Consider the following 57671-nt stretch of genomic DNA (forward strand, 5'->3'; position numbering starts at 1 on the left):
AAACGCCCGGTTACATTCCGAACCCGGAAGCTAAGCCTCACAGCGCCGATGGTACTGCAGGGGGGACCCTGTGGGAGAGTAGGACACCGCCGAACAATCTTTGGAAGGACCCTTGGTCCCAGCGTTCAGCTGGGACCAAGGGTCCTTTTCTTTTTACAATGCTTGCGGTACCGAAGACAGGAGTCACCATGTCCACCAACTCTCCCGACGACCGACCGGAGCGCGACCAGCGGCGACGGGACAGTGGTGACCGTGGTGGATACCGCGGCGACCGCGGTGACCGTGGCGACCGCGGCGGGTTCCGCCGTGACAACGACCGTCGTGACAGCGACCGTGGTGGCTACGGTCGGCGTGACGACAACCGCGGCGGCTTCGGCCGGCGCGATGACCGCCGTGACGACCGCCGTGACGATCGTCGTGATGACCGTGACCGTGGTGAGCGGGGCGGTTTCCGGCGGGATGACAGCCGCGGTGGTGGCTACCGCCGTGAGGGCGACCGGGGTTCGCGTCCGGCCTTCCAGCGGGACGACCGCCGGGACGACCGCCGGGGCGACGACCGCGGTGGCTTCCGCGGCCGTGACGAGCGCGGTGGCGACCGCGGCTTCCGCCGTGACGACCGCGGTGAGCGCCCCGCCTTCCGCCGCGACGACCGTCGCGACGACCGACGGGATGACCGACGGGATGACCGCGGCGGCTTCGGCCGGCGTGACGACCGACGGGATGACCGTCGCGACGACCGCCGCGACGAGCGTGGCGGCTACCGTGGCCGGGACGACCGCCGTGACGATCGTCGTGATGACCGCGACCGTGGTGAGCGGGGCGGTTTCCGGCGGGATGACAGCCGCGGTGGTGGCTACCGCCGTGAGGGCGACCGGGGTTCGCGTCCGGCCTTCCAGCGGGACGACCGCCGGGACGACCGCCGGGGCGACGACCGCGGTGGCTTCCGCGGCCGTGACGAGCGCGGTGGCGACCGCGGCTTCCGCCGTGACGACCGCGGTGAGCGCCCCGCCTTCCGCCGCGACGACCGCCGCGACGACCGTCGCGACGACCGACGGGATGACCGTCGCGACGACCGGCGTGACGACCGCCGTGGTGACGAGCGCGGTGGCTTCCGCGGTCGTGACGACCGGCGTGACGACCGCCGAGGTTACGGCGACCGCGGTGACCGTGGTGGTGACCGTGGTGGCTTCAGCGGTGGCGGCCGTAGGGACGACCGTGGTGGTCGGCCCGGTGGCTTCCGCGGTCGTGACGACCGGCGTGACGACCGGCGCGATGACCGCCGCGGTGGTGGCGGCCGCTTCCGCGACCAGCGGGACCACCGGGACCGCGACAGGGACCGTGACCGGGACCGCGAGCCGATCAAGCGGCTGCCGATCCCGGAGGACGTCACCGGCGACGAGATCGACAAGGACGTGCGGCAGGAGCTCCAGAGCCTGCCCAAGACGCTCGCGGAGGACGTCGCCAAGAACCTGGTGATGGTCGCCCGGCTCATCGACGAGGACCCCGAGGGCGCGTACGGCTACTCCAGGGTGGCCCTGCGGCTGGCCTCGCGTGTGGCCGCCGTACGGGAGGCCGCCGGCTTCGCCGCGTACGCCAACCAGAAGTACTCCGAGGCCCTGGCAGAGTTCCGGGCCGCCCGTCGGATGACCGGGTCTGCGGAGCTGTGGCCGGTGATGGCCGACTGCGAGCGTGGGCTCGGGCGGCCGGAGAAGGCGCTGGACATGGCCGGTGCCCCCGAGGTGCACAAGCTGGACAAGGCCGGCCAGGTGGAGATGCGGCTCGTCGCGGCCGGTGCCCGGCGTGACATGGGCCAGCTGGACGCGGCCATCGTCACCCTGCAGAGCCCCGAGCTGGCCTCCAACGCGGTCCAGCCCTGGACCGCGCGGCTGCGTTACGCCTACGCCGACGCCCTGCTCGCCGTCGGCCGGCAGGACGAGGCGCGCGAGTGGTTCGCCAAGGCCGTGGAGGCCGACCGGGACGGCAGCACGGACGCCTCCGACCGGCTCGCCGAGCTGGACGGCGTGGAGTTCGTCGACGCGCTGGACGAGAGCGAAGGCGAGACCGAGGGCGAGGGCGAGAGCGAGCCGAAGGACGAGGCCGCGCAGCCCGCTGAGGGCTCCGAGGGTCAGCAGGACTGACGTCGGGCCGGACGGCCTGAGCAGTCTGTGAGAAGAGGGCAGGTCCCCTGGTGGACCTGCCCTCTTCTGCGTCGAGGGGGCTTCAGATGTCGAGGGCGCGCAGGACCAGTCCGGTGGCCGGCTTCGGGCCGAACGACGTCGACTTGCCGGGCATGGTCACGCCCTGCTGGGCCAGTTCGCGCACCACGTCCTCGCGGACCGGGTGCATGAGCACGGCCGTACCGCCGTCGCGTTCCGCCTTGCGGACCGTGGCGGCGGTGTCGTGTATGTAGGCGATGTGTGCGGGGGAGTCCTCGGGGATGCCCCAGACGTGCTCCAGCAGCGTGGAGTGCAGGACGGTGGCGTCCAGGGAGCGCCAGGCGGCCGGGCGGTCGGCCGGGATCGTGCGGGCCAGCAGCTCGGGGTCGGGCTCGTCGAGCAGATGGAAGGCGCCGTCACCGGCCAGCAGGAAGGCGTTGCCGGCACAGGAGGCGTCCGCCAGCGCCTCCAGGGCCTCGGGCAGCGGCACGGCGAGGGGTCGTACACGGAACAGGCCGTCGACCGCCGCCAGGGCGTCCGCGATCGGCAGGCCGTGCAGCAGACGGTGGATGGCGCGGACGCGCAGCGGGTAGCGGGCGGTGTCGACCAGCAGGACCAGGCCGTAGTCCCAGGGGCTGGGGGAGGGGTGCTCGGCGCGCAGCCGGAGGTAGGTGGCCCAGCGGTGGTGGCCGTCGGCGATCAGCGCCTGGCGCTGGGCCAGGTCGGACTGGATGCGGGCCAGGTCGGCGGGGTCGGTGACCGACCAGAGGGCGTGGTGGAAGCCGTCCTCGGTGGTCGTGGAGAGCAGTGGCGGGCGCTGCACGGTGCGGTCGACGACCTCGGCGGCCGTGCCGTCGCCGCGGTAGGACAGCAGCAGCGGCTCCAGGTTCGCGCGCGTGGCGCGCATCAGGGCCGCGCGGTCGGCGACCACGGGCGGCATGACGTCCTCGTGCGGCAGCACCAGGCCCTCGTCGGGGGCCGAGATCCGCAGGGTGCCGATGACGCCGCGCTGGAGCATGCCGTTGCCGTCGCGCTGCTCGTAGACGTACAGGCCGGGCTCCGCGTCCGCGGTGAGGATGCCCTCGTCCAGCCAGCGGCGCAGGGTGTCGGCCGCCTGCTCGGTGCGGGCACTCGGGGTGCCGGCCTGGGGCAGGATGAGCCGGACGATGTTGTGCGGGTCGGCCGACTGAAGGTGGTGCACCCCGTCGGGCCGTACCACGACGTCGTACGGCGGTGAGGTGACGGAGGCGAGGCTGCCGACCCGGTCGGGGTCGTAGCGAAGGCCTCGGAACGGGGTGAGTTCCAGGCCTCGGCGCGCCGTTGCTTCCGAGTGACCTGCAGTGTTCATCCCGGCATCGTACGTGTGTCAGTGGCATGCGGGATGATCGGATGGAAAAGCGAGTACGAGGAGCGATGCGGATATGAGCCAGGGTGCGAGGACACGGCCCGCGGGCAGCGAGCGGCCCCTGAGCGAGGCGTACGACACGGCGCTGCTGGACCTGGACGGGGTGGTGTACGCGGGCGGGGAGGCGATCGCGCACGCGGTCGACTCGCTGGCGGCGGCCCGCTCGGGCGGCATGCACCTGGCCTATGTGACCAACAACGCGCTGCGCACGCCGGACACCGTGGCCGAGCACCTGACGGAGCTGGGCATACCGACGGGGGCGGACGACGTGATCACCTCCGCGCAGGCCGTCGCCCGGCTGATCGCCGAGCAGGTGCCGGCGGGGGCGCGGGTGCTGGTGATCGGTGGTGAGGGGCTGCGGGTGGCGCTGCGCGAGCGGGGGCTGGTCCCGGTGGACTCGGCGGACGACGACCCGGCGGCGGTCGTGCAGGGGTACGGCGGTCCGGAGCTGACCTGGGGCCGGTTCGCGGAGGCGTCGTACGCGGTAGCGCGCGGGGTGCCGTGGTTCGCGTCCAACACCGACCTGACGATTCCGAGCGGGCGCGGGATCGCGCCGGGCAACGGTGCGGCGGTGGAGGTCGTACGGATCGCGACGGGCAAGGAGCCGCAGGTGGCGGGCAAGCCGCTGCCGCCGATGCACCGGGAGACCGTCATCCGGACCGGTGCGCGGCGCCCGCTGGTGGTGGGGGACCGGCTGGACACGGACATCGAGGGCGCGTTCAACGGCGAGGTGGACTCGCTGCTGGTGCTGACCGGTGTCACCGACGGCGCCCGGCTGCTCGCGGCGCCGCCGCAGCACCGGCCGACGTATGTGGACGCCGATCTGCGCGGGCTGCTCACCGGGCAGCCGGTGGTCGACGCCGAGGGCGACGGTTTCCGCTGCGGCGGGTTCACGGCGGCGGCGCGGGCCGGCCGGCTGGAGCTGGACGGCGACGGCGAGGCGCTGGACGGGCTGCGGGCGCTGTGCGCGGCGGCCTGGACGGCGGCCGGGGACGGCTCGTGTGCGCTGGACGCGGGGAAGGCGCTGGCGCGGCTGGGGCTCTGAGGAGAACCGGGGATCGAGATCGTAGCGAGGGTAGGCTAACCTAACCTCGTGTTGGTCGACAGTCCTCCGGAACCGCGCGCGGAGACCGCAGCCGCGCCCCCAACCCGCCGAGCCGCACGGGCCCTTGGGCTCCTGCTCTCCGTGGTGGTCCTGCTGCTCGTCGCCCTGGCGAGCATCGCGATCGGCGCGAAAGCCCTGTCGCCGGACCAGGTCTGGCACGGCCTGTTCCAGGACACGGGGACCTACGGTGACGTCGTCGTGGACGAGCGGCTCTCCCGTACGGTCCTCGGACTGCTCGCCGGTGCCGCGCTCGGTCTCGCGGGCGCGGTGCTCCAGGCGCTCACCCGCAACCCGCTGGCCGACCCCGGGCTGCTCGGCATCAACGCGGGCGCCTCGGCGGCCGTCGTCACGGCCATCACCTACTTCGGCGTCACCAGCCTCACCGGCTATGTGTGGTTCGCCTTTCTCGGCGCGGCGGTGGTCGGCGCGCTGGTGTGGTTCCTCGGCGGCAGCCGGGGCGCCACCCCGGTGCGGCTCGCCCTGGCGGGTACGGCGATCAGCACGGCCCTGTACGGCTATCTCCAGGCGGCGATGATCCTGGACGACGCCGCGCTCGCCAGGATGCGCTTCTGGACGGTGGGTTCGCTGGCCTCGGCCTCCGACGCCACCATCGTGCAGGTGCTGCCGTTCCTGGCGGTCGGCATGGTCCTCGCGCTGGCCCTGGCCCGGCCGCTCAACGCGGTCGAGATGGGCGACGACACCGCCCGTGCGCTCGGCGCCGGCCTCGGCCGCACCCGCGCCCTGGCCATGCTGGCCGCCGTGCTGCTGTGCGGGGCGGCCACCGCCGCCTGCGGTCCGATCGCCTTCGTCGGCCTGATGGTGCCGCACGCGGTGCGCTCCTTCACCGGCCCCGACCTGCGCTGGATCCTGCCGTACGCCACCGTCCTGTCGCCCGTGCTGCTGCTCGGCGCCGATGTGATCGGCCGGGTCGTGGCCCGCCCCGCCGAGTTGCAGGTCGGCATCGTCACCGCGCTGATCGGCGGCCCGGTCTTCATCTTTCTCGTACGACGGCGAAGGACGGCCCAGCTGTGAAGACCCGCTCCCCGCACCGGGCGGTGCGCACCCCCGGCGGGTTCTCCCTGCGCCTGGACCTGCGGGCCCTGACCGTCGTCGTCCTGCTGCTGGTGGCCGCGGGCGCCGCCGGGGTCGCGCTGATCGGCACCGGCGACGCGCAGATCCCCGCGGGCGACGTCCTGCGGACCCTCGCCGGGAACGGCACCGCGTACCAGGACTTCATCGTCAACGAGCTGCGGCTGCCGCGGGTGCTGGTCGGCCTGCTGGTCGGTGCCTCGCTCGGGCTCGGCGGGGCGCTGTTCCAGGCCATCTCGCGCAATCCGCTGGGCAGTCCGGACGTGCTCGGTCTCTCCCAGGGCTCGACGGCCGGCGCGCTGGTGGTGATCGTGCTGATGTCCGGCAGCGCCACCGAGGTCACCCTGGGGGCGCTGGCCGGCGGTCTGGCGACCGGGCTCGCGATCTATCTGCTCGCCTGGAAGCGCGGAGTGCACGGCTATCGGCTGGTCCTGGTCGGGATCGGTGTCTCCGCGATCGTCACCGCGGTCAACGGCTATCTGCTGACCAAGGCCGACCTGATGGACGCGGCCCGCGCCATCGTGTGGATGACCGGCTCGCTGGCCGGCCGTGACTGGACCCAGGTGTGGCCGCTGCTCGCGCTGTGCGCGGTCCTCCTCCCGCTGGTCCTCGTCCACGCGCGCGGCCTGCGGATGATGGAGATGGGCGACGACGTCTCCAGTGCCCTCGGGGTGCGGGTGCAGCGGGTCCGGATGGTGCTGCTGGTCTGCGCCGTCCTGCTCACCGCGGCCGCCACCGCCGCCGCCGGCCCGGTCAGCTTCGTCGCGCTCACCGCGCCCCAGCTCGCCCGTCGGCTGACCCGCTCCCCGGGACCCAATCTGGTGCCCTCGCTCTGCATGGGCGGCGCCCTGCTGGTCGCCGCCGACTGGGCCTCCCAGCTGGCCTTCGGCGCCGACCAGCTGCCGGTCGGCGTGGTCACCGGCGTCGTCGGCGGCGCCTATCTGCTGTGGCTGCTGGTCACCGAGCGCCGGGCGGGCCGGATATGAGCGGCACCCCCTCGAACACCCCAAGGAGCACCGTGAGCCGGCTGTCCGCCGAGAACGTCACCCTCGCCTACGACCAGCGCGTCATCGCCGAACAGCTCTCGGTGGAGATCCCGGACCAGTCCTTCACGGTGATCGTCGGCCCGAACGCCTGCGGCAAGTCGACGCTGCTGCGGGCGCTGTCCCGGATGCTCAGGCCCAGCCAAGGCCGGGTGCTGCTCGACGGGCAGGCCATCCAGTCGATGCCGGCGAAGAACGTCGCGCGCACGCTCGGGCTGCTCCCGCAGTCGTCCATCGCGCCCGACGGCATCACGGTCGCCGATCTCGTCGGCCGGGGCCGCTACCCGCACCAGGGACTGCTGCGCCAGTGGTCCACCGAGGACGAGCGGGTGGTCCAGGAGTCGATGGCCCAGACCGGTGTCGCCGAGCTGGCCGACCGGTACGTGGACGAGCTGTCCGGCGGCCAGCGGCAGCGGGTGTGGATCGCCATGGCGCTCGCCCAGCAGACCCCGCTGCTGCTCCTGGACGAGCCGACCACCTATCTCGACATCCAGCACCAGATCGACGTCCTCGACCTGTGCGCGGAGCTGCACGAGACCCAGGGGCGGACGCTGGTGGCGGTGCTGCACGACCTGAACCACGCGGCCCGCTACGCCACCCATCTCATCGCCCTGCGCGGCGGCAGGGTGATCGCCGAGGGCGCCCCGAAGGACATCGTCACCGCCGAGCTGGTGGAGGAGGTCTTCGGACTGCGCTGTCAGGTCATCGACGATCCGGAGACCGGCACCCCGCTGATCGTGCCGGCGGCCCGCAGGGCGCGCGCGGAGCGCGTCACAGCAGCTTCCTGAGCCGGAACAGGTCCAGCAGGCTCGCCTCCAGCCGCACCCGGCCCTTGCCCCAGGCGGTCGCGAAGTTCAGCTCCCCGTCCACCAGGGCCACCAGGTCGTCGCCGGCCAGGACGAGCCTGATCTGGGCCCGCTCGCGCGGCGGACCGGGCAGTGTCTCGTCCACCTCGATCCGGCCGCCCGTCATGCGGCCGGCGAAGGTGACGTCCAGGTCGGTGATGTGGCAGCTCACCGTGCGGTCCAGGGCGGCGGCCGCGCGGACGTCGCCCTCGGCCCCCTGCATGTTGTCCGAAAGCTTTCCCAGTGCGGCGCGGCACTCCTCGATCGTGGCCATCGCCACCGACCGTACCCCAGCGGTTCGGGGTAGCGTCTGGGCATGAGCGACTCGGTTCCGCAGACGGAGTATCCGGCGGAGGCGGAGGAGGGGGCGGAAGAGGCGTACGAACCCGCCGCGCCCGCCCCCCTGAACGTCCCGCGCACCCCCACCGGCGACGCCCGGGTCGACGCCCGGCTGGAGCGGCTGGCCGACGCCGACCACCTCGCCACCGACGGACACCTCGAGGTGTACGAGGATGTACACCAGGGGCTGCGCGACGCGCTCGACGCGCTCGACGCCCGCCAGGGACCCCCGGTCCCGTCACCGTCGTACCAACACAGGAGCTGAACCCACCGTGGCAGGAGTCGCACGTCGCCGTCTGGACGCGGAGCTGGTCCGCCGGAAGCTCGCGCGCTCGCGTGAGCATGCCAGCCAGCTGATCGCCGCCGGGCGGGTCACCGTCGGCAGGACCGTGGCGACCAAGCCGGCCACACAGGTGGAGACCGCCGCCGCGATCGTGGTGCGGTCCGACGACAGCGATCCCGACTACGTCTCCCGGGGCGGGCACAAGCTCGCCGGGGCGCTCGAGGCCTTCGTGCCGCAGGGGCTCGTGGTGAAGGGCCGGCGTGCGCTGGACGCCGGCGCGTCCACCGGCGGCTTCACCGATGTGCTGCTGCGCGCGGGCGCCGCGCATGTCGTCGCCGTGGACGTCGGATACGGACAGCTCGCCTGGTCGCTCCAGAACGATGAACGCGTCACCGTCAAGGACCGTACGAACGTACGCGAGTTGACGCTGGAGGCGATCGACGGAGAACCTGTGGATCTTGTCGTGGGCGATCTGTCCTTCATCCCGCTCGGGCTGGTGCTGCCCGCCCTGAAGCGGTGTGTGAAGCCGGACGCCGACCTGGTGATGATGGTCAAGCCGCAGTTCGAGGTGGGGAAGGAGCGGCTGGGCAGCGGAGGTGTCGTACGGAGTCCGCAGCTGCGGGCGGAGGCCGTGCGGGGAGTGGCCGAGAAGGCCTGGGAGCTGGGGCTCGGGGTGCAGGGAGTCACCGCGAGCCCGCTGCCGGGCCCCTCGGGGAACGTCGAGTACTTTCTCTGGTTGCGGGCGGGGGCACCCGAGGTGGACCCGGCCGACGTCGAGCGTGCAGTGGCGGAGGGGCCGCGTTGACACAGAACCTGGCACGTACTGTCTTCCTGCTGGCCCACACCGGGCGGCCCGCGGCGATCCGCAGCGCGGAACTCGTCGTCAAGGGCCTGCTGCGGCACGGCATCGGGGTGCGGGTGCTGGAGGAGGAGGCACGGGATCTGCCGCTGCCGGACGAGGTGGACCTCGTCAAGGAGGCGACCCCGCAGAGCCTGGACGGGTGTGAGCTGCTGATCGTGCTCGGCGGCGACGGCACGCTGCTGCGCGGTGCCGAGTTCGCGCGGGCTTCCGGGGTGCCGATGCTCGGCGTCAACCTCGGGCGGGTCGGCTTCCTCGCGGAGGCCGAACGAGACGACCTCGACCGGGTGGTCGACCGGGTGGTCGCCCGCTCCTACGAGGTCGAGGAGCGGATGACCGTCGATGTCGTCGTGCACCGCAACGGGGACATCGTGCACACCGACTGGGCGCTGAACGAGGCCGCCGTGCAGAAGGCGGGCGCCGAGAAGCTGCTGGAAGTCGTGCTGGAGATCGACGGGCGGCCGGTGACCGGCTTCGGCTGCGACGGTGTGGTGCTGTCCACGCCGACCGGGTCCACGGCCTACGCCTTCTCCGCGGGCGGGCCCGTGGTGTGGCCCGAGGTGGAGGCGCTGCTGATGGTGCCGATCAGCGCGCACGCCCTGTTCGCCAAGCCGCTGGTCACCTCCCCGGACTCGGTGCTCGCGGTGGAGGTGCTGCCGCACATCCTGCCCGGCGTCCTGTGGTGCGACGGGCGGCGCACGGTCGAGCTGCCGCCGGGGGCGCGGGTGGAGGTGCGGCGGGGGGCGGTGCCGGTGCGGCTCGCCCGGCTGCACCACTCCTCCTTCACCGACCGGCTGGTGGCGAAGTTCGCGCTGCCGACCACGGGCTGGCGGGGAGCGCCGCACTGAGCCGTCGCCGACGGCCGTCGTCCGTACTCCATCCCGGGCAGGGCGTGCCCTGTCCGGGTGGCCAGAGCCTGCCAGGCATATTTTTCCGGCAATGTCCGGATATACCTCGCCGAGTAGCCCACTTCCGACCCGAGCCGGTCGGTCCCGGCTGTGCGGCAGGCCGGCTCCGAGGAGACGACGATGAACGAGCAACACGTGGCCTTGGCGGGCAGCACCCGCCCTGCCAAGGCCGACGCCACCCGGCTGCGGGACGCTGACCCGCAGCACCCCGTGGAAGTCACCCTCACCCTGCGCGGCAAGGTGGCCCCCACCGACCAGATCCCTGACGAGCGACGCCAGGACGCCGACAAGACCAGGTCCGTGCTCGAACGCTACGGCCTCTCGGTCGACCAGGTCCGGCTCGAACCGGGCAGCGTCGTGGTCAGCGGTCCGGTGTCCGCGATGAACGCCGCCTTCAAGGCCGACCTCGGCATCTACCACAGCGTCACCCAGGGCGAGTTCCGCGGCCGCGAGGGCGAGCTCCACATCCCCGCCGAACTGGAAGGCATCGTGACCGGTGTCTTCGGTCTCGACCAGCGGCAGATGGCTCGGCGCAAGTCCGTCCAGGGCCACGGCTTCCAGGGGTCGATGACACCGGACGACCTGGAACGGCTGTACAACTTCCCGGCCGGCGACGGGGAGGGCCAGAAGGTCGGCATCGCCGAGTTCGGCGGCTGCTACTTCGAGGACGACCTGCGGGCCTTCTGTGAGGCGCACAACCGGCCGGTGCCGCGCGCCGAGGTGGTGCCCCTGAACCTCGACCCGCCCCGGGCGTTGCAGGACCTGCGGCAGTTGCCGCCCATGGAGCAGCGGTTCGCGTTCGAGGCCGCGGGCGAGGTGATGATGGACGTGCAGATCGTCGCCGGGCTCTGTCCGGCGGCGGAGATCTCCGTCTACTTCGCCACCTTCGACCAGCGCGGCTGGATCGAACTGCTCGACCAGGTCCTCGCGGACAGGCCGGTGAGCGTGCCGATCAGCTGGGGCCTGAGCGAGGACGACGACGGCTGGTCGCCCACCGCCCTCCGGGAGATCAACAAGCGCCTGGAGGGCGCGGCGAACGCCGGCATCACGGTCTGCGTGGCCTCCGGTGACGACGGCTCGGGCGACCAGATCCCGGACGGCCGCGCCCACGTCGACTTCCCCAGCAGCAGCCCCTTCACGCTGGCCGTCGGCGGCACCATGGCCGACCCCTCCCAGCAGGAGGTCGCCTGGTGGCAGCCGCCCGGTCACCGCACCCCGCACGGCGGCGGCGCCACCGGAGGCGGGGTCTCCAGCAAGTTCGACCGCCCGGCCTACCAGCGGAGCATCACCATCGACTCCCTGAACCCGGGCAGCATCCGCGGGCGGGTCGTGCCGGACGTCGCGGCACTCGCGGGCCCCCCGTTCTACGACCTGATCCTGCTCGGCCAGCCCGCGCCCAACGGCGGCACCAGCGCCTCCGCCCCGCTGTGGGGCGCCCTGATCGCCCGGATCAACGCCCTGCTGCCCCCGGAAAAGCGCCAGCGCTTCCTCACCCCGCTGCTCTACGACACCGGCAGCAACGGCCGCCCGCTCGGCGAGGTGGCCTGCCGCGACATCGCGGTCGGCCATGACAACGGCTCCCACCCGCCCGCGGTGGGCTACCCCGTGAGGACGGGGTACGACGCGGTCACCGGCATGGGGGTGCCCGACGGCGTGGCCCTGCTCAAGGGGCTGCACTAGCCGCCCCGGGCTGACCGCACTGCACTCGCCCGGGTGACAGCGCGCGCCGCAGCGACGTGCGTCACCTGGACCTTCACACAAGCGGGGCGGGGTCGGTCACACTCCCGCCCCCCGACCTCGTAAGGTCTTATCCGTGTTGGAGGAGATGCGGATACGGTCGCTCGGGGTCATCGACGATGCCGTCGTCGAGCTGTCGCCGGGGTTCACCGCGGTCACCGGTGAGACGGGTGCGGGCAAGACCATGGTGGTCACCAGCCTGGGTCTGCTGCTCGGGGGCCGGGCGGACCCCGCGCTCGTGCGGATCGGGGCCGAGAAGGCGGTCGTGGAGGGGCGGATCGCGGTGTCCGCGGACGCCTCCGTCGCCGTACGCGCCGAGGAGGCGGGGGCCGAGCTGGACGACGGCGCCCTGCTGATCAGCCGTACCGTTTCCGCCGAGGGACGGTCCCGGGCGCACCTGGGCGGGCGCAGCGTGCCGGTGGGCATGCTCGCCGAGCTGGCCGACGAGCTGGTGGCCGTGCACGGGCAGACCGACCAGCAAGGGCTGCTGAAGCTGTCCCGGCAGCGGCAGGCGCTGGACCGGTACGCGGGCGACGCGGTCGCCGTGCCGCTCGCCAAGTACGCCGAGGCCTACAAGCGGCTGCGGGCCGTCTCCGCCGAGCTGGAGGAGATCACCACGCGCGCGCGTGAGCGGGCGCAGGAAGCCGACATGCTGCGGTACGGGCTGGACGAGATCGCCGCCGTGGAGCCGCGCGCCGGGGAGGACGTGGAGCTGGCCGAGGAGGCGGAGCGGCTCGGGCACGCCGAGGCGCTGGCGTCCGCCGCGACGGCCGCACACGCCGCTCTCGCGGGCGATCCGGAGGACCCCGAGGGGATCGACGCCACGACGCTGGTCGCGGGCGCCCACCGGGCCCTGGAGGCCGTACGGTCCCACGATCCGGCGCTGGCCTCCCTGGCCGACCGGATCGGCGAGATCGGGATCCTGCTCGGCGATGTCGCGGGCGAGCTGGCCGGGTACGCCGACGACCTCGACGCCGATCCGCGCCGGCTCGCGGCCGTGGAGGAGCGGCGGGCCGCTCTCACCGCCCTCACCCGGAAGTACGGCGAGGACGTCGCTGCCGTTCTGGCGTGGGCCGAGCGGAGCGCCGCCCGGCTCACCGAGCTGGACGGCGACGACGAGCGGATCGCCGAGCTGACCGCCGAGCGGGACGCGCTGCGCACCGAACTGGGCGGGCTCGCCCAGGCGCTGACCGACGCGCGGACCGAGGCCGCCGAGCGGTTCGCCGCCGCGGTGACGGCCGAGCTGGCCTCGCTCGCGATGCCGCACGCGCGCGTGTCCTTCGACATCCGGCAGACCGAGGATCCGGAGGGCGTCGAGGTCGGCGGGCGCACGGTCGGCTACGGGCCGTCCGGTGTGGACGAGGTCGAGCTGCTGCTCGCCCCGCACCCCGGAGCCCCGCCGCGGCCCATCGCCAAGGGCGCGTCCGGCGGTGAGCTGTCCCGCGTGATGCTGGCCGTGGAGGTCGTCTTCGCGGGCACCGATCCCGTGCCGACGTACCTCTTCGACGAGGTCGACGCCGGTGTCGGCGGCAAGGCGGCCGTCGAGATCGGCCGGCGGCTGGCGAAGCTCGCCAAGACCGCGCAGGTCGTGGTCGTCACCCATCTGCCGCAGGTCGCCGCGTTCGCCGACCGGCAGCTGCTGGTGGAGAAGACCAACGACGGGTCGGTCACCCGGTCCGGGGTGAAGGTCCTGGAGGGCGAGGAACGGGTCCGCGAACTGTCCCGGATGCTGGCCGGCCAGGAGGACTCCGAGACGGCCCGCGCCCACGCGGAGGAACTGCTGGCAACGGCCCGCGCGGACGCGTAGGCGGGAGCGGAGCGGAACCGCTTCGTCCGGTGCCGGGCAACACCGGCGCCGGGGACGCCGGCGAGCGCCGCTCCGAGGCGCGTGTGCCGGTTGGCCACACGCGCTGGTGTCTCGTCGGGGTGGTGTGTGGTGCGGTACCGGCGCGCGCGGTTATTCGTGCGCGCCTTTCTTCGTTGTGCGCTCCCGGCGTGCGCGGTCGGCCTCCGGCGTGCGCTGTCGCTGGCCGGGGGCCGATTCGCCGTTCGTGTGGCACCGCGGACGGCCGGCCGCCGGGCTGTTCGGGTGCCGCTTCCGGCGTTCGGCCGAGCCGCCGTTCGCGCGCCCCGCCGGATCCGGCCCGGGGGGCCGCGCCCAGGGCTCCGACCTGGGGGGACGCGGTCGTCGCGCGTTCCGTCGTGGCGGGGCTTCACTCACTCGTGTGGGTGACGTGCTCCGGCGCATTGCCCCGGGCCGCCGCAGAGTGCGCCCTCGCGGGTTTCCCGGAACGGCCGTACGCCCTGGCATGCTTGAGGCAGCACGCCGGACGGGCGGTGGGTGTGAACCGACCGCGCGGGAGGCGCGCGGGCTGTGCCCTTCCGCCTCCGTGAGCCCGCTACCTTCTGTACGTTTCCTCGTGTCCCCGTGAGCCCCCGAACCAGGAGCCCGGCCCCGTGACCCCCCTGAGCAGCAACGCACCGCACGGCCAGTCGCCGCTGCGCACCGTGCAGGTGCTCGGCGGAGGCAACGCCGGCAGCAGCGCGCATGTGCGCTCGCTGGCCGAGGGGCTGGTGGCGAGGGGCGTGCGGGTGACGGTGTGCGCCCCCGTCGAGGCCGACCGCCGCTACGACTTCACCGGGACCGGCGCCGCCCATGTGCATGTGCCGCGCAGCAGCGACCCCGCCTCCGTGGCCGCGCTCCGGGCGGCCTGCGCGGACGCCGACCTGGTGCACGCCCACGGGCTGCACGCCTCCTTCCGTGCCGTGCTCGCGCTCAGCCGGCGCGCCACCCCGCTGGTGGTGACCTGGCACAACCGGGCGGAGGCGGAGGGCGCGCGGGCGCATCTGCTGCGGCTGCTGGAGCGCCGGGTGGCGAAGACGGCGGCCGTGGTCCTCGGCACCAGCTCCGACCTGGTGGACCGGGCCCGGCGCACCGGGGCGCGGGACGCCCGGCTCGCCGCCGTCGGCCTGCCCGGCCAGCGCCGGCCCGTCACCCATGACGACCCCGACCGGCTGCGGCCCAAGGTGCGCGCCGAACTCGGCGCGGGGGAACGCCCGTTGCTGATCGCGGTCGGCTCCCTCGACCGGCACCGCGGCTACGACGTCCTGCTCGACGCGGCCCGTGCCTGGCGCGGCCTGGACCCGGTGCCGCTGGTCGTCGTTGCGGGGGACGGGCCGCTGCGCCCCGCGCTGCAACGGCGCATCGAGGAGGAGGAGCTGCCGGTACGGCTGGTCGGCCGCCGCGAGGACGTGCCCGAGCTGCTCGCCGCCGCCGACCTGGCGCTGCTGACCAGCAGTTGGGAGTCACGGTCGGTGCTGGCCCAGGAGGCGCTCCACGCGCGCGTGCCGCTCGTCGCCACCCGGGTCGGCGGCATCCCGGACCTGGTCGGCGACGCCGCGGAGCTCGTTCCGTACGGCGACCCGGACGCGCTCGCCGCCACCGTCGTACGCCTGCTCGCCGATCCGGCGCGCCGGGAACTGCTCCGGGCGCGGGGCGTACGGCAGGCCGCCACCTGGCCCACCGAGGACGAGACGGTCACCCAAGTGCTCAGTGTCTACGACGAGTTGACGCAGCCCTGGCCGCTCGCCTGACGGCCCCTCACGGCACGTGGCGGCGGGCGCGCAGGGCGAGACTCAGGGCCAGGACCGTCTGCGGGTCGTCCAGGTCGGTGCCCAGCAACTCACCGATACGGGCGAGGCGGTTGTAGAGGGTCTGCCGGTTGAGATGGAGTTCCCGGGCCGTCTCCGCCTTGCGGCCCGCGTGCGCCAGATAGGTTTCCAGGGTCGGCAGCAGCGGCGGCTTGGAGCGGTGGTCGTGGTCGCGCAGCGGACCGATCGCCCGGTCCACGAAGGCGGCCAGGTCCGGGTGGTCGCGCAGCCGCCACAGCAGCAGGTCGATGTCGAGGCGCCGGGCGTCGTACCAGGGCCGGTCGGTCAGGCCCTGGGCCGCCGTCGCCGTCTCCGCCGCGTGCCGCAGCCCGGCCGAGGCGGCCGCCCAGCCGCCCGCCACCCCGACCACCACGACCGGCGGCGGCGCGCCCGGCCGCTGCATGCCGGCCCGCTCCACGCCCGCCCGCAGTGCCGCCGCCACCCGGTCGGCCACCGCCGGCCGCTCCGGCTCCGAGCGCAGCCCGAGCAGCACCAGCACCCGGCCCTCCACCGGCCGCACCCCCAGCAGCACCGGCACGCCCACCGTGGCCAGCTCCTCGGAAACCGCCCGGGCCAGCACCGCCCAGCCCCCGCCGGGGGACAGCGGATCGCCGACCCGCATGACCACGGGCAGCAGCGGACTGCCGCCGGGCTTGAAGCCGAGCACCCGGGCCTGCGCGGGGGCGTCCTCCGCGGTGATCCGGCCCTCGGCGAGATCGGTGAGGAAGTCACCGCGCCCGCGCGCCGCCAGCTCCTCCTCCTGCCGGGCCTGCATCAGCACCACGGCCAGAATCCCCGCGGCCCGCTCGGCGGCGATCCGGTGCACCGGCGCCAGCGGGGAGCGGACCGGCAGCATCACCAGCCGGGCCCGCACCGAACCCGCCGTACCGGGGCCGCCGCCCGGCACGTCCACCAGCACCGAACCGGCGGGCGGCGGCGCGTCCTTGTGCGGCCCGCGCAGCCCCTCCCACACCTGGAGCGGATCCGCGCCCTCGGGCCCCTCCCCGGCCGCGTACAGCAGCCGGCCGTCGGGCGTCTCCAGGAACACCGGGTTGCCGCCGAAACCGGCCAGGATGCCCAGCACCTGCGGGATGCCGCCACCGCCCAGCAGCGCCTCGGTACAGCGCCGGTGCACCTCCTCCGCGCGCTGGAGCAGGGCGTAGTGGCCGTTGACGATCTCGGTGTGGATCTCCTCGGTCACCGCCACGAACGGCACCTCGCGGTGCAGCTGGACCAGCGGCAGACCGGCCGCCCGCGCGGTGTCCACCAGCGCGGCCGGCAGCCGGGTGAAGCGCGGGCCCAGCTCCACCACCAGGGCGGCGATCCCGCGCTCGGCCAGCGTGCGCACGAACGCCCGCTGCTCGGCCGGGCGGGTGCCGAGGCCGTAGCCCGTGGTGAGCAGCAGCTCGCCGCCCTTGAGCAGCGAGGCGATGTTCGGCACCTCGCCCGCGTGCACCCAGCGCACGGTACGGCCCAGCCGGTCGGCGCCCGCCACGATCTCCGGCAGCCCACTGCGCAGCCCGGGCAGCTCCAGCGCCCGCTGCACGGTGATCCCGGTGCCCTGCGTGGCGGGTCTGCGCTCCGTACCGTTGTCCGTACCGCTGTTCATGCAGCGGACGCTACCTGCGAAAACGCCCTCGGGACAGCTGCGGGTCAGACCGGCTGCACGTTGTGGTTGAAGCGGAAGACGTTGTCGGGGTCGTACCGCCGTTTCACCTTCTCCAGCCGCAGCGTGTTCCCCGCGCCCAGACCCGCCCGGACCCGGTCCGGGCCCTCGTCGCCGATGAGGTTGAGGGGGACCGCCCCCGTGCTCCAGGGGCGTACACCGGCGCGCGCCGCCCGCACCCAGGCCGTCGTCCGCTCGTCGTCGGCCGGGTCCGCCCAGTTGCCGAACGGCTGCACCACCCAGGGCGCGTCCCGGTACGGCACCGGGTACTCCCGGGGTCCCGCGGCGACCGCTCCGCCCTGCGGGAACAGGATGTACTGGGTGCCGGTCGGCACCGGCATGCTCTCGGCGTGGGCGCAGAAGACGTCCACCAGCTCGTCGGGCAGACCGCTCAGACACTCCGCCGACCAGTGGTTGCGCAGCCCCGGCGGCTCGTCCAGCAGGCACTGCACATCGGCGTACGGTACGGCGCCCACGATCTCCGCCACGTGCGGCAGCGCCAGCAGCGGCCCGGCGAGCCGGCGCAGCCCGGCCGCATCGCCCGCGTACGTCAGCAGACAGCCGCACAGCAGCCTGCCCACCAGCTCGGGCGGGACGAACCGGGCCGGCGGGCCGGTCGTGTACAGCACCGCACCGCCCGCCTCGTCGGGGGCGGTGCGGATCACCTCGCGGAAGGCGCGGACCAGCTCCGGGCCGAACCGGGGCAGGCAGAGCAGCAGCGCGATCCGGAACTCCGGCAGTTCGTGCAGCTCCAGGGTGAGCGCGGTCGCGATGCCGAAGTTGCCCCCGCCGCCGTGCAGCGCCCAGAACAGCTCGGGGTTCTCGTCCGCGCTGGCGTGCACCCGTGCGGCGTCGGCGGTCACCAGCTCCACCCCGATGAGGTTGTCGGCGGCGAGACCGAAGGCGCGGTCCAGCCAGCCGGTGCCGCCGCCGAGGACATGGCCGCCGACCCCGACGCCGGAGGCCCGGCCACCGGTGGTCGCGAGCCCGTACGGCTGGGTGGCCCGGTCCAGCCGGCCCACCGTGGCCCCGCCCTCGATCCGCACCGCCTCGGCCGCCGGGTCGACGGTCACGGAGTGCATCCGGCGCAGGTCCACCACGAGCGCGTTGTCGGCCACGGCCGGCCCGGCCACGCCGTGCCCGCCGCCGCGCACCGCGATGTGCAGATCCAGGTCCCGGGCGAAGCGCACGGCGCGGACCACGTCGCCCGCGTGCGCGCACTGCGCGATCACGGCCGGCCGCCGGTCGATCAGCGCGTTGAAGACGGTCCGGGCGCCGTCGTAGCCCGGGTCACCCGGGGCGAACACCTCGCCGGCGAGATCCTCGCGCAGCGCGGCGAGGGCGGTGCGCGCCGTGGAGAGGGAAGCCATGGCCGCCCCCTTCCGTGCCAGGGGCTGCTGTCGGCTTCCAGCCTAGGCACGCACGTGTGGGAGCCGGGGGAACGGCTCCCACGAGGGCGCGGTCAGCCGCCGTACGCCCCGGACGCCGTCAGCCGCAGGGCCGTGTCGATCAGCGGCACGTGGCTGAAGGCCTGCGGGAAGTTGCCGACCTGGCGCTGGAGGCGCGGGTCCCACTCCTCGGCGAGCAGGCCCAGGTCGTTGCGGAGCGCGAGGAGCTTCTCGAACAGCCTGCGGGCCTCGTCCACCCGGCCGATCATCGCCAGGTCGTCCGCCATCCAGAACGAGCAGGCGAGGAAGGCGCCCTCGTCCCCGGGCAGACCGTCGACGCCCGCCGCGTCACCCTCGGTCGGGTACCGCAGGATGAACCCGTCCGGGGTGGACAGCTCGCGCTGGATCGCCTCGATGGTGCCGATGACCCGCTTGTCGTCCGGCGGCAGAAAACCCATCTGCGGGATGAGCAGCAGCGAGGCGTCCAGCTCCTGGGAGCCGTAGGACTGGGTGAAGGTGTTGCGCTCCTTGTCGTAGCCCTTCTCGCAGACGTCCCGGTGGATGTCGTCGCGCAGTTCCTTCCAGCGCTCCAGCGGGCCGTCCGCGTCCCCGGACTCGATCAGCTTGATGGTGCGGTCCACCGCGACCCAGGCCATCACCTTGGAGTGCACGAAGTGCCGGCGCGGGCCGCGCACCTCCCAGATGCCCTCGTCCGGCTCCTGCCAGTGGTCCTCCAGATAGCGGATCAGCTTCAGCTGGAGCAGGGACGCGTAGTCGTTACGGGCGAGGCCCGTCATGTGCGCCAGGTGCAGCGCCTCGGTGACCTCGCCGTACACGTCCAGCTGAAGCTGGTGCGCCGCGCCGTTGCCGACCCGGACCGGGGCGGAGTTCTCGTAGCCGGGCAGCCAGTCCAGCTCGGCCTCGCCCAGCTCGCGCTCGCCCGCGATGCCGTACATGATCTGGAGGTTCTCCGGGTCGCCCGCGACCGCGCGCAGCAGCCACTCGCGCCAGGCGCGCGCCTCCTCGCGGTAGCCGGTGCGCAGCAGCGAGGACAGCGTGATCGCCGCGTCGCGCAGCCAGGTGTAGCGGTAGTCCCAGTTGCGGACGCCGCCGATGTCCTCGGGCAGCGAGGTGGTGGGGGCCGCGACGATGCCGCCGGTCGGGGCGTACGTCAGGGCCTTCAGGGTGATCAGGGAGCGGACCACCGCCTCGCGGTACGGGCCGTGGTACGTACAGTGCTCCACCCACTCCCGCCAGAAGTCCTCCGTCGCCTCCAGCGACTGCTCGGGCTCCGGCAGCGGCGGCGGCTCCTTGTGCGAGGGCTGCCACGAGATGGTGAACGCGATCCGGTCACCCGGGGCGACCGTGAAGTCGGCGTAGGTCGTCAGCGCCTTTCCGTAGGTCTCGGCCTCCGTGTCGAACCACACCGAGTCGGGACCGGCCACCGCGACCGTGCGTCCGTCGTGCTTGTGCACCCACGGCACCACCCGGCCGTAGGAGAAGCGCATGCGCAGCGCCGAGCGCATGGGCACCCGGCCGGTGACCCCCTCGACGATCCGGATCAGCTGCGGCGCGCCGTCACGCGGGGGCATGAAATCGGTCACCCGGACCGTGCCGCGCGGGGTGTCCCACTCGGATTCCAGGATCAGCGAGTCGCCGCGATAGCTGCGCCGGGCGGCCGAGGGCGGCTCGGCGTCGGCGGCGTGCGCCGGGCCGAGCCGCCAGAAGCCGTGCTCCTCGGTGCCCAGCAGGCCGGCGAAGATGGCATGCGAGTCGAAGCGGGGCAGGCACAGCCAGTCCACCGTGCCGTCCCGGCAGACCAGTGCGGCGGTCTGCATGTCTCCGATGAGTGCGTAGTCTTCGATGCGCCCGGCCACGTGCAACTCCAGTCGAACGGCCACGTCACACCCCCGCGCAGGGGGCTGTCGCTAGTGCGGTCAAGGGGTCGTTGTTGTGCGTCGTTGAGCGGTGAAGCAAAGCAGTCCGCCGAGCCCTGAGGCAACACGACAGTCTTAGCTCAACGAACTGCCGCGCTCTCGTTGTTCCGGTTGATGCTGGTGGGGGTGTGCCGTCGTTCCGGCCGGGCTCGGCAGCGAGTGTCCGAGCAGGATACGACGCACGTAGATGATCTGCGTGCCGCTCCGGGCAACCCGTGTGGGCCGAATGAGTGACCAACGGGTGATGACCGTGTGACAGGCGCGAGCCTGTGGTGACACGTGTGGCGTGTGACGAGCGAGGGCCGCAGGTGACGGCCCCGGCGGGACCACCCCGTGCCCGCCCGGCTGCGGAGCGTGGCCGGAAGCCATCTCCTCCAGGCGCTGATACCCTGGTAGCCCGTGGACCGGTGGGACTGAAACCCCCGAACCGCAGCGACGGCGCCCCCGGAAATCTCCGGACCGGAAGCCGCACCGCACGACAGATAGCGACCACGGGAGCCCCCTCTTGGCCATGCCGCCCGCTGCTTTTCGAAACAGCACAGCCACGACGACCAAGCACATCTTCGTCACCGGGGGTGTCGCCTCCTCGCTCGGCAAGGGTCTGACGGCCTCCAGCCTGGGCATGCTGCTCAAGGCCCGGGGTCTGCGCGTGGTGATGCAGAAGCTCGACCCGTACCTGAACGTCGACCCGGGCACGATGAACCCGTTCCAGCACGGTGAGGTGTTCGTCACCAACGACGGCGCCGAGACCGACCTGGACATCGGTCACTACGAGCGGTTCCTCGACCGTGACCTGGACGGTTCGGCGAACGTCACCACCGGCCAGGTGTACTCCACGGTGATCGCCAAGGAGCGCCGGGGCGAGTACCTGGGCGACACGGTGCAGGTGATCCCGCACATCACCAACGAGATCAAGCACCGCATCCGGCGGATGGCCACCGACGAGGTCGACGTCGTCATCACCGAGGTCGGCGGCACGGTCGGCGACATCGAGTCGCTGCCGTTCCTGGAGACCGTCCGCCAGGTCCGGCACGAGGTCGGCCGGGACAACGTCTTCGTCGTGCACATCTCGCTGCTGCCCTACATCGGTCCCTCGGGCGAGCTGAAGACCAAGCCGACCCAGCACTCGGTGGCGGCGCTGCGCAACATCGGTATCCAGCCGGACGCGATCGTGCTGCGCTGCGACCGCGAGGTGCCGACCGCGATCAAGCGGAAGATCTCGCTGATGTGCGACGTGGACGAGGCGGCCGTGGTGGCCTGCCCGGACGCCCGCTCCATCTACGACATCCCCAAGGTCGTGCACGCCGAGGGCCTGGACGCCTACGTGGTGCGCAAGCTCGACCTGCCGTTCCGGGACGTGGACTGGACGACCTGGGACGACCTGCTGGACCGGGTCCACAACCCCGACCACGAGATCACCCTCGCCCTGGTCGGCAAGTACATCGACCTGCCCGACGCCTACCTGTCGGTGACCGAGGCGCTGCGCGCCGGCGGCTTCGCCAACCGCGCCCGAGTCAAGATCAAGTGGGTGACCTCCGACGACTGCAAGACCCCGGCCGGCGCGAAGGCGCAGCTGGCGGACGTCGACGGCATCTGCATCCCGGGCGGCTTCGGCGACCGCGGTGTGCTCGGGAAGGTCGGCGCCATCCGCTACGCCCGGGAGAACAAGATCCCGCTGCTGGGCCTGTGCCTGGGCCTCCAGTGCATCGTGATCGAGGCGGCGCGCAACCTGGCCGGCATCGCGGACGCGAACTCCACCGAGTTCGACCCCGCCACCGCGCACCCGGTGATCTCCACCATGGCCGAGCAGCTGGACATCGTCGCCGGTGAGGGCGACATGGGCGGCACCATGCGGCTGGGCATGTACCCGGCGAAGCTGGCCGAGGGCTCGATCGTGCGCGAGGTGTACGACGGCAAGGAGTACATCGAGGAGCGCCACCGCCACCGCTACGAGGTGAACAACGCCTACCGCGCGGAGCTGGAGAAGAAGGCCGGCATCCAGTTCTCGGGCACCTCCCCGGACGGCAAGCTGGTGGAGTACGTGGAGTACCCGCGTGAGGTCCACCCCTACCTGGTCGCGACCCAGGCCCACCCCGAGCTGCGCTCGCGGCCGACCCGCCCGCACCCGCTCTTCGCCGGCCTGGTGAAGGCCGCGGTCGAGCGGAAGACGTCGAAGTAACACATCAGTTGTACGGTGGCCGGGGTGCGTACCTCTCAGTAGGGAGCACCCCGGCTTTCGTATGTGCACGTGGGAGGACAGGGCATGACGATCAAGGACACCCCGGAGGAGTGGGAGACCCGGAACACGGAGACCCCCTTCGTGGGCAACAAGACCTCGGTCCGGACGGACGAGGTGGTCATGCCCGACGGCTCGGTGGTCCGCCGCGACTACCAGATCCACCCGGGCTCGGTGGCCGTGCTCGCCCTGGACGAGGAGGACCGGGTGCTGCTGATCAAGCAGTACCGCCACCCGGTGCGGCAGAAGCTGTGGGAGATCCCGGCCGGCCTGCTCGACGTGCCCGGCGAGAACCCGCTGCACGCCGCGCAGCGCGAGCTGTACGAGGAGGCGCACGCCAAGGCCGAGGACTGGCGGGTGCTGACCGACGTGTACACCACGCCGGGCGGCTGCGACGAGGCCGTACGGATCTTCCTCGCCCGTGACCTGTCCGAGGCCGACGGCGAGCGCTTCGCGACGGAGCACGAGGAGACCGACATGGAGCACGCGCGCGTGCCGGTCGACGAGCTGGTGCGCCGGGTCCTCGCCGGCGATGTGCACAACAACTGCCTCGTCGTCGGCGTCCTCTCCCTGGCGGCCGCCCGCGCCGGTGACGGCCTGGACGCGCTGCGCCCGGCCGACGCCCCCTGGCCCGCCCGCCCCTTCACGGCCTGAGCCTCACCCTCCCGGCGCAAGTGTGTGACCATCGCCTGATCCGATCGGGCGATGTGTCCGCTGTGCTCCTCAGGGAACGTCGCAGAGCGTGAACTAGGCTCTGGAAAGCCCGTACCGGAAGATCCGGCGGGCTTGCGCGTGCGGTGGGACGGGAGTGTGGCCCGTGACGGATCAGGTGGTGGACACAGGCGACGTACGGCTGTCGGCGTCCGGGGCCGCGGAGGGCCATTTCCTGGGCCGGACACGGGAGTTGAAGGAGCTGCGCGCCGACATCGAGCGCGCGGGCCTGGACACCCTGTCCGGCCGCAAGGCGCCCCGCGCACGGGTGCTGCTCATCGCGGGCCGGCCCGGCTCCGGCCGGACCGCCCTCGCCGGGGAACTCGTCCGGCAGGTCGCCGGCCGCTACCCGGACGGGGTGCTGCGGGCCCGGCTCAGCGAGCCCGACGGCACCCCGGTGCCGGTCGAGCGGGCCGCCCGCGACCTGCTCGCCGCGCTGGAGGTGCCGGCCCCCGCCGGAGCCGCCGAGGACGAGCTGACCGCGGCGCTGCGCACCGCGCTGACCGGCCGGCGGGTCCTGCTCCTGCTGGACGACGCGGCCGGCGCCGACCAGGTCGACGCCCTGCTCCCGGACGCCCCCGACTGCCTGGTGGTGGCCGTCTCCAGCGGCCCGCTCACCGGCATCGCCGACGTCCGCCCGTGCACCCTGGGCGGGCTGGACACCAAGTCCGCGGTGGAACTGCTCACCCGTTTCACCGGCTCCGTCCGGATCACCGTCGACCCGCGCTCGGCGGAGAGCCTGGCCGAGGCCTGCCACGGCCACCCGGCCGCGCTCGTCCTGGCCGGCGGCTGGCTCGCCGCCCGCCCCCAGGCCGCCGTCTCCGACCTCGCCAAGCGGCTGCACGCGGACACCGAGGCCGGGGCCGACGGCACCCCGCTGGCCCGCGTCTTCCGTCTGGTGTACGACGAGCTGCCCGGCCCGGCCGCCCGGATACTGCGCCTGCTCTCCCTCGCCCCGGCCGGCCTGGTCGACCCGCACACCGCCGCCGCGCTGGCCGGCTGCTCGGTCGAGGCCGCCCACGCCACCCTGGACGACTTCGTCGGCCTCGGCCTGCTGCACGCCGTGGACTCCCCGCTGCCCCAGTACGGCATCCCGGGCTGTCTGCACCCCCTGCTGCGCGCCCTCGCCGGCAGCCGGGAACGCCCGGCGGAGCTCCAGCTGGCCCGGGCCCGGATGCTGGAGCGGACGGTACGGCTGCTCCAGTCCTGCCGGGCGATCACCGAGACGGACAGCCCGCAGTCCCGCGAGAAGCTGCTGGCCATGCAGCCGGCGGTGCGCTTCCCGACCCCCCGCGCGGCCGCCGAATGGCTCCGGGTGCGCCGGCCGGCCCTCCTGGCCTCCGCGCGCCTCGCGGTGGCCGACGGCGAGCTGGACACCCTCGCCCGACGGCTGCTGTCGCAGCTGGTCAGGGCCTTGGTGGCGCATGTCGGCACGCAGGCCGCCGCGCCCGACCTGTACGGCGTCCACGGCCTCGTCCTCGATGTCGCCGAGCGGCGCGGACTGGCCCGGGAGAAGGCCGCGGCCCTGCTGAACCTGGGCGATCTGGACGCGCAGACCGGCCGGACCCGGGAGGCGCTGGCCCGCTACCGGTCCGCCCTGGATGCCGGACGGCAGGCGAACGACCCGTACGCCACCGGCCGCGCGATGGAATCCGTAGGCGGCGCCCACCTGGAGCTGGGCGACTACGACCGGGCCGCCGACTGGTTCGGGCGCGCGCTGTCCGACCGGCTGGCCCGGGGCGAGCGCGCGGAGGCCGCCCGGCTGTACGGCCGGATCGCCACCGCGCACACCTACGCGGGCCGGTACGGCGAGGCCGTACGGAACTGGCGGGCGGCCGCCGCGGGCTACCGCAAGAGCGGCGATGTCGCCGCCCACGCGCGGGCGTTGAGCGAGATCGCCCGGGTCCAGGAGTACGCGGGACGGCCCGAGGAGTCGCTGCGCACCTGCCAGGAGGCGGCGGAGTGGGCCCGGCAGGCGGAGGACGTCCGGTTGCAGGCCGCGCTCCAGCTGCGGCTGGCCGCCGTCCTGGAGCACCTCGGCGACCCCGCGGCCGCCCGACTGCACCGCGCGGCGGCCGAGCGCATGCTGGAGGAGGAGGCGCCGGAAGCGGGTGAACCACTGGATCAGGACGGAATCGCCTGCGAAATCCGCAGTGCATCCAGTGAAGATTGATGCAATGAAAGGCTAGACAGCCAGAACACCTTCATTAAACTGGCTCTGCCGCACGTTCTCCTGCGGTGTCTCCCGGTGTGCCCCCGCATGCCTGGGTATGTCATGTAATGACACCCCCCATACCCTCTGAGCCAAGGACCGTGATCGACGTGAAGGTCGGCATCCCCCGCGAGGTCAAGAACAACGAGTTCCGGGTGGCCATCACCCCCGCCGGTGTGCACGAGCTGGTGCGCAACGGTCACCAGGTCGTCGTCGAGCGGGGCGCCGGCCTCGGCTCCTCGATCACGGACCAGGAGTACGTCTCCGCCGGCGCCGCGATCCTCGACACCGCCGACGAGGTCTGGGCCGCCGCCGACCTGCTGCTGAAGGTCAAGGAGCCCATCGCCGAGGAGTACCACCGCCTCCGCAAGGACCAGATCCTCTTCACCTACCTGCACCTGGCCGCCTCCAAGGAGTGCACGGACGCGCTGCTGGAGTCCGGCACCACCGCGATCGCCTACGAGACCGTCGAGCTGCCGAGCCGCGCGCTGCCGCTGCTCGCCCCGATGTCCGAGGTCGCGGGCCGGCTGGCCCCGCAGGTCGGCGCCTACCACCTGATGCGCGCGGCCGGCGGCCGTGGCGTGCTGCCCGGCGGTGTCCCGGGCGTGACCCCGGCGAAGGCCGTGGTCATCGGCGGCGGTGTCTCCGGCTGGAACGCCACCCAGGTCGCCGTCGGCATGGGCTTCGACGTCACCCTGCTCGACCGTGACATCAACAAGCTGCGCGAGGCCGACAAGATCTTCGGTACGAAGGTCAAGGCGATCATGTCCAACTCCTTCGAGCTGGAGAAGGCCGTCCTCGAGGCCGACCTCGTCATCGGCGCGGTCCTCATCCCGGGCGCCAAGGCCCCGAAGCTGGTCACCAACGAGCTGGTGGCCCGCATGAAGCCGGGAAGTGTCCTTGTCGACATCGCGATCGACCAGGGCGGCTGCTTCGAGGACTCCCGTCCCACCACGCACGCCGAGCCGACCTTCCAGGTCCACAACTCGGTCTTCTACTGCGTCGCCAACATGCCGGGCGCCGTGCCGAACACCTCCACCAACGCCCTCACCAACGCGACGCTGCCGTACATCGTCTCGCTCGCCAACAACGGCTGGGTGGAGGCGCTGCGCCGCGACGCCGCGCTCGCCAAGGGTCTCAACACCCATGACGGCAAGGTCGTTTACAAGGAGGTCGCCGAGGCCCACGGCCTGGAGCACGTCGAGCTGGAGACGCTGCTCGGCTGACCCGGTCGACCACCGCCCTGACCTGGTGAGTCGCTAAGTCACCAGCAGGCAAAAGGCGATTCGTCAACACGTCTCGTCAACCGCGCGCATCCGGCCGGACCTTGCCCGACAAGGTCCGGCCGGATGTGTGTATGGTCACTTTGCGGCTCTCGGTCAACTCGCCTCGAACGTAACCCTTCGACCGATTCGCACACCGGTGAAACCTGCTGTGCGACGGCCGTACGCCCTTGACAGCGGGATGTTTCATTGCCGACACATCCGGCCGGGTCCGGCGGATTGTGTTGCTGCGGACCGCCGACACGCCATAGAGTCGCCAACCGTCGGCATGGTGCCACGCTGACCTTGTCTAGAAGTTTCCTGGTCACCAAGGAGGTAAGACGACTTGTGAATGAGTCGACATTTTCTCCCGGGGGTGGTCAACCAGGAATGCCTGCACGGGGCCAGGGCCCCGCGGGATTCGAGGCTGTCGGCTCCGTCGCTGTGCGCACCTTCGCAGCCCACCAGAGTCCGGGAACACAGACCGCCCGGACAGCACACCAGAGCATGGATGGCCATCACGTGAACGCCATGGCCGGCGACGGAAGTGGCGCGCCCCACAACCACTTCGCCGACTACGACGAACTGCCCGAGGGGCACTTCTACGACCCCGACGCCGAGTACGAGCCCGATCCGGAGTACGCGGCCACGCTCGCGCCCGACGCGGCCCGCCAGCGCCGCGAGCGCATCGGCCCGACCGGGCGCCCGCTGCCGTACTTCCCGATCCCGGGCCCGCTGACCGACCACGGACCCGCGAAGATCATCGCGATGTGCAACCAGAAGGGCGGCGTCGGCAAGACGACGTCGACCATCAACCTGGGTGCCGCGCTCGCGGAGTACGGCCGGCGCGTGCTGCTCGTGGACTTCGACCCGCAGGGCGCGCTGTCGGTGGGTCTCGGCGTCAACCCCATGGAACTCGACCTGACGGTCTACAACCTGCTCATGGAGCGGGGCATGTCCGCGGACGAGGTCCTGCTGAAGACCGCGGTCCCCAACATGGACCTGCTGCCCTCCAACATCGACCTGTCGGCCGCCGAGGTCCAGCTGGTCTCCGAGGTCGCGCGCGAGTCGACGCTCCAGCGCGCCCTGAAGCCGCTGCTGCCGGACTACGACTACATCGTGATCGACTGTCAGCCCTCGCTCGGCCTGCTCACCGTCAACGCGCTGACGGCCGCCCACAAGGTCATCGTGCCGCTCGAGTGCGAGTTCTTCGCGCTGCGCGGTGTCGCGTTGCTGACCGAGACCATCGAGAAGGTCCAGGAGCGGCTCAACCCCGAGCTGGAACTGGACGGCATCCTCGCCACGATGTACGACTCGCGCACGGTCCACAGCCGTGAGGTCCTGGCCCGTGTGGTCGAGGCGTTCGACGACCACGTCTACCACACGGTCATCGGGCGCACGGTCCGCTTCCCGGAGACCACGGTCGCCGGTGAGCCGATCACCACCTACGCCTCCAACTCCGTCGGTGCCGCCGCCTACCGCCAGCTCGCCAGGGAGGTGCTCGCCCGGTGTCACGCCGAGTGAGTCTGCCGGGGGCCGACGAACTCTTCCGTACCACAGGGGGGATGGCGCTCCAGCCGTCGGCTCCACGGCGCTCGGCCGGTGAGGCCCGGGTGCCGGCTCCCGCCGGGGAGAGCGACGACATGGCCGGCGCCGAGGACGTACCGCCGTCGGTGCCCGTGCAGGGCGGCGACGGAGAGGGCGCGGAGCATGTCGCCGCGGAGGCCGGGCCGGACGGGACCGGCGAGTCCCGCACCCGGCCGGCGCGCCGGCAGTCGGCGCAGGAAGGTTCTGCCGCCGCCGCGCCGCAGCGCAAGCGGGGCCGGGCGGCGGCCCGCCGGCCCAGCGGACGGGAACGGCACGACGAGAAGATCACCGTGTATGTGTCCGCCGAGGAGCTGATGGATCTGGAGCACGCCCGGCTCGTGCTCCGCGGCGAGCACGGGCTCGCCGTCGACCGCGGGCGGATCGTCCGCGAGGCGGTGGCCGTGGTCCTGGCCGACCTGGAGTCCCGCGGGGACGCGAGCATCCTCGTACGTCGGCTGCGGGGGCGGTAGGGGTAGCCTGCGAGGGCTATGACCTCGAACGACGCTCCCGCCCCCAGCCCCGGCGCCGGCCGCAGGCGCGCGCTGGGGCGCGGGCCGGGGGGCCGCGCCGTACCCGGTGACCCACCGGACGAGCCTCCCGAGGCCCCAGCCCCCGAAGAGCCGGTCGCGCCCGAAGCGCCGACCGCGTCCGGGGTGCCGGTGGCATCCGGAGATGCCGCCGCGCCGGAAGGGCCGGCTGCGTCCGGAGAAGCCGCCGCACCCGAGGGGTCGGCCGCGTCCGGAGAGCTGGTCCCGCCTGAGGAGCTGGCGGTCGGAGTGCCGACTGCGTCCGGAGAAGCCGCCGCGCGGGGGGAGACGGCCGCATCCGGAGAGCCGGTCCTGCCTGAGGAGCCGGTTGTGCCGGGGCAGTCGACGGCGCCCGAAGAAGCGGTCCTGCCCGGAGTGCCGGTGGTATCCGGAGAAGCCGCCGCGCCGGAGGGGTCGGCCGCGTCCGGGGAAGCCGCCGCACCCGAGGGGTCGGCCGCATTCGGAGAGCCAGTTCTACCCGAAGAGCCGGTGGCATCCGGGGAAGCCGCCGCGCCCGAGGAGGCCCGGGACGGGGTTTTCAAGGTGCGGCTTGCCAACTTCGAGGGGCCTTTCGACCTGCTCCTCCAGCTGATCTCCAAGCACAAGCTGGACGTCACCGAGGTCGCCCTGTCCAAGGTCACCGACGAGTTCATGGCGCACATCCGGGCCATGGGGCCGGACTGGGACCTGGACCAGACGACCGAGTTCCTCGTGGTGGCGGCCACGCTGCTGGATCTGAAGGCGGCCCGGCTGCTGCCCGCCGCCGAGGTGGAGGACGAGGCCGACCTCGCCCTGCTGGAGGCCCGGGACCTGCTGTTCGCGCGGCTGTTGCAGTACCGCGCCTACAAACAGATCGCCGACATCTTCAACGCCCGCATCGAGGACGAGGCCCGGCGATACCCCCGTACCGTCGGTCTCGAACCCGAGCACGCCGAGCTGCTGCCCGAGGTGGTCATCAGCATCGGCCCCGAGGGGTTCGCGAAGCTCGCCGTCAAGGCGATGCAGCCCAGGCCCAGACCACAGGTCTACGTCGAGCACATCCACGCCCCGCTGGTCAGCGTGCAGGAGCAGGCCCGGATCGTGGTGGCCCGGCTGCGCGAGCTGGGCGAGGCCGGCTTCCGCGAGCTGATCGCGGACACCGAGGACACGCTGACGGTCGTGGCGCGGTTCCTCGCCCTGCTGGAGCTGTACCGGGAGAAGGCCGTGGCGCTGGAGCAGGAGGCCGCCCTCGGGGAGCTGACCGTGCGCTGGACGGGCGGGGACGGCGACGCCGCCCCGATGGTCACCGACGAGTTCGACAGGCCGCCCAAGGAGCCCCAGGACGCCTCCGGGGACGGCGGGAAGGAGAGGAAGCCGTGAGCGAGACCACCGACGCCCCGGCCGGGCTGCGCGCGGTCGCCGGGCTGGACCTCAGGCCCGCCCTCGAAGCGGTCCTCATGGTCGTGGACGAGCCCGCGACCGAGGAGCACCTGGCACGGATCCTGGAGCGGCCGAAGCGCCAGGTCGCCGACGCGCTGCGGGAGCTGGCCGACGAGTACACCGCGCAGGGCCGCGGCTTCGAGCTGCGGTACGTCGCGGGAGGCTGGCGTTTCTACACGCGCGCCGAGTACGCCCCGGCCGTGGAGAAGCTGGTCCTGGACGGCCAGACCGCCCGGCTCACCCAGGCGGCGCTGGAGACCCTCGCGGTGGTCGCCTACCGCCAGCCGGTCAGCCGCAGCCGGGTCTCCGCCGTGCGCGGAGTCAACTGCGACGGTGTGATGCGCACCCTGCTCCAGCGCGGTCTGGTCGAGGAGGCGGGCGCGGAACCCGAAACAGGTGCGATCCTGTACAGGACGACGAACTACTTCCTGGAGCGGATGGGCCTGCGCGGCCTGGACGAGCTTCCGGAGCTCGCGCCCTTCCTCCCGGAGGCGGCGGCGATCGAGGCCGAGACACTGGAAGGGGTTCCGTCGTTCGATCCGGACGCTCCGGATTCCGAGGACGCAGACGACAAGACGGAACTTTGATGCGAAGCAGCAGCGGCAGGAACAGCAGCGGAAACAACGGCGGGAGCCGTGGTGGCAACAGCGGCGGCCGCGGCGGGAGCAGCGGTGGCCGCGGTAATTTCCGCGGCGCCGGTAACAACCGCGACGACAAGCAGGGCGGCCGGCCGAAGAAGCCCCGCCCGGAGGAGCGACGCTACGACGTGGGCCCCGGCGCCACCCAGGACGGCCCGAAGTCGGGGCGCGGCGCCTCGGCGCGCGGCGGCGCCAAGGGCGGCCCCAAGCAGGGCCAGGGCACGGGGCGCGGCCGTTCGGTCCCGGCGACCTCCCGTGAGTACGAGACGCGCGCCGAGGAGCGCAACCGGGAGCGGTACGCGGGCAAGAAGGACGTCAAGCTGCCCAAGACCTTCCCGGGCGCCGAGCAGGAGGGCGAGCGGCTCCAGAAGGTCCTCGCGCGCGCGGGCTACGGCTCCCGGCGCGCCTGCGAGGAGCTGATCGAACAGGCCCGGGTCGAGGTCAACGGCGAGATCGTGACCGAGCAGGGCCGCCGGGTCGACCCGGAGAAGGACGAGGTCAAGGTCGACGGGCTGACGGTCGCGACGCAGTCGTACCAGTTCTTCTCGCTGAACAAGCCCGCCGGTGTCGTCTCCACCATGGAGGACCCCGAGGGCCGGCAGTGCCTCGGTGACTACGTCACCAACCGGGAGACCCGGCTCTTCCACGTCGGCCGGCTGGACACCGAGACCGAGGGCGTCATCCTGCTCACCAACCACGGCGAGCTGGCGCACCGCCTCACGCACCCGAAGTACGGCGTGAAGAAGACCTACCTGGCGGCCATCGTCGGCCCGATCCCGCGGGACCTCGGCAAGCGCCTGAAGGACGGCATCCAGCTGGAGGACGGCTACGCGCGCGCGGACCACTTCCGGGTGGTCGAGCAGACCGGCAAGAACTACCTGGTCGAGGTGGTCCTGCACGAGGGGCGCAAGCACATCGTGCGCCGGATGCTGGCGGAGGCGGGCTTCCCCGTCGAGAAGCTGGTGCGCACCGCCTTCGGGCCGATCACCCTCGGCGACCAGAAGTCGGGCTGGCTGCGCCGGCTGTCCAACACCGAGGTCGGCATGCTGATGAAGGAAGTCGATCTCTAAAGCGGCTTGCGGTTGATCACCATCCCCTTTATTGTCAGAGTGACGATAAAGGGGATGGTGAATCGCGTGTCGAAACAAGCCGCAACCGGAGCACTGCTCGGCCTCGCCCTCGGGGACGCCCTCGGCTACCCGACCGAGTTCCGCGACGTGCCCTCGATCCTCGCCACCTGGGGGCCCTGGCGGCAGATGGAGCTGCCGGCCCGGGCCCTGGTCTCCGACGACACGCAGATGACCCTCGCCCTCGGGCGCGCGCTCACCACGGCCATGGAGCGGGGCTCCCTCGCGCCGAAGCGGCTGGAGCGGCCGCTGCGCGAGGAGTTCCTGGACTGGTACCACTCGCCGGAGAACAACCGGGCCCCGGGCAACACCTGCCTCACGGCGTGCAGCCTGCTCAAGGAGGAGGGCCGCCCCTGGCAGGACGCCAGCCGGCTCGGCTCCAAGGGCTGCGGCGCCAACATGCGCGTCGCCCCCATCGGCCTCGCCCCCGGCCTCGACGCCCACCAGCGCTCGGGCGCCGCCCAGTTGCAGGCCGCGCTCACCCACGGCCACCCCACCGCGCTGGCCGCCTCCGACCTCACCGCGCACGCCGTCCACCTGCTCGCGCAGGGCACCGACCCGACCGGGCTCGTCGGGCGCCTGCGCTCCTACGCGCTCGACCACCGCACCCACTACGACCACACCTGGCTCGGCGACCTGTGGACCCGCTCCCAGGACCCCACCCCCGAGCACTTCGCCGCGCGCGGCTGGGACGAGTGCCTGGCGATCCTCGACCGGCTCCAGCAGGCCGTGCGGACCGTCTCCCCGGAGACCGACCCGTGCCTGGCCACCGGCGAGGGCTGGATCGCCGAGGAGGCGCTCGCCACCGGCCTGCTGTGCTTCCTGCTCTTCCCCGACGAGCCCGTCACCGCCCTGCGCCGGGCCGCCTGTACCGCCGGCGACTCCGACTCCATCGCCTGCCTCACCGGCGCCTTCGCGGGCGCCTGGCTGGGTGCGGACGCCTGGCCGGCCGACTGGACCGGGCGGATCGAACACCGGGGCGACCTGTTGACCATGGGAGCGCTCTGGGACGCTTGATCCCATGATCGACGACCTCGACATCGACCTTGCGCCCGTGGTCGCCGAACAGCCCGACCCGCTGCTGTTCGCGACCGTCTCCGGAGCCCATCTGTACGGCTTCCCCTCGCAGGACTCCGACGTGGACCTGCGCGGCGTCCATCTGCTGCCCGCCGCGGACCTGGTGGGGCTGCGCGAGCCGGAGGAGACCCGTTCCCGGGCCTGGGTGCGCTACGGCCACGAACTGGACCTCGTCACCCACGACCTGCGCAAGTTCGTACGGCTCATGCTCCGCCGCAACGGCTATGTGCTGGAGCAGCTGCTCTCGCCCCTCGTCGTCCACACCGGCGAGGCCCACCGCGAGCTGGCCGCCCTGGCGCCCGGGGTCCTCACCAGCCACCACGCCCACCACTACCGCGGCTTCGCGGTGACCCAGTGGCGGCTGTTCGAGAAGACCGGCGAACTCAAGCCGCTGCTCTACACGTTCAGGGTGCTGCTCACCGGCATCCACCTGATGCGCAGCGGCGAGATCCAGGCCCATCTGCCCACACTCCTGGACCAGCTGGACGCTCCCCGCTATCTGCCCGAGCTGATAGCCGCCAAGCGGGAACGCGAGCACGGCACGGCCGTGGTCGACCGCGCGCGCGTGGAGGCGGACGTGGAGCGGCTGCACACCGTGCTCGACACCGCGCAGGCCGCCTCAGCCCTGCCCGACGCGCCCACCGCCCACGACGCCCTGCACGACTTCGTGGTCCGGCTGCGCCTCGCGGGCTGAGTCCCGGCGCACCCGGAACAGGAAGTCGGCCACCCGCGCGTGGTCCGGCTCCGCCGGCAGCGGGGTGCCGCGCAGGGCCTCCTCGGTCTCGGCCGCCAGCCGGGCCATCCGCCTCTCGACCTCCGCCCACGGCACCTCGCCCCGCTTCACCGCCAGCAGCGACTCGCGCCGGTCCCCGACATCGATCCGCAGCTCGCCGGTGCGCAGCAGATCCCGGGCGCTGAGCAGCAGACGCAGCAGATGCATCGCGTGCTTCCAGCGCGGGGCGCCGGTCGTGCGCACGTCGGCGTCCAGCTTGCGGCGCTGGCCGAGGGCGTACCTCGTGAAGGTGTCGTGGGCCCGGCGGGACAGGAAGGCGCCGCGCAGCGCCAGCAGCTCCCGGCCGGTGGCGTCCACGTGCTCCACCAGCGGGGAGTGCAGGCACTCCAGGATGTTCGGGTTGCCGCGCAGCGCCAGCTCGCAGAACCGCTCCAGCTCCCAGGAGAACTGCTCCTCGCCCGGCCCCTCCACATGCGTCGGCGGCTTGTCGAACCGCCAGAACAGGGGAGTGGGGGCGAGGAACACGCCCCGCCGGTCGGTGTCGCTCGCCTCCGTCGCCAGGCCGAACGCCCGCGAGCCCATGACACAGGCGTAGATCGTGTGCTCGCGCACCAGGTCCTCGGGGTTCTCCGGCTGCATGCCCGGAGCGTACGCGGGCCCCTCACGCCAGGTGGATCGAATGTCCCTCCACCCTGATCGACTCCTTGGGGAGCGGCTCGGTCGCGGGCCCCTGGACCACCGAGCCGTCGGCGATGCGGTACTTGCTGCCGTGGCACGGGCACACGATCGTGCCGTTCGTGACCTGGGCCACCGTGCAGCCCATATGGGTGCAGATCGCCGAGAACGCCTTGAACTGGCCCTTCGACGGCTGGGTGACCACCACCTTGCGGTCCTTGAAGATCTTGCCGCCGCCCTCCGGGATCTCGCTGGTCCGCGCCAGCGTCGGTCCGCTCTTCTGGCCGCCCGAGGCCGCGGGCGGCGCGGCGGACGAGCTCGTGCTCCCGCCGCATCCCGTGCAGCCCACGGCGAGCGCCGCCGCCCCCGTCGCCAGAACCGTGCGCCGTGTCGCACTCTGCGTCATGTCACCACTCCATACAGACGTAATAAACCGGTCGAAAATGGACCTTCGTATCGTCTCAGCGGTCGGGCGGCGGGCGCCCGGCCAGCGCGGGCTGACTACGCTGGACGGACCAAGAACCCATACGCATCGCAGCGAGGAGCAGCGCCGTGGCGGTACGAGCGGTCCGCGGGGCCGTCCAACTCGAGCGGGACGAGGCCGGACACATGGACGAGCAGGTCGGAGCCCTGCTCACCGCCATCCTGGAGCGGAACGGACTGACCGCCGACGACCTGATCAGCATCTGGTTCACGGCCACCCCCGACCTGCACAGCGACTTCCCGGCCGCCGCCGCCCGCAAGCTCGGCATCGTCGACGTCCCGCTGATCTGCGCCCAGGAACTCGACATCCAGGGCGCCATGCCCCGCGTCGTCCGGGTCCTGGCCCACATCGAGTCGGACCGGCCCCGCGCCGACATCGCCCACGTCTACCTCGGCGCCGCGGCCGCCCTGCGCAAGGACATCGCCCAGTGAGAACCGCCCTCGTCATCGGAACCGGCCTGATCGGCACCTCCGCCGCCCTGGCCCTCGCCCAGCGCGGCGTCGTCGTCCATCTCGCCGACCACGACCCCGAGCAGGCCCGCACCGCGGCCGCGCTCGGCGCCGGCACCGACCAGGCCCCCGACGGCCCCGTCGACCTGGCGGTCGTCGCCGCCCCGCCCGCCCATGTCGCCCAGGTCCTCGCCGACGCCATGCGCCGGGGCGTCGCCCGCGGCTACCTCGACGTGGCCAGCGTCAAGGGCGGCCCGCGCCGGGAGCTGGAGGCGATGGGCCTCGACCTCACCGCCTACATCGGCACCCACCCCATGTCCGGCCGGGAGAAGTCCGGACCGCTGGCCGCCACCGGCGACCTCTTCGAGGGCCGCCCCTGGGTGCTCACCCCGACCCGGGACACCGACACCGAGGTGCTGAACCTCGCCCTCGAACTGGTCTCGCACTGCCGGGCGGTCCCGGTCGTCATGGACGCCGACGCCCACGACCGCGCGGTGGCGCTGGTCTCCCACATGCCCCACCTGGTCTCCAGCCTGGTCGCCGCCCGCCTGGAGCACGCCGAGGAGTCGGCCGTCCGGCTGTGCGGGCAGGGCATCCGGGACGTGACCCGGATCGCCGCGTCCGACCCGCGGATGTGGATCGACATCCTCTCCGCCAACCCCGGCCCGGTCGCCGACCTGCTCGCCGACGTCGCCTCCGACCTGGACGAGACCGTCCAGGCGCTGCGCGCCCTGCAATCCTCCGACGAGGACAAGCGGCGCCTGGGCAGCACCGGCATCGAGGACGTGCTGCGCCGCGGGAACGCGGGCCAGGTCCGGGTACCCGGCAAGCATGGCAGCGCGCCGCGGGCGTACGAGACCGTCGTCGTGCTCATCGACGACCAGCCCGGCCAGCTGGCCCGCATCTTCGCGGACGCGGGACGGGCCGGGGTCAACATCGAGGACGTCCGCATCGAGCACGCCACTGGGCAGCAGGCCGGTCTGGTGCAGCTGTCGGTCGAGCCGGCGGCGGCCCAGGCGCTGGCCACCGCGCTGCGGGAGCGGGGCTGGGCGCTGCGGCAGTAGGCGGCCCGGGCCCGGGAGGCGGGGGTCCGTTCGGGTCACCCGGACCCAGTAACCTTGTGCGGGGCGCCCTCGCGTCCCGCACCCCGCCCACCACCCTTCACCAGGAAGGTGCCCACCCGTGGAAAACGGCGCCGCCCCGACCGCCAAGCCCGTGATCGTCGCCATCGACGGTCCCTCCGGCACGGGCAAGTCGAGCACGTCGAAGGCCGTGGCCGCGCAGCTCGGCCTGAGCTACCTGGACACCGGCGCCCAGTACCGGGCGATCACCTGGTGGATGGTGACCAACGGCATCGACCTGGAGGACCCGACCGCCATCGCGGCCGTCGCCGGCAAGCCGGAGATCGTCTCCGGCACCGACCCGGCCGCCCCGACCATCACGGTCGACGGCGTCGACGTGTCCGGCCCGATCCGCACCCAGGAGGTCACCTCCAAGGTGAGCGCGGTCAGCGCGGTGCCCGAGGTGCGCACCCGGATCACCGAGCTCCAGCGCTCCCTGGCCGCCGGCGCGGAGCACGGCATCGTGGTCGAGGGCCGCGACATCGGTACGACGGTGCTGCCCGACGCCGACCTCAAGATCTTCCTCACCGCCTCCGCGGAGGCCCGCGCCGCCCGCCGCAGCGGTGAGCTGAAGAACGCCGACCTGCACGCCACCCGCGAGGCCCTGATCAAGCGGGACGCGGCCGACTCCAGCCGCAAGACCTCGCCGCTGGCCAAGGCCGACGACGCGGTCGAGGTGGACACCACCGAGCTCACCCTCGCCCAGGTCATCGAGTGCGTCGTCACCCTGGTCGAGGAGAAGCGGGCCGGGAAGTGAGCGTTCCGTCCGAGCGGGGCGCCGAGGTCGGCCGGCGCATCGGCGTCGGCCTGATGTACGGCCTGTGGAAGCCGCGGGTGTTCGGCGCCTGGAAGGTGCCGGCCACCGGCCCGTTGATCTTCGCGGTGAACCACTCCCACAACATCGACGGACCGATGGTCATGGGCGTGGCGCCCCGGCCCACCCACTTCCTGATCAAGAAGGAAGCCTTCGTCGGCCCGCTGGACCCCTTCCTGACCGGCATCGGCCAGCTGAAGGTGGACCGCGCCGCCGCCGACCGCACCGCGATCTCCCAGGCCCTGGGCGTGCTCCAGGCCGGGGGAGTGCTGGGCATCTTCCCGGAGGGCACCCGGGGCGAGGGCGACTTCGCCTCGCTGCGCGCCGGGCTCGCCTACTTCGCGGTGCGCGGCGGGGCGCCGATCGTGCCCGTCGCCGTGCTGGGAAGCTCCGAGCGGCGCGGACGGTTGATAAAGGGACTGCCCCCGCTGCGCTCCCGCGTCGACGTCGTCTTCGGCGACCCCTTCGAGGCGGGCGACGGCAGCGGACGGCGCACCCGCAAGGCCCTGGACGAGGCGACCGAGCGCATCCAGAAGCAGCTCACCGGCCACCTGGAAAACGCCAGGCGCCTGACCGGGCGCTAGGCGACACTTGAGTAGTGGATCAGCTCCCCGGGCCGGTCCACCGATCACCACGAACGAACGAGGTACGGACTTCATGAACGACGACATCCAGCCCGAGGGCTCGCACGAGTACGAGCACGGGGCTCTCGGCGACGCCGAGTACGCGGAGTTCATGGAGCTCGCCGCGGAAGAGGGCTTCGACATCGAGGACGTCGAGGGCGCCATCGAGGCGGCGGGCCACGGTCCGCTGCCCGTGCTCGCCGTCGTCGGCCGCCCCAATGTCGGCAAGTCGACCCTGGTCAACCGGATGATCGGCCGCCGTGAGGCGGTGGTCGAGGACCGGCCGGGCGTCACCCGTGACCGTGTCACCTACGAGGCCGAGTGGGCCGGCCGCCGCTTCAAGGTGGTCGACACCGGCGGCTGGGAGCAGGACGTCCTCGGCATCGACGCCTCCGTCGCCGCCCAGGCCGAGTACGCCATCGAGGCGGCCGACGCGGTCGTCTTCGTGGTGGACGCCAAGGTCGGCGCCACCGACACCGACGAGGCGGTCGTACGGCTGCTGCGCAAGGCCGGCAAGCCGGTCGTGCTGTGCGCCAACAAGGTCGACGGCCCGAGCGGCGAGGCCGACGCCGCCTACCTGTGGAACCTGGGCCTCGGCGAGCCCCACCCGGTCTCGGCCCTGCACGGCCGCGGCACCGGCGACATGCTCGACGCCGTCCTGGAGGTGCTGCCGGACGCGCCCGAGCAGTCCTTCGGCACCGCGCTCGGCGGCCCGCGTCGCATCGCCCTCATCGGCCGCCCGAACGTCGGCAAGTCCTCCCTGCTCAACAAGGTGGCCGGCGAGGAGCGGGTCGTCGTCAACGAGCTGGCGGGCACCACCCGTGACCCGGTGGACGAGATCATCGAACTCGGTGGCAAGACCTGGAAGTTCGTGGACACGGCCGGTATCCGCAAGCGCGTCCACCTCCAGCAGGGCGCCGACTACTACGCCTCCCTGCGCACCGCCGCCGCCGTGGAGAAGGCCGAGGTCGCGGTCGTCCTGATCGACGCCTCCGAGAACATCTCCGTGCAGGACCAGCGGATCATCACCATGGCCGTCGAGGCGGGCCGCGCCATGGTCATCGCCTACAACAAGTGGGACACCCTCGACGAGGAGCGCCGCTACTACCTGGAGCGGGAGATCGAGACCGAGCTGGGCCAGGTCACCTGGGCCCCGCGGGTGAACGTCTCGGCCCGCACCGGCCGCCACATGGAGAAGCTGGTCCCGGCGATCGAGACCGCCCTCGCCGGCTGGGAGACCCGCGTCCCCACCGGCCGCCTCAACGCCTTCCTCGGCGAGCTGGTCTCGGCCCACCCGCACCCGATCCGGGGCGGCAAGCAGCCGCGCATCCTGTTCGGCACCCAGGCCGGCACCAAGCCCCCGCGGTTCGTGCTCTTCGCCTCCGGCTTCATCGAGGCGGGCTACCGGCGCTTCATCGAGCGCCGGCTGCGCGAGGAGTTCGGCTTCGAGGGCACCCCGATCCACATCTCGGTGCGGGTCCGCGAGAAGCGCGGCCAGAAGAAGAAGTAGGCCGCAACGGCAGGAAGGGCGCCCCCTGGTCTCCAGGAGGCGCCCTTCGCCGTACCTCGGTCACACGCCCCGGCGCGGACCCGGCGGCAGCGCCGGGGCCGGGACGTGGTGCATCCCGGTGTCGTGCTGGTGTTGCCGCCCGACCGTGCCGACCCGCTGCCACTGCGACTGGGACTGCTGGCGGGCGCTGTAGGCCCCGGCGCTGTAGGCGCTGTACGAGCTGCTGAACGACCCCGCCCGGTGGCCGCCGTAGGAGCCCAGGGCGTCCGGGATGGTCCCGAAGGCGCTGAACCTCAGCCCCTCCTCGCCGCTGCGGTCCCCCGGCAGCGTCCGGAAGGTCTTGACCCACTCCGCGTAGAGCGAGTCGTAGATCGGCGTGGCCGACGGTCCCCCGGAAGGCTCGTGAGCCATCCGGGCGGACGGGACGGAGGAGAAGGAGAGCCGGGGAGAAGTGTCGTATGCGTGCACGTATGTCCAAACGACGGCGCCCGGGAAGAGATACGGCTACCCGGGTGGCCGCGACTCAGGTACCCGCGAGGGGCAGCGCGGCCGCCACCAGCATCCCCTGCGCCGCCGCCTTGTCGAGAGCGGCCCGCAGCAGGTCCTCTCGCGGCTGCCGGCCGATCGACCCTACCGGCGCCGCGAACATCAGCACCTGCTGGTGCTTGTTGGCGGCCGCCCGCCAGTTGTCGGCGACCTGGAGTGGCTGGTGCGCCTGCCACCAGGCGACCGGCTGGCCGCCGTTCTGGCCCGGCTGGAGGACCGCGTGCAGCTGGCCCACGGCCAGCAGCACCGACCAGCCGTGCAGCACCGGCGGCACGGTGGCCAGTTCGGTCACCGGCATGAAGCCCTGCTCGATGAGGAGCGGAAGGAAGTCGTCACCGGCCGCGGTGGAGCCGGGGCGCACGATGGCCGAGGTCGGCTCGACGACGAGCGCGGGGTGCAGCTCGCCCTCGATCAGCACGAGACCGCTGGTCACGCCGAGTACGGCCTGCTCGGGCACGGCCTTCTCGGGCTCGCTGTGGGTGGTGTCGCCGCCGATGGAGCGGACGGCGCCCTGGAGTTGCTCCTCGGTGACCTGGACGACCTGCGAGGGCAGGCAGCCGGCGTGGGCGAAGGCGAGGACGGCGGTCTCCTCGCCGACGAAGAGGACGGTGCTGGTGCGCTCCTGTTCGGAGTCGCCCGGGGTGCGACAGGACGTGCAGTCGTAACTGCCCGGGGCGTTCTCTCCGGCGAGCAGCCGGTCGGCTTCTTCGTCGCCGATCTCGGCGCGTACGGCGTCACTGACGTCGAGCATGCGCGGCACGGGTGGCTCCCTCGGGATGCGTGCTGGGTCGGCCGGGTGGCTCCCGGCCGATGAGCCCCGGGGTTCCGGGCTCATGAAGATGACAACGGGCGTCCTGTGGTGGGAGTCACGCTCGACACGGATCAGGTTCCCCTCAGCTCCGGCTGGTGATCACCGTAGGTAAGGATTTCGGAACGCAGCGTCAACTCTTCGTGCCGTCAAGGAACTTGAATGGGTGAAGTGGGTCACAGGCCGCTTCGGCGAGTGGTCGACAAATCATGAAAACAGGGGATGAAGTGGGTGGCCGAAAATCGCCGATACCCGCGGTAACGCCCAACTGGCCTGGCCCGACGGGGCGTTGGTTGATGACCATCGCTCAACCTCCCTACATTCCTCCGCCGTGTGCAACGAGCACCGCTCGGGTACGTCCGCCGGCCGGCACCAGGCAGAGCACGACCGCCAGGTCCGGCCGCGATGGACGGGGCGGGCGCGGCGAACCACGGTCATGCGTGGCAAGGCGCGCTCCGCCTGGGGGGAACCCGGGTACGTGGAGAGGGAATTACATGTCCGAGTGTGCCGATACCACCCGTAGCACCGCCCGCGTCGACAGCGCCCGCAAGGGCCGTACGACGGCCGCGCTCGCCGGAGCCGCGCTGCTGGCCCCGCTGGGGCTGCTGGCCGCGACCGGCAACGCCGCCGCGGCGGACAACGGGGTGTGGGACCGCATCGCCCAGTGCGAGAGCGGCGGCAACTGGCACATCAACACCGGCAACGGCTACTACGGCGGGCTCCAGTTCTCCGCCGGCACCTGGCGCGCGTACGGCGGCACCGCCTACGCCCCGACGGCCGACCAGGCCTCGAGAAGCGCGCAGATCGCCGTCGCCACCAGGGTTCAGCAGTCCCAGGGCTGGGGCGCCTGGCCGGTCTGCTCGGGCCGCGCCGGTGCCTCCGGCGCCGCCCCGGCGGCCGAGACCACCGGTTCCTCCGGTACGGCCACCACCCACCACTCGACCACGCGGCAGAGCGTGCCGACGAAGTCCCACGCCCAGGAACAGACCTGGCGCGCGGCACCCGAACGCCCGTCCGAGCACATCAACCGCGGCGCGTCCCGCGGCGACTACACGGTCCGCGAGGGCGACACGCTGAGCGCCATCGCCGCCCGGCACGGCACCAGCTGGCAGCGCCTCTACGCCGCCAACAGGGCCGTCATCGGGGACGACCCGAACCTGATCGTGCCCGGCCAGCGCCTGGCCCTCTGACCGGCCGACGCGCCCCGCGCCCCACGCCCCGCCCGCACCGGCGGCGCGCGGGGCGCGTGCGCGTTCGGCGGCCGCCGCCCGTGTGCTCGATCCGTGAATTTCCTATGCGGTGTCAGCTCGCCCGGCATAGCAGCGGATTGCGCGGGGAATCACGCCGCGGAGCCCGCCCGATCCGTGCGTGAGCGGCTTTCCGCGGGCCAATTCGGGACGGCTCCGGGGCAGGCGTGAATTCGGCTGGATTGCGCCGGTGGGCGGTACGGAAACCCTCGTACGTGTGACGGAGTTCGGCGGAAACGCGTGTCGGCAAGCTGTGACACAAGTGTGACGGGTTTCTGATGCTCCTCTTACCCGCGGGCTCGGCTTCCGCCACCGCCGGTCGCGGCCTAGCGTGGCCGTATGGCATCCATTCCCACTCCGTCCGCGGAGCCCCAGGACAGTCCCGACGGATACGTCGGCCTCGACGCCGGAGAGGCGGAGCGGCTCGCCCGGGAGCGGGGGTGGTCGACGGTGCGGGCGCTGGCGCCGGGCACGGTCATCACCCTGGAGTACCGGGTGGGGCGGCTGAACTTCGAGGTGCAGGAGGGACTGGTGGTGCGGGCCTGGAAGGGCTGAGCGGGGTTCTCGCGCAGTTCCCCGCGCCCCTGGGGGCGCGGGGTGCGGTGTGTGCGTACCGGACTGCGCTGCTGTGGCCGTCAGGCCGCCGTCACGGGCGGGCCGGCTGGGTGGTGCCGCGGGGGTGGCGGTCGGCGTGCGGCGGGCGGCGGCTGCCCACCGGGGTGACCGGGGTGCGCTCCGCACGGCTCGTGTGCGGGCCGGGGGCCAGATGCGCCAGACCGCGCGAGGCCCTGGTGGTGGAGACCGGCTCGCGGGCCGGCGTCGGCTGCTCGGCCGGGGTGGCGCGCGGCTTGACCACCACCGGGGTGACCGGGACGACCGGTTCGGGGGCGGGGCGGCGGATCCGGTCGCGGATCTGGTCGCGCACGAAGAAGACGAACTTCTCCACCATGGCGATCAGCGGCTCCAGCCAGGGCAGCGCGAGCAGGATCAGCAGACCCGCGGCCCAGCCGAGGAGCACATCGCTCAGCCAGTGCGTACCGAGGTAGACGGTGGTGAGGCCGACGCCGAGCGCGGTGACCGCGGACAGCGCCGACAGCCAGCGGCGGGCTCGCGGGGTGGAGGCCAGATACGCCAGGATGCCCCAGGTCACCACCGCGTTGGCGGTGTGGCCGCTGGGGAATATATCGCCGCCCATGCCCATCTCGTTGGAGCCGATGACGGTCGCGTAGTGCGGACCGAGCCGCCCCATCCCGTACTTGGCGGCGCCGACCGTCATGTTCAGCAGCAGCAGCGAGGCGGCCAGGCTCAGCAGCGGGCGGAGCGTGTGCTGCCGCCAGGAGCGCCAGCCGAGCCAGGCCGCGACCATCACGGCGGTCGGGCCGCGCTGGCCGAGCACCACGTAGTAGTCGAGGAAGGCGTGGATCTGCGGCCACTGCTGGTACGGCCGGAAGAACATGACCTGCCAGTCGAGCCGGACCAGCCAGGAGGTGGTCACCACGGCCCAGATGATCGCCAGGTAGAACGCCAGGGTCGCCGAGAACAGCACGACCCGGTGCCGGCTCATCCTCGGCACATCGATGTGGGCCGGTCGTTCCGGCTCACGGTCGAGTCTGGCGAACACCCGGTCCAGACGCCGGGTGAGGTTTCGTTCGGTACGCACCCAATCGACGTTACAGCGAGTGAGCTGTGTTCCCGGACGAAACAGCGGCTTTGTGATGACGATGTGATGTGGGAAACCTCTCAAGGGTGCGGAGAATTCCCTGGATTCCGTAATCCGGTGAGCTGGTCGGCCGCAATTCCTTTGATCATGCCGGGTGTTGTTTATATCGCGCTTATGAATGCGTTAACCGGATCCTGGTGTGCAATTCTCCGCGGTGTCATCGGGCCCGGAAGGTGGATCATGGTGGGCCGGAGCCGTTCAGCCAGAACGCCCCGTAGACCGCCGTCGCCACCGCCAACCCCCCGATGACCAGGGCGGATCGGGAGGTGCGCTGCCGGGCGAGGGCCTCGGCGAGCGGCAGCAGCACCGGGAAGGCCGGCATCAGCAGCCGGGGCTTGGAGCCGAAGTAGCTCGACGCGCACAGGGCGAGGACGAGCACCACACCCGTGTACACGAGCAGTGCCACGGGCTGCCGCCGGCGTACGCCGGTGAGGTACAGCCAGAGCAGCAGGGCCACACCGATGATCAGGCCGGCGCCGGCGAGCGCGGCCGGAAAGGACGTGAGCTTGGCGGCCAGGAAGCGGGCGAAGGCGTAACCGCCGTCGAAGCCGTTGTGCCAGCCGGCCTGGACGTCCAGATACCCGAGCGGTCCCTGGCCGGTGTGCTGCCCGACCCACAGCACATATCCGGCGGCCCCGAGCGGGGCGATCAGCATGCCGAGCGCCCGGCGCCATCGTGGGGCGTGGTTACCGTCGTACGCGCCCGGCGTACGCGCCGCGCTTCGCTCGTGCACGAACGAGACCGCACCCGCCACCCACACGGCCGCGACCACCGCCAGGCCCACCGGCCGGGTCAGCCCCGCCAGGGCCGCCAGCACACCGGCGCTCAGCCAGCGTCCGGTCAGCACCGCGTACAGCGCCCACGCCGCCAGCGCCGTGAACAGCGACTCGCTGTACGCCATCGACTGCACGATCCCGACCGGCAGCACCGCCCACAGCAGGACGGCGCAGACCCCCACCCGGGAGCCGTACACCCGCTCGGCGACCGCGAAGATCCCCGCCGCCGCGGCCAGCGACGCGAGCAGGCTGACGGTGAAGCCGGCGTCCGCGTACGTCACCGGCGCCACCGCGTGCCCCAGCCGCTCCAGCCAGGGCAGCAGTGGGAAGAACGCCAGGTCGGAGTGGACGTCCCCGTTCGGCAGCCGCACCTCGTAGCCGTAGCCCAGCTGGGCGACCCGCACGTACCAGAGCGAGTCCCAGCGCGCGGTCAGCAGCGTGTAAGCGCTCTTGCCGCGCGCGGCGCTCCAGACCGCCAGCACGAGCACCCCCAGGGCGCGGACCGCCGCATAGCCCAGGAGGGCGGGGAGCGCCCGGCGCGGCAGGGGGGCGCGGGGCGGGACCACGCGCGTTTCAAGATCGGTCACGGACTCGATTATCGACCGGGCCGGTGACCGGACCGGTCGCCGGGTCCTGGTCAAGAGGGGTGGGCGTGGCGTACGCCACACGGGTTCCGTCGCGCGTGTGAGAGGTCCACCACGTGAACGCGCGGCGAACTCGCGTACGCTGACGAGTCACCCGCGAGGGTTCACGTGGGCCGGAGACACCGCACCACTCCTCTCCGGCCGTACGGCAGGGAGTCCCCACCCCGTCGTCCGCCCCACGCGCGGGGAGCATCTGGGAGGTACGTACATGTCCGGGACGACCACGGCCGCCGTCCGGCGGCATCGTCGGGCGGCCGGGGCCGGTGCCAACCGCTGGGTCGTCCTCGTCGTCCTCTGTGTCAGCCTGCTGCTCGTCGCGCTGGACGCGACCGTGCTGCACGTGGCGGTCCCCGCCGTCAGCGAGGACCTCAGGCCCGGCGCCATAGAACTGCTCTGGATCGTCGACGTCTACCCGCTGGTCTGCGCCTCGCTGCTGATCCTCTTCGGCACCCTCGGCGACCGCGTCGGGCGCAGACGGATCCTGCTGCTCGGGTACGCCCTCTTCGGCGTCGCCTCCGCCGTGGCCGCGTTCGCGCCCTCGGCCGAGACCCTGATCCTGGCCCGCGCGCTGCTCGGCGTCGGCGGCGCGATGATCATGCCCGCGACCCTGTCCATCCTCCGCCAGGTCTTCCCCGACCGGCGCGAGCGCGCGCTCGCCATCGGCATCTGGAGCGCGGTGGCCGCCGTCGGCGCGGCCGTGGGCCCGCTGCTCGGCGGGTTCCTCCTCGAACACTTCTGGTGGGGCTCGGTCTTCCTGGTCAACATCCCGCTGATGCTGGTCAGCCTGCCGGTCGGCCGGATCCTGTTGCCAGAGTCCCGCGGTGACGGCACCGGCCCCTGGGACGTGACCGGCGCGCTGATGGCGGCGGCCGGCCTCTTCGGTGTCGTCCTCGGCGTGAAGCGGCTGGGCGGCGGCGAGACCGTGGCCGGCCCGTTCACCGTGCTGCCCCTGCTCGTCGGCGCGGCCCTCCTGGTGCTCTTCGTGCGCCGGCAGCGCCGGCTGCCGCACCCCCTGGTGGACCTGCGGATGTTCGGCCGGCCGGCGTTCAGCACCTCGGTGGGCTGCATCGTGCTGGCGATGCTCGCGCTGGTCGGCCTGGAGCTGATCGCCGCCCAGTATCTGCAACTGGTGCTCGGGCTGTCCCCGCTGCGGACGGGCCTCAGGCTGCTGCCGCTGACCGTCGCCGCGATGGCGGCCGGTCTCGCGGGGGCGCGGATGCTGCGCCGCTTCGGGCCGCGCCGGATGGTCAGCCTCGGCTTCTGTCTGACGGCCGCCGCGGTGCTGACCCTGACCGCGATGGGCGGCACCGACGACGCGCCGCTGCTGCTGTCCGCCTTCGTGCTGCTCGGCTTCGGCCTGGAGACCACGCTCTTCGGTGCCTACGAGTCGATGCTCAGCGAATCCCCGGCCGACCAGGCCGGCGGCGCGGCGGCGGTCGGCGAGACGTCGTACCAGCTCGGCGCCGGTATCGGCATCGCGCTGCTGGGCAGTGTGATGAACGCGGCCTACGCACCCGGCCTGCGGTCGGTGCCCGGGGTGCCCCCGCACGCCTCGGCCGCGGCCGGGCACTCGCTCGGCGAGGCCTACGACATCGCCGGACGTATCGGCGGGTCCACCGGGGCCGCGCTGCACCGGGCGGCCCGCGACTCCTTCGTGCACGGGCTGCATGTGACGCTGCTGGTGAGCGCGGGACTGCTGCTGCTCGGCGCGGTGCTCGCGCTGCGGCTGCCGCGGGTCATGCAGTGCGCGGAGCCGGAGCAGGAGCAGCCGGCCGTGGTGGAGCTGCCCGCGCCGCGGGACAGGGCGCCCGCCCGGGTGGAGTCCTCCCGGGTGGAGTCCCGGGTCTCGGTCTGACGGCCGGTGTACTGGACGTGCGGGACACTGCACCGTAACGTCGGCGGCAAAATGTAACTAGCGCTGCTAGTTTATTGTGCCGGAGGGTGCCCCATGTCCGCGTCCGCGAAGTTGCCCCCCTTCGATCCCGCCGACCCGCTCGGGATCGACGACCTCCTCGAACCGGAGGATCTGGCGATCCGGGACACGGTCCGCGACTGGGCGGCCGACCGGGTGCTGCCGTACGTCGCCGACTGGTACGAGCGGGGCGAGCTGCCCGTGATCCGGGACCTCGCGCGCGAACTCGGCTCCATCGGCGCCCTCGGCATGTCCCTCACCGGGTACGGCTGCGCGGGCGCCAGCGCGGTCCAGTACGGCCTCGCCTGCCTGGAGCTGGAGGCCGCCGACTCCGGCATCCGCTCCCTGGTCTCCGTCCAGGGCTCGCTCGCGATGTACGCGATCCACCGCTTCGGCAGCGAGGAGCAGAAGCAGCAGTGGCTGCCGCGCATGGCCGCCGGCGAGGTGATCGGCTGCTTCGGGCTGACCGAGCCCGACCACGGCTCCGACCCCGCCTCGATGCGCACCCACGCCAAGCGGGACGGCGACGACTGGGTGCTCAACGGACGCAAGATGTGGATCACCAACGGCTCGGTCGCCGGGGTGGCCGTCGTCTGGGCGCAGACCGAGGAGGGCATCCGCGGGTTCGTCGTACCGACCGACAGCCCGGGCTTCTCGGCGCCCGAGATCAAGCACAAGTGGTCCCTGCGCGCCTCCGTCACCAGTGAACTCGTCCTCGACGGCGTACGGCTGCCCGCCACCGCCGTGCTCCCCGAGGTCACCGGTCTGCGCGGGCCGCTCAGCTGTCTGTCGCACGCCCGTTACGGCATCGTCTGGGGGGCGATGGGTGCCGCGCGCAGCTCCTTCGAGGCGGCTGTGGAGTACGCGAAGACCCGGGAGCAGTTCGGGCGGCCCATCGGCGGCTTCCAGCTCACCCAGGCCAAGCTCGCCGACATGGCGGTCGAACTGCACAAGGGGATCCTGCTCGCCCATCACCTGGGGCGGCGGATGGACGCCGGCCGCCTGCGTCCCGAGCAGGTCAGCTTCGGCAAGCTCAACAACGTCCGCGAGGCGATCGAGATCTGCCGTACCGCGCGGACCATCCTCGGTGCCAACGGGATCTCCCTCGAATACCCCGTGATGCGGCACGCGACCAATCTGGAGTCGGTGCTCACCTACGAGGGCACCGTCGAGATGCACCAGCTCGTGCTGGGCAAGGCGCTCACCGGGCTCGACGCCTTCCGGTGAGCCCCCGGGTGGGGCAGGGCCGGGATGCGGCCCTGCCTCAGCTCTGGTTGAAGAAGCCGTCGGAGCGGTGTGCCGAGGCCTCACCGCTGATGATCTCCGTGTCGGCCGGGGTCAGCAGGAACACCCGGTTCGACACCCGGTCGATCGAGCCGCGCAGGCCGAAGATGAGCCCCGCCGCGAAGTCCACGACCCGCTTGGCGTCGCCCGGCTCCATGTTGGTCAGGTTCATGATGACCGGGACGCCGTCCCGGAACAGCTCACCGATCGCCCGGGCGTCCCGGAAGCTGTCCGGGGTGACCGTCGCGATCCGGCGGCCCTTGTCCTCGGCCGTGTCCGTGGCCACCTTCACCCGGGGGTCCGTGACCCAGGCGTCCTGGGACCCGGACTCGGTGCCCTCGGAGTAGTCGTCGTCGTAATAGCGCTCGTCATCGTTGTCGTCGACGAGGCCGAGCCACGCACTCGCCTTGCGTACCGATCCCATGGACGCCTCCTCTCACAGCGGTCTTTCTTGCTTTCCGCACCCCTATGGTCATCCATGATGCGGACGGCGCGCCAAGTGGATAGACGCCGCGCGGGGGGTTTGTGACGGTACTGGTGCACAGCGGATCCGTCGAGAGTCCTTGTGCCCCAAGGGGCGCGACCCATACGGCTGCTGACTGTGAGTGAAATATGATCGTCGACGGCGGACGGGTGATGCACGGTGCGTACGGGTGAACGCCAACATCGTGCCGGATACGGGGGATCGGTGTGTTCGGAATAGTCAGACCTTGCGCTCATCGGCTCGGTGAGCGCCTCAAGGCCGAGTGGATGGCGCACTTGTGCGGCCTCTGCCTCGCGCTGCGCCACGACCACGGACAATTCGCGCGTGTCGCGACCAATTACGACGGGCTGCTCATATCGGTCCTGACGGAGGCTCAGGCCGGCCGCACCGACGGCGCACGCCGTACGGCCGGACCGTGCGCACTGCGCGGGATGCGGACCGCGTCCGTCGCGCAGGGCGAGGGCGCGCGGCTCGCCGCCGCCGTGTCCCTGGTGCTCGCCGCGGCGAAGGTACGCGACCATGTCGCCGACCGGGACGGGCTGCTGGCCCGCCGGCCCATGGCCGCCGCCGCACGCCGGGTCGCCGCGGGCTGGGGCCGGGCCGGCGCGCACAGCGGGGCGGCGGTCGGCTTCGACACCGGCGTCCTGGTCGAGGCCGTCGACCGGCAGCTCGGCATCGAGACCCTGGCCGGGCCCGGCACCCCGATCCTGACGGTCACCGAGCCGACGGAGACGGCGACGGCGGCCGCGTTCGCGCACACGGCGGTGCTCGCCGGGCGGCCCGGCAACGCCGAGCCGCTCGCGGAGGTGGGGCGGCTCTTCGGGCGCCTCGCGCATCTGCTGGACGCCGTCGAGGACCAGCAGGCCGATGCCGCGTCGGGTGCCTGGAACCCGCTCACCGCCACCGGCACCTCCCGCGCCGAGGCCCGCCGGCTCGCCGACGACGCCCTGCACGGCATCCGGCTCGCGCTTGCGGAGGCCGAGTTCAGCGACGCCCGGCTCGCCCATCTGCTCCTCGCGCACGAGCTGCGGCGCTCGGTGGACCGGGCGTTCGGCCCCCCGGTCCACCAGCCCCCGAAGCCGCGTGGCTTCCTGCCCGGCTGCGGCATGTTCCTGGTGCTGTGCTGCACCTGCCAGATGTGCTGCGCCTCGGAGTACGAGGGCCCCTGGTCCCGGAAGAAGCGGGAAGGGTGCTGCCAGGACTGCGACTGCGACGGCTGTTCCGGCTGCGGCGGTGACTGCAGCGGCTGCGGCTGCGACAGCTGCGACTGCTGCTGTCCCTGCGACGGCTGCTGAGCGCGGTCACGGTCCCCCGGTGCGCCGGGTCAGGCGGTGGTGGCGAGCGCCGGATCCGAATGGTGTGCCGCTTCCAGGAATCCGTCCTCGCCGAAGCTGAGCACGGTCTTCGAGGAGTTCATCCGCCACCAGACCTCACCCGCGGCGAACGGCTCACACTGTTCCAGCAAGACGCCCCAGTTGCAGATCTCCGTAGGCGTGAAGGGCGGGGAGCGGGCCGGTGACCCCGTCCGGGCTCCCCAGCAGCCGCGACACCTCCGCGAGCGGCATGCCGAGGGGCAGCCCGGCAAGGCGGCCGGACATGAAGTAGGTGACGAGCTCTTCCTGAACCACGGTGTTTCTCATTCGACGTAAGGCCCGGCGTCAATGCTGACGCCGGGCCGTGGGTGGTGGTGAATCAGTCCTCGAGTGCCTTCACCAGGTTTCGAAGGCCGGGGATCTGCTTGCTGTACGGGTGGTTGACCTTTCCGCTGAAAGCCGACCTGAAGATCGCATCGCGAACCCGAACGCCTCGCCGTCCAGATCCCGGACACCGCCAACCCCTCCGCCGCCCGCCTCTTCCTTGGCTTCGGCTAACCGGAGGGGCGACTTCCGGACATTCCCGGGAGGCGCCGGCGGCGGGAAGACACAGGCGAAGTGAGCGGGAGCCGAGCTGATGTCAGGGGTGCCTGCGTAAAAGAGGTTTAAAGTCCAACGGCCGAAAGGCGCTCTTGTGCCTACCGGCCGTTCGGCCGAATACTCCCCCTCAGCGCTTGTCAGGGGCATGGGTGTTCGGAATCCGAGCCGGCTCCTGGCTGCGCCTCACGGGCCCCCGAACCCCACACGGGCCCCCGACTTCCCTTGGAGGGAACGAAAAGTGAGGATCAAGCGCACCACTCCCCGCGGTGGCACCGCAAGACGGACCCGGCTGGTCGCCGTGGCCACCGGTTTCCTGGCCGCCGCGGCGTTCGCCGCCCCCACCGCGAACGCAAGTGACGCCCACACGTTCAGCGCCACCCAGCTCACCAAGGTGAGCGACTCCGTCCGGCAGGCCGACGTACCCGGCACGGCATGGGCGGTGGACAGCACGACCCACCGTGTCGTCGTCACCGTCGACAGCACGGTCTCCCAGGCCGAGATCGCCAAGATCAAGCGCCAGGCGGGCGCCGGTGCCGACGCGCTCACCATCAAGCACACCCCGGGCACCTTCAACAAGCTGATCAGCGGCGGGGACGCCATCTACGGCGGCCAGTACCGGTGCTCGCTCGGCTTCAACGTGCACAGCGGCAGCACCTACTACTTCCTCACCGCCGGGCACTGTGGCCAGGTGGCGTCCACCTGGTACTCCAATTCCAGTCACACCACGGTGCTGGGCACCAACGTCGACTACAGCTTCCCGGGCAACGACTTCGCGCTGGTGCGGTACACCAACACCTCGGTCTCGCACCCGAGTGCGGTGGGCAGCCAGTCCATCACCAGTGCGGCCACACCCAGCGTGGGGCAGACCGTGTACCGGCGCGGGTCCACCACGGGCACGCACAGCGGGCGGGTCACCGCGCTGAACGCCACCGTCAACTACGGCAGCGGGGACGTCGTCTCCGGGCTGATCCAGACCACCGTCTGCGCCGAGGGCGGGGACAGCGGTGGTCCGCTGTACGCGGGTACGGTCGCCTATGGGCTGACCTCCGGCGGCAGTGGTGACTGCACCTCCGGTGGGACGACGTTCTTCCAGCCGGTCACCGAGGCGCTGAGCTACTACGGGGTCACGCTTCCCTGATCGTGCGTTCCGGAGCCCCCGCCGTCGGTCCGACGTGCGGGGGCTTCGTCGTGTCGGCTGTTCGCCGGTGCTTCCGCCGGCCGCCGTGGGCGGACGCCCCCCGCCACGTCCCCTTCCCGCCGCGCGCGGACGAACGCCGCCAGGAGGGTCACCGCGACGCCGGCGACCGCCCATGCCGACAGCACCAGGAGCGCGTCGGTGAGCGCGTTGCCCCGGAAGTAGGCGATCGAGCGGGCCGCCCAGGTGCCCGCGCCCGGGGGCAGTGCCGGACCGATCGCCTGCCAGAACGGGGGCAGCAGCGGGAGGGGGAAGGCGCCGCCCGCGCTCGGGTTGCCCGCGATGACGATCAGCAGGATCGCCAGCCCGATGCCGATGGTGCCGAAGAGTCCCTGGAGGGCGAGGGTGGCCGCGCCCACCGCGAAGGTGATCAGCGCGCCCAGGCCCCACAACGCGGCGGTGCCGCCCGGGAGGGCGCCCAGGACCGGGCCCACGATCAGCGCGCCGCCCAGGCCCCCGACCACCGCCACCAGGGCCATCGCGCCGAGTCTGATGAGTGCGCGGTGCGGGTTGGTGGGGCGGGCGCCGGCGCTGATCGCGAGGATCGAGGCGCACAGATAGCCGCCCACGCACCAGCCGACCACCAGGTAGAAGGACGAGAGGCCGTTGAAGTCCGCGGGGGAGGCCGGGGCCACGTCCACGGTGCGCAGGCTTCGGCCCTGGGCGCGTTCCAGGGCGGTGGTGAGGGTCTTGAGGGAGGTGGCCAGGGCCGTGCCGCCGCCCGTCGCGACCAGCAGGGTGTCCGTGGTGCCCGTGGGGTCGACCAGCAGGGCGCCGTCGATGTCCCGGTTGAGGATCCGGTGGCGGGCCGTCGCCTCGTCCGGGAGGGCGCGGGGGTCCAGGGGGGTGCCGGGCAGCTGCTTCAGGCTCGCTGTCGTCCGGGCCGGCTGGGGGGACACCACGCCGAAGGGGATGTGCGTGGGCTTCGGGTGGTGCAGGGCGCCCACGTAGGAGGTGATGAAGAGCAGCTGGAGCGCGATCACCCCGATCACGAGCAGGGTGGCCCGCGGGGTCACGGCGTCCTTCAGTTCGACCAGGAAGGCGGAGCGGGGCGGCTGGTTCATGTCCTCACGGTCCGGGCGGCGGTGCGTTTGCGCAGGTGGGACGGGGCTGGACGGGTGTCGTACAGGTGTTCGGAAATGGGGGTATGGTGGAAGGGTGAACTGATGTTCGAGAGTGGTTCGGGAGGTGGGTGTGCCGGGCTTCGCGCATCTGCACACCGTCTCCGGGTTCTCCGTGCGGTACGGGGCGTCCCATCCGGAGCGGCTGGTCGAGCGTGCCTCGGAGCGGGGGATGGATGTGCTCGCGCTCACCGACCGGGACACGCTCGCCGGTGCGGTGCGCTTTGCCAAGGCCTGTGCCGGGAGCGGGGTGCGACCGGTCTTCGGCGTCGATCTCGCGGTGGGGGAGCGTGCGGCCGTGGGGGAGCGTGCGGCCGTACGCCGGCGGGTGCCGGTGCGGGGCGGCGCCTTCGTCGACGAGTCGGCCCCCCGGGCGACCTTTCTCGCCCGGGACGGCGCCCGTGGCTGGGCCGAGCTGTGTCGGCTCGTCACCGCGGCCCACGCGCGGCCGGGCAGCCCGCTGCTGGCCTGGGAGGACCACCGCGGTGAGGGGCTCGTCGTGCTGCTCGGACCCGGCTCCGACGTGGGCCGCGCCCTCGCGGCGGGGCGGCCCGACCGGGCGGCTTCGCTGCTGACGGCCTGGCGCGAGGTCTACGGGGACGCGGTGCGGCTGGAGGCCGTGTGGCACGGGCGTACCGGGACCGGCCCCGGCTCGCTGCGGCTCGCCGCCCGCACGGTCGGGCTCGCCGCCCAACAGGGGGTGCGGCCGGTGCTCGGCAACGCCGTGCGGTACGCGGATCGCGGGATGGGAGCGGTCGCCGATGTGCTGGATGCCGCGCGGCGGCTGGTGCCGGTCGATCCCCGTGGGGAACTGGATTCGGGCGAGGCCTGGCTGAAGGACGCGTCGGCGATGGCGGAGGTGGCCGAGCGGGTGGTGGAGGCGGCCGGGTACGGCAGGGGTGCCGCCCGGCGGTTGCTGGAGCAGACCCTGGCCACGGCCGAGGAGTGCCGAGTCGATCCCGGGGCGGACCTCGGGATCGGGACCGTGCACTTCCCCGAGGCTCATCTGGTGGGGGCCGGCCGGCGCTCCGCCCAACGCGCACTCGCCTCACGGGCGGTGGCGGGGATGGTGCGGCTCGGGTACGGCGGCCGGCGGGAGTACTGGGAGCGGATGCACCACGAGCTGGACATCATCGCCCACCACGGCTTCGCCTCCTACTTCCTGACGGTCGCTCAGGTGGTGGACGACGTACGGGAGATGGGGATCCGGGTGGCCGCCCGCGGCTCCGGGGCCGGCTCGCTCGTCAACCATCTGCTGGGCATCGCGCACGCCGATCCGGTGGCGCACGGGCTGCTGATGGAGCGCTTCCTGTCCAGGGAACGCGTGGTGCTGCCCGACATCGACATCGATGTGGAGTCCGCGCGGCGGCTCGAGGTGTACCGGGCGATCATCGGGCGGTTCGGCGAGGAGCGGGTCGCCACCGTCGCGATGCCGGAGACCTATCGGGTGCGGCACGCCATCCGGGACGTGGGGGCCGCGCTGTCCATGGACCCGGCCGAGATCGATCGCGTGGCCAAGTCCTTTCCGCACATCCGGGCCCGGGACGCGCGGGCCGCGTTGGAGGAGCTGCCCGAGCTGAGGCGGCTGGCGGGGGAGAAGGAGCGGTTCGGGCGGCTGTGGGAACTGGTCGAGGCGCTGGACGCGCTGCCCCGCGGGGTCGCCATGCACCCGTGCGGGGTGCTGCTCTCCGACGGCTCGCTGCGGGCTCGTACGCCGGTGGTGCCGACCAGCGGTGAGGGCTTTCCGATGTCGCAGTTCGACAAGGAGGACGTGGAGGACCTCGGGCTGCTCAAGCTCGATGTGCTGGGTGTGCGGATGCAGTCGGCGATGGCGCACGCGGTCGCCGAGGTGGAGCGGGCGACGGGGGAGCGGGTCGACCTGGACGCGCTGCCGGAGGGGGACCCGGAGACCTACCGGCTGATCCGGTCGACCGAGACGCTCGGGTGCTTCCAGATCGAGTCGCCGGGCCAGCGGGACCTGGTGGGACGGCTCCAGCCGAGCACCTTCCACGATCTCGTCGTGGACATCTCGCTGTTCCGGCCCGGGCCGGTCGCCGCGGACATGGTGCGGCCGTTCATCGAGGCGCGGCACGGGCGGGCACCGGTGCGCTGTCCGCACCCGGACCTGGAGGAGGCGCTGCGCGGGACGTACGGCGTCGTCGTCTTCCACGAGCAGGTCATCGACATCGTCGCGGTGCTGACCGGATGCGGCCGGGGAGAGGCGGACCAGGTGCGGCGCGGGCTGTCCGATCCGCAGTCGCAGGCGCGGATCAAGGTGTGGTTCGCGCAGCGGGCGGCGGCCCGGGGGTACGACGCGGAGACCGTCCGGCGGACCTGGGAGATCGTGGAGGCCTTCGGGTCGTACGGCTTCTGCAAGGCGCACGCCGTCGCCTTCGCGGTGCCCACGTACCAGTCGGCCTGGCTGAAGGCCCATCATCCGGCCGCCTTCTACGCCGGGCTGCTCACCCATGACCCGGGGATGTATCCGAAGCGGCTGCTGCTGGCGGACGCGCGGCGGCGCGGGGTGCCGATCCTGCCGCTGGACGTCAATGTCTCCGGGGTCGCCCACCGGATCGAACTGGTGTCCGAGGGGAAGGTGTGGGGGCTGCGGCTCGCCCTCTCCGATGTGCACGGCATCAGCGAGGCCGAGGCGAAGCGGATCGCGGAGGGACAGCCGTACTCCTCGCTGCTGGACTTCTGGGAGCGGGCGCGGCCCAGCCGGCCGCTGGCCCAGCGGCTGGCGCAGGTGGGCGCGTTGGACGCCTTCGGTGCCAACCGGCGGGATCTGCAACTGCATCTGGCCGAGCTGCACCGGGGTGCCCGGGGCGGCGGCGGGGGACAGCTCCCGCTCGCGGGCGGGCGCAGGACCGCGCCGGCGGGGCTGCCCGATCTGACGTCGGCGGAACGGCTCAGCGCCGAGCTGGGTGTGCTGTCCATGGACGCCTCGCGCAATCTGATGGACGACCACCAGGAGTTCCTGAAGGAGCTGGGCGTGGTGTCCGCGCGGCGGCTGCGGGAGGCCCGCAACGGTGAGACCGTGCTGGTCGCGGGCGCCAAGGCGGCCACCCAGACGCCGCCGATCCGGTCCGGCAAGCGGGTCGTCTTCTCCACGCTGGACGACGGCACGGGCCTGGTCGACCTGGCGTTCTTCGACGACTCGCACGACGCGTGCGCCTACACCGTCTTCCACTCGTGGCTGCTGCTGGTGCGGGGTGTGGTGCAGCGGCGCGGGCCGCGCAGCCTGAGCGTGGTGGGGTCCGCCGCCTGGAACCTCGCCGAGCTGGTCGAACTGCGCGCCGAGGGCGGGCTGGACGAGGTGGCGGCGCGGCTCGCGGAGCCCGTGGCGCGGGGGGCGGGCGAGGACCCGACCGGCGGGCGGCGGATCCAGCTGCCCACCGGATACGAGATGCATCCGTGGGCCGATCTGCGGCCCGCGGGACCGGAGGCCGCGCAAGGGCCTGCGGCGATACGGAAGTTGTGGCACCAGAGTCCGGGGAGTGCGGGATGACCATCCTCTGCGTACGTTTCCAGCTGCCGCCGATGTACGAGGCGGCCCTGCCCGGGCTGCTCGGGCTGCTGGAGGAGTTCACCCCGGTCGTCGAGGCGCTGCCGCCGGACGGGGCGCTGGCCGATCTCCGGGGCGCCGAGCGGTACTTCGGGCGCAGCGCGGTGGAACTGGCCTCGGTGATCCGGGTGCGCGCGCTCGCGCGGTACGGCGTCGACTGTGCGATCGGCGCCGGTCCGGGGCCGATGCTGGCCCGCGTGGCGCTGCGGGACGCCCGGCCCGGGGTGACCTGTGCCGTGCCCGGGGATCCGGCGGGCGCCGCGGAGTTCCTCGCCGGGCGGCCGGTCGCCGCGCTGCCCGGCGTCGGCGCGGCGACCGCCCGCACCCTCGCGGAGTACGGCCTGGACACCCTGGGCCTGGTGGCCGCCGCGCCGCCGTCCACGCTCCAGCGGCTGATCGGTGCGAAGGCGGCCCGCGAACTGCGCGAGAAGGCGAGCGGCATCGACCGGGGGCGGGTCGTGCCGAACGCCGTCTCGCGCTCGCTGTCGGCCGAACGCACCTTCGGCATCGACGAGCTGGACGCCGGCCGGCACCGCCGTGCGCTGCTGTCGGCCGCCGAGGAACTCGGCGCCCGGCTGCGCGCGATGGAGCAGGTCTGCCGCACCCTGACCCTCACCGTGCGCTATGCCGACAGCTCCGCCACCCCGCGCAGCCGCACCCTGAAGGAGCCGACCGCGCACTCGGCGGCCCTGACCCGGACGGCCTACGGCATGTACGAGGCGCTCGGTCTGCAACGCGCCCGGGTGCGCGCCCTGACCCTGCGCGCCGAGGGACTGACCCCCGCCGCCCAGGCCTCCCACCAGCTCACCTTCGACCCCGTGGACGAGAACGCCCGCCGCA

General features: G+C 72.7%; 50 protein-coding genes and 1 rRNA gene (1 of these 51 running past the window's edge). 36 read left to right on the forward strand and 15 right to left on the reverse strand.

The window, feature by feature from the left end:
• A 5S ribosomal RNA gene (gene rrf / locus ACWCV9_RS07510) occupies positions 1–95 on the forward strand; the annotation flags it as partial.
• Between the two features lie 30 nt (positions 96–125).
• Here rrf and ACWCV9_RS07515 read toward each other — a convergent pair.
• On the reverse strand, positions 126–1319 hold the full coding sequence (locus ACWCV9_RS07515) for a hypothetical protein (protein ID WP_450785246.1): 1194 nt from the start codon (positions 1317–1319) through the stop codon (positions 126–128).
• A gap of 48 nt (positions 1320–1367) precedes the next feature.
• Here ACWCV9_RS07515 and ACWCV9_RS07520 point away from each other — a divergent pair, with 48 nt between their 5' ends.
• A complete protein-coding gene (locus tag ACWCV9_RS07520) occupies positions 1368–2138 on the forward strand; it encodes a hypothetical protein (protein WP_450785232.1) in 771 nt (256 codons plus the stop codon).
• 82 nt (positions 2139–2220) lie between these two features.
• Here ACWCV9_RS07520 and ACWCV9_RS07525 read toward each other — a convergent pair whose 3' ends face one another.
• Complete coding sequence (locus tag ACWCV9_RS07525; protein WP_450784716.1) at positions 2221–3504, reverse strand: DUF1015 domain-containing protein; 1284 nt, start codon at positions 3502–3504, stop codon at positions 2221–2223.
• Positions 3505–3577: 73 nt separating this feature from the next.
• Between ACWCV9_RS07525 and ACWCV9_RS07530 the strand changes: the two genes are divergently transcribed.
• Genes ACWCV9_RS07530 through ACWCV9_RS07545 form a run of 4 tightly spaced genes read left to right on the forward strand, consistent with a single transcriptional unit; the run spans position 3578 to position 7586 of the window.
• The gene (locus ACWCV9_RS07530; protein ID WP_450784717.1) at positions 3578–4606 is read left to right on the forward strand and encodes an HAD hydrolase-like protein; all 1029 of its coding nucleotides are present in this window, start codon (positions 3578–3580) and stop codon (positions 4604–4606) included.
• Positions 4607–4654: 48 nt separating this feature from the next.
• Positions 4655–5698 carry a FecCD family ABC transporter permease gene (locus tag ACWCV9_RS07535; protein WP_450784718.1) on the forward strand — a complete coding sequence of 348 codons (1044 nt, stop codon included), beginning with the start codon at positions 4655–4657 and terminating at the stop codon, positions 5696–5698.
• Positions 5695–6741, forward strand: coding sequence for a FecCD family ABC transporter permease (locus tag ACWCV9_RS07540; protein ID WP_450784719.1), 1047 nt, complete (start codon positions 5695–5697; stop codon positions 6739–6741). The genes ACWCV9_RS07535 and ACWCV9_RS07540 overlap by 4 nt, the downstream gene beginning before the upstream one ends.
• Positions 6738–7586 carry an ABC transporter ATP-binding protein gene (locus tag ACWCV9_RS07545; RefSeq protein WP_450784720.1) on the forward strand — a complete coding sequence of 283 codons (849 nt, stop codon included), beginning with the start codon at positions 6738–6740 and terminating at the stop codon, positions 7584–7586. Before ACWCV9_RS07540 ends, ACWCV9_RS07545 begins: the two co-directional genes overlap by 4 nt.
• On the opposite strand, the gene ACWCV9_RS07550 is transcribed toward ACWCV9_RS07545, so the two are convergent.
• Positions 7570–7917: a sterol-binding protein gene (locus ACWCV9_RS07550; protein WP_450784721.1), complete on the reverse strand. Its 348-nt coding sequence runs from the start codon at positions 7915–7917 to the stop codon at positions 7570–7572. The two genes, ACWCV9_RS07545 and ACWCV9_RS07550, sit on opposite strands and share 17 nt — an antisense overlap.
• A 42-nt stretch (positions 7918–7959) precedes the next feature.
• Here ACWCV9_RS07550 and ACWCV9_RS07555 point away from each other — a divergent pair, with 42 nt between their 5' ends.
• From ACWCV9_RS07555 to ACWCV9_RS07580, 6 genes are all read left to right on the forward strand, one after another.
• Positions 7960–8247 (forward strand): hypothetical protein, encoded by a 288-nt coding sequence (locus ACWCV9_RS07555; protein WP_450784722.1) that lies wholly within the window; start codon positions 7960–7962, stop codon positions 8245–8247.
• Between the two features lie 7 nt (positions 8248–8254).
• Positions 8255–9070 (forward strand): TlyA family RNA methyltransferase, encoded by an 816-nt coding sequence (locus tag ACWCV9_RS07560; protein WP_385846498.1) that lies wholly within the window; start codon positions 8255–8257, stop codon positions 9068–9070.
• A complete protein-coding gene (locus tag ACWCV9_RS07565; RefSeq protein WP_450784723.1) occupies positions 9067–9972 on the forward strand; it encodes an NAD kinase in 906 nt (301 codons plus the stop codon). Before ACWCV9_RS07560 ends, ACWCV9_RS07565 begins: the two co-directional genes overlap by 4 nt.
• A 180-nt stretch (positions 9973–10152) precedes the next feature.
• A complete protein-coding gene (locus ACWCV9_RS07570; RefSeq protein WP_450784724.1) occupies positions 10153–11712 on the forward strand; it encodes a S53 family peptidase in 1560 nt (519 codons plus the stop codon).
• Between the two features lie 145 nt (positions 11713–11857).
• Positions 11858–13576 (forward strand): DNA repair protein RecN, encoded by a 1719-nt coding sequence (gene recN / locus ACWCV9_RS07575; RefSeq protein ID WP_450785233.1) that lies wholly within the window; start codon positions 11858–11860, stop codon positions 13574–13576.
• A gap of 650 nt (positions 13577–14226) precedes the next feature.
• Positions 14227–15363 carry a glycosyltransferase family 4 protein gene (locus ACWCV9_RS07580; protein ID WP_450784725.1) on the forward strand — a complete coding sequence of 379 codons (1137 nt, stop codon included), beginning with the start codon at positions 14227–14229 and terminating at the stop codon, positions 15361–15363.
• A gap of 7 nt (positions 15364–15370) precedes the next feature.
• Here ACWCV9_RS07580 and ACWCV9_RS07585 read toward each other — a convergent pair whose 3' ends face one another.
• From ACWCV9_RS07585 to ACWCV9_RS07595, 3 genes are all read right to left on the reverse strand, one after another.
• Entirely contained in the window at positions 15371–17029 is a 1659-nt protein-coding gene (locus ACWCV9_RS07585) for a PucR family transcriptional regulator (RefSeq protein ID WP_450784726.1), read from the reverse strand.
• Between the two features lie 44 nt (positions 17030–17073).
• Positions 17074–18456 carry an FAD-binding oxidoreductase gene (locus tag ACWCV9_RS07590; RefSeq protein WP_450784727.1) on the reverse strand — a complete coding sequence of 461 codons (1383 nt, stop codon included), beginning with the start codon at positions 18454–18456 and terminating at the stop codon, positions 17074–17076.
• Positions 18457–18548: 92 nt separating this feature from the next.
• On the reverse strand, positions 18549–20351 hold the full coding sequence (locus ACWCV9_RS07595) for a glycoside hydrolase family 15 protein (protein ID WP_450784728.1): 1803 nt from the start codon (positions 20349–20351) through the stop codon (positions 18549–18551).
• 571 nt (positions 20352–20922) lie between these two features.
• Between ACWCV9_RS07595 and ACWCV9_RS07600 the strand changes: the two genes are divergently transcribed.
• The 11 genes from ACWCV9_RS07600 to ACWCV9_RS07650 all read left to right on the forward strand — a co-directional run bounded on the left by ACWCV9_RS07600 (position 20923) and on the right by ACWCV9_RS07650 (position 33901).
• A complete protein-coding gene (locus tag ACWCV9_RS07600; protein ID WP_385846607.1) occupies positions 20923–22590 on the forward strand; it encodes a CTP synthase in 1668 nt (555 codons plus the stop codon).
• 84 nt (positions 22591–22674) lie between these two features.
• Positions 22675–23301: an NUDIX domain-containing protein gene (locus tag ACWCV9_RS07605; RefSeq protein ID WP_450784729.1), complete on the forward strand. Its 627-nt coding sequence runs from the start codon at positions 22675–22677 to the stop codon at positions 23299–23301.
• A 163-nt stretch (positions 23302–23464) separates the two neighbouring features.
• The gene (locus ACWCV9_RS07610; RefSeq protein ID WP_450784730.1) at positions 23465–25531 is read left to right on the forward strand and encodes a tetratricopeptide repeat protein; all 2067 of its coding nucleotides are present in this window, start codon (positions 23465–23467) and stop codon (positions 25529–25531) included.
• A 149-nt stretch (positions 25532–25680) separates the two neighbouring features.
• Positions 25681–26796, forward strand: a complete 1116-nt coding sequence (gene ald, locus ACWCV9_RS07615; protein WP_450785235.1) for an alanine dehydrogenase — start codon at positions 25681–25683, stop codon at positions 26794–26796.
• A gap of 426 nt (positions 26797–27222) precedes the next feature.
• Positions 27223–28356, forward strand: coding sequence for a ParA family protein (locus ACWCV9_RS07620; RefSeq protein WP_385846508.1), 1134 nt, complete (start codon positions 27223–27225; stop codon positions 28354–28356).
• Positions 28341–28889 carry a hypothetical protein gene (locus ACWCV9_RS07625; RefSeq protein WP_385846509.1) on the forward strand — a complete coding sequence of 183 codons (549 nt, stop codon included), beginning with the start codon at positions 28341–28343 and terminating at the stop codon, positions 28887–28889. Before ACWCV9_RS07620 ends, ACWCV9_RS07625 begins: the two co-directional genes overlap by 16 nt.
• A gap of 387 nt (positions 28890–29276) precedes the next feature.
• Entirely contained in the window at positions 29277–30305 is a 1029-nt protein-coding gene (locus ACWCV9_RS07630; protein ID WP_450784731.1) for a segregation and condensation protein A, read from the forward strand.
• A gap of 77 nt (positions 30306–30382) precedes the next feature.
• Complete coding sequence (gene scpB, locus ACWCV9_RS07635; RefSeq protein ID WP_450785236.1) at positions 30383–30952, forward strand: SMC-Scp complex subunit ScpB; 570 nt, start codon at positions 30383–30385, stop codon at positions 30950–30952.
• A complete protein-coding gene (locus ACWCV9_RS07640; RefSeq protein ID WP_450784732.1) occupies positions 30952–32073 on the forward strand; it encodes a pseudouridine synthase in 1122 nt (373 codons plus the stop codon). The genes scpB and ACWCV9_RS07640 overlap by 1 nt, the downstream gene beginning before the upstream one ends.
• A gap of 54 nt (positions 32074–32127) precedes the next feature.
• Positions 32128–33147, forward strand: coding sequence for an ADP-ribosylglycohydrolase family protein (locus ACWCV9_RS07645; RefSeq protein WP_450784733.1), 1020 nt, complete (start codon positions 32128–32130; stop codon positions 33145–33147).
• A 4-nt stretch (positions 33148–33151) separates the two neighbouring features.
• The gene (locus tag ACWCV9_RS07650) at positions 33152–33901 is read left to right on the forward strand and encodes a nucleotidyltransferase domain-containing protein (RefSeq protein WP_450784734.1); all 750 of its coding nucleotides are present in this window, start codon (positions 33152–33154) and stop codon (positions 33899–33901) included.
• Here ACWCV9_RS07650 and ACWCV9_RS07655 read toward each other — a convergent pair.
• Together ACWCV9_RS07655 and ACWCV9_RS07660 are read right to left on the reverse strand one after the other, a co-directional pair.
• Positions 33827–34579, reverse strand: a complete 753-nt coding sequence (locus ACWCV9_RS07655) for a nucleotidyltransferase domain-containing protein (RefSeq protein ID WP_450784735.1) — start codon at positions 34577–34579, stop codon at positions 33827–33829. The two genes, ACWCV9_RS07650 and ACWCV9_RS07655, sit on opposite strands and share 75 nt — an antisense overlap.
• Positions 34580–34601: 22 nt before the next feature.
• Positions 34602–35021 carry a Rieske (2Fe-2S) protein gene (locus ACWCV9_RS07660; protein ID WP_450784736.1) on the reverse strand — a complete coding sequence of 140 codons (420 nt, stop codon included), beginning with the start codon at positions 35019–35021 and terminating at the stop codon, positions 34602–34604.
• A 146-nt stretch (positions 35022–35167) separates the two neighbouring features.
• Between ACWCV9_RS07660 and aroH the strand changes: the two genes are divergently transcribed.
• The 5 genes from aroH to der all read left to right on the forward strand — a co-directional run bounded on the left by aroH (position 35168) and on the right by der (position 39616).
• Positions 35168–35530 carry a chorismate mutase gene (gene aroH, locus ACWCV9_RS07665; protein WP_450784737.1) on the forward strand — a complete coding sequence of 121 codons (363 nt, stop codon included), beginning with the start codon at positions 35168–35170 and terminating at the stop codon, positions 35528–35530.
• Positions 35527–36612 (forward strand): prephenate dehydrogenase, encoded by a 1086-nt coding sequence (locus tag ACWCV9_RS07670; RefSeq protein ID WP_450784738.1) that lies wholly within the window; start codon positions 35527–35529, stop codon positions 36610–36612. Before aroH ends, ACWCV9_RS07670 begins: the two co-directional genes overlap by 4 nt.
• A gap of 118 nt (positions 36613–36730) precedes the next feature.
• Complete coding sequence (gene cmk / locus ACWCV9_RS07675; RefSeq protein WP_450784739.1) at positions 36731–37426, forward strand: (d)CMP kinase; 696 nt, start codon at positions 36731–36733, stop codon at positions 37424–37426.
• Between the two features lie 53 nt (positions 37427–37479).
• Positions 37480–38067, forward strand: coding sequence for a lysophospholipid acyltransferase family protein (locus ACWCV9_RS07680; protein ID WP_450785238.1), 588 nt, complete (start codon positions 37480–37482; stop codon positions 38065–38067).
• Between the two features lie 73 nt (positions 38068–38140).
• Entirely contained in the window at positions 38141–39616 is a 1476-nt protein-coding gene (gene der / locus ACWCV9_RS07685) for a ribosome biogenesis GTPase Der (RefSeq protein WP_450784740.1), read from the forward strand.
• A 60-nt stretch (positions 39617–39676) separates the two neighbouring features.
• On the opposite strand, the gene ACWCV9_RS07690 is transcribed toward der, so the two are convergent.
• A complete protein-coding gene (locus ACWCV9_RS07690; protein ID WP_450784741.1) occupies positions 39677–40084 on the reverse strand; it encodes a hypothetical protein in 408 nt (135 codons plus the stop codon).
• A 55-nt stretch (positions 40085–40139) separates the two neighbouring features.
• Complete coding sequence (locus tag ACWCV9_RS07695; RefSeq protein ID WP_450784742.1) at positions 40140–40922, reverse strand: hypothetical protein; 783 nt, start codon at positions 40920–40922, stop codon at positions 40140–40142.
• A 542-nt stretch (positions 40923–41464) separates the two neighbouring features.
• On the opposite strand from ACWCV9_RS07695, the gene ACWCV9_RS07700 reads away from it, so the two are divergent.
• Both ACWCV9_RS07700 and ACWCV9_RS07705 read left to right on the forward strand, forming a co-directional pair.
• Complete coding sequence (locus ACWCV9_RS07700; protein ID WP_450784743.1) at positions 41465–42160, forward strand: LysM peptidoglycan-binding domain-containing protein; 696 nt, start codon at positions 41465–41467, stop codon at positions 42158–42160.
• A 396-nt stretch (positions 42161–42556) separates the two neighbouring features.
• Complete coding sequence (locus tag ACWCV9_RS07705; protein WP_450784744.1) at positions 42557–42772, forward strand: I78 family peptidase inhibitor; 216 nt, start codon at positions 42557–42559, stop codon at positions 42770–42772.
• A gap of 91 nt (positions 42773–42863) precedes the next feature.
• Here the strand turns inward: ACWCV9_RS07705 and ACWCV9_RS07710 are convergent, their stop codons facing one another.
• Complete coding sequence (locus ACWCV9_RS07710; RefSeq protein WP_450784745.1) at positions 42864–43877, reverse strand: phosphatase PAP2 family protein; 1014 nt, start codon at positions 43875–43877, stop codon at positions 42864–42866.
• 238 nt (positions 43878–44115) lie between these two features.
• Positions 44116–45300: a glycosyltransferase family 39 protein gene (locus tag ACWCV9_RS07715; RefSeq protein ID WP_450784746.1), complete on the reverse strand. Its 1185-nt coding sequence runs from the start codon at positions 45298–45300 to the stop codon at positions 44116–44118.
• Between the two features lie 265 nt (positions 45301–45565).
• Here ACWCV9_RS07715 and ACWCV9_RS07720 point away from each other — a divergent pair, with 265 nt between their 5' ends.
• The gene (locus ACWCV9_RS07720) at positions 45566–47212 is read left to right on the forward strand and encodes an MFS transporter (protein ID WP_450784747.1); all 1647 of its coding nucleotides are present in this window, start codon (positions 45566–45568) and stop codon (positions 47210–47212) included.
• Between the two features lie 93 nt (positions 47213–47305).
• Positions 47306–48496 carry an acyl-CoA dehydrogenase family protein gene (locus ACWCV9_RS07725; RefSeq protein ID WP_450784748.1) on the forward strand — a complete coding sequence of 397 codons (1191 nt, stop codon included), beginning with the start codon at positions 47306–47308 and terminating at the stop codon, positions 48494–48496.
• 37 nt (positions 48497–48533) lie between these two features.
• On the opposite strand, the gene ACWCV9_RS07730 is transcribed toward ACWCV9_RS07725, so the two are convergent.
• Positions 48534–48977 carry a cell division protein SepF gene (locus tag ACWCV9_RS07730; protein ID WP_385846534.1) on the reverse strand — a complete coding sequence of 148 codons (444 nt, stop codon included), beginning with the start codon at positions 48975–48977 and terminating at the stop codon, positions 48534–48536.
• A 266-nt stretch (positions 48978–49243) separates the two neighbouring features.
• On the opposite strand from ACWCV9_RS07730, the gene ACWCV9_RS07735 reads away from it, so the two are divergent.
• The gene (locus ACWCV9_RS07735) at positions 49244–50332 is read left to right on the forward strand and encodes a DUF5685 family protein (RefSeq protein WP_450784749.1); all 1089 of its coding nucleotides are present in this window, start codon (positions 49244–49246) and stop codon (positions 50330–50332) included.
• Positions 50333–50485: 153 nt separating this feature from the next.
• Here the strand turns inward: ACWCV9_RS07735 and ACWCV9_RS07740 are convergent, their stop codons facing one another.
• Positions 50486–50665, reverse strand: a complete 180-nt coding sequence (locus ACWCV9_RS07740; protein ID WP_450784750.1) for a hypothetical protein — start codon at positions 50663–50665, stop codon at positions 50486–50488.
• A 523-nt stretch (positions 50666–51188) separates the two neighbouring features.
• Here ACWCV9_RS07740 and ACWCV9_RS07745 point away from each other — a divergent pair.
• Positions 51189–52088: a S1 family peptidase gene (locus ACWCV9_RS07745; protein WP_450784751.1), complete on the forward strand. Its 900-nt coding sequence runs from the start codon at positions 51189–51191 to the stop codon at positions 52086–52088.
• On the opposite strand, the gene ACWCV9_RS07750 is transcribed toward ACWCV9_RS07745, so the two are convergent.
• The gene (locus ACWCV9_RS07750; RefSeq protein WP_450784752.1) at positions 52067–53209 is read right to left on the reverse strand and encodes a DUF3533 domain-containing protein; all 1143 of its coding nucleotides are present in this window, start codon (positions 53207–53209) and stop codon (positions 52067–52069) included. The two genes, ACWCV9_RS07745 and ACWCV9_RS07750, sit on opposite strands and share 22 nt — an antisense overlap.
• A 130-nt stretch (positions 53210–53339) precedes the next feature.
• Here ACWCV9_RS07750 and ACWCV9_RS07755 point away from each other — a divergent pair, with 130 nt between their 5' ends.
• Both ACWCV9_RS07755 and ACWCV9_RS07760 read left to right on the forward strand, forming a co-directional pair.
• Complete coding sequence (locus ACWCV9_RS07755) at positions 53340–56774, forward strand: DNA polymerase III subunit alpha (protein ID WP_450784753.1); 3435 nt, start codon at positions 53340–53342, stop codon at positions 56772–56774.
• A protein-coding gene (locus ACWCV9_RS07760; RefSeq protein ID WP_450784754.1) for a DNA polymerase Y family protein crosses the window boundary here: on the forward strand, positions 56771–57671 show its 5' portion. It continues 74 nt past the right edge of the window; the window shows 901 of its 975 coding nt (coding positions 1–901); it begins with the start codon at positions 56771–56773; its stop codon lies beyond the right edge, outside the window. Before ACWCV9_RS07755 ends, ACWCV9_RS07760 begins: the two co-directional genes overlap by 4 nt.

Source organism: Streptomyces sp. NPDC001606, from assembly GCF_053596835.1.

What these genes read in the sequence shown, in the direction of transcription:
- ACWCV9_RS07525 (WP_450784716.1), bottom strand. Translation starts at nt 3,504, where the DNA reads ATGAACACTGCAGGTCACTCGGAAGCAACGGCGCGCCGAGGCCTGGAA.
- ACWCV9_RS07530 (WP_450784717.1), top strand. Translation starts at nt 3,578, where the DNA reads ATGAGCCAGGGTGCGAGGACACGGCCCGCGGGCAGCGAGCGGCCCCTG.
- ACWCV9_RS07545 (WP_450784720.1), top strand. Translation starts at nt 6,738, where the DNA reads ATGAGCGGCACCCCCTCGAACACCCCAAGGAGCACCGTGAGCCGGCTG.
- ACWCV9_RS07550 (WP_450784721.1), bottom strand. Translation starts at nt 7,917, where the DNA reads ATGGCCACGATCGAGGAGTGCCGCGCCGCACTGGGAAAGCTTTCGGAC.
- ACWCV9_RS07555 (WP_450784722.1), top strand. Translation starts at nt 7,960, where the DNA reads ATGAGCGACTCGGTTCCGCAGACGGAGTATCCGGCGGAGGCGGAGGAG.
- ACWCV9_RS07570 (WP_450784724.1), top strand. Translation starts at nt 10,153, where the DNA reads ATGAACGAGCAACACGTGGCCTTGGCGGGCAGCACCCGCCCTGCCAAG.
- recN (WP_450785233.1), top strand. Translation starts at nt 11,858, where the DNA reads ATGCGGATACGGTCGCTCGGGGTCATCGACGATGCCGTCGTCGAGCTG.
- ACWCV9_RS07585 (WP_450784726.1), bottom strand. Translation starts at nt 17,029, where the DNA reads ATGAACAGCGGTACGGACAACGGTACGGAGCGCAGACCCGCCACGCAG.
- ACWCV9_RS07590 (WP_450784727.1), bottom strand. Translation starts at nt 18,456, where the DNA reads ATGGCTTCCCTCTCCACGGCGCGCACCGCCCTCGCCGCGCTGCGCGAG.
- ACWCV9_RS07600 (WP_385846607.1), top strand. Translation starts at nt 20,923, where the DNA reads ATGCCGCCCGCTGCTTTTCGAAACAGCACAGCCACGACGACCAAGCAC.
- ACWCV9_RS07605 (WP_450784729.1), top strand. Translation starts at nt 22,675, where the DNA reads ATGACGATCAAGGACACCCCGGAGGAGTGGGAGACCCGGAACACGGAG.
- ACWCV9_RS07620 (WP_385846508.1), top strand. Translation starts at nt 27,223, where the DNA reads ATGCCTGCACGGGGCCAGGGCCCCGCGGGATTCGAGGCTGTCGGCTCC.
- scpB (WP_450785236.1), top strand. Translation starts at nt 30,383, where the DNA reads ATGGTCGTGGACGAGCCCGCGACCGAGGAGCACCTGGCACGGATCCTG.
- ACWCV9_RS07640 (WP_450784732.1), top strand. Translation starts at nt 30,952, where the DNA reads ATGCGAAGCAGCAGCGGCAGGAACAGCAGCGGAAACAACGGCGGGAGC.
- ACWCV9_RS07645 (WP_450784733.1), top strand. Translation starts at nt 32,128, where the DNA reads ATGGTGAATCGCGTGTCGAAACAAGCCGCAACCGGAGCACTGCTCGGC.
- ACWCV9_RS07650 (WP_450784734.1), top strand. Translation starts at nt 33,152, where the DNA reads ATGATCGACGACCTCGACATCGACCTTGCGCCCGTGGTCGCCGAACAG.
- ACWCV9_RS07655 (WP_450784735.1), bottom strand. Translation starts at nt 34,579, where the DNA reads ATGCAGCCGGAGAACCCCGAGGACCTGGTGCGCGAGCACACGATCTAC.
- ACWCV9_RS07660 (WP_450784736.1), bottom strand. Translation starts at nt 35,021, where the DNA reads ATGACGCAGAGTGCGACACGGCGCACGGTTCTGGCGACGGGGGCGGCG.
- ACWCV9_RS07680 (WP_450785238.1), top strand. Translation starts at nt 37,480, where the DNA reads ATGTACGGCCTGTGGAAGCCGCGGGTGTTCGGCGCCTGGAAGGTGCCG.
- der (WP_450784740.1), top strand. Translation starts at nt 38,141, where the DNA reads ATGAACGACGACATCCAGCCCGAGGGCTCGCACGAGTACGAGCACGGG.
- ACWCV9_RS07700 (WP_450784743.1), top strand. Translation starts at nt 41,465, where the DNA reads ATGTCCGAGTGTGCCGATACCACCCGTAGCACCGCCCGCGTCGACAGC.
- ACWCV9_RS07705 (WP_450784744.1), top strand. Translation starts at nt 42,557, where the DNA reads ATGGCATCCATTCCCACTCCGTCCGCGGAGCCCCAGGACAGTCCCGAC.
- ACWCV9_RS07720 (WP_450784747.1), top strand. Translation starts at nt 45,566, where the DNA reads ATGTCCGGGACGACCACGGCCGCCGTCCGGCGGCATCGTCGGGCGGCC.
- ACWCV9_RS07725 (WP_450784748.1), top strand. Translation starts at nt 47,306, where the DNA reads ATGTCCGCGTCCGCGAAGTTGCCCCCCTTCGATCCCGCCGACCCGCTC.
- ACWCV9_RS07730 (WP_385846534.1), bottom strand. Translation starts at nt 48,977, where the DNA reads ATGGGATCGGTACGCAAGGCGAGTGCGTGGCTCGGCCTCGTCGACGAC.
- ACWCV9_RS07750 (WP_450784752.1), bottom strand. Translation starts at nt 53,209, where the DNA reads ATGAACCAGCCGCCCCGCTCCGCCTTCCTGGTCGAACTGAAGGACGCC.